Annotated in this window: 68 protein-coding genes and 12 pseudogenes (2 of these 80 running past the window's edge); 61 read left to right on the forward strand and 19 right to left on the reverse strand. The window is 38.4% G+C overall.

The genetic code is table 11. The annotated features are described in order from the left end of the window. The 7 genes from ACWYN3_RS27580 to ACWYN3_RS27610 form a co-directional block, all read left to right on the forward strand. A protein-coding gene (locus tag ACWYN3_RS27580) for a hypothetical protein (RefSeq protein WP_456217219.1) crosses the window boundary here: on the forward strand, nt 1–321 show its 3' portion. The gene continues 114 nt to the left of window position 1, outside the view; 321 of the gene's 435 nt are visible here — the last part of the coding sequence; its start codon lies off the left edge, out of view; the stop codon is at nt 319–321. A gap of 498 nt (nt 322–819) precedes the next feature. Then, the gene (locus ACWYN3_RS27585) at nt 820–960 is read left to right on the forward strand and encodes a helix-turn-helix domain-containing protein (RefSeq protein ID WP_456217220.1); all 141 of its coding nucleotides are present in this window, start codon (nt 820–822) and stop codon (nt 958–960) included. A 189-nt stretch (nt 961–1,149) separates the two neighbouring features. Beyond that, on the forward strand, nt 1,150–1,371 hold the full coding sequence (locus tag ACWYN3_RS27590) for a hypothetical protein (protein WP_456217221.1): 222 nt from the start codon (nt 1,150–1,152) through the stop codon (nt 1,369–1,371). 664 nt (nt 1,372–2,035) lie between these two features. Further along, entirely contained in the window at nt 2,036–2,626 is a 591-nt protein-coding gene (locus ACWYN3_RS27595) for a BfmA/BtgA family mobilization protein (RefSeq protein WP_456217222.1), read from the forward strand. Nucleotide 2,627: 1 nt separating this feature from the next. Beyond that, nucleotides 2,628–2,885 carry a DUF5712 family protein gene (locus ACWYN3_RS27600; RefSeq protein WP_456217223.1) on the forward strand — a complete coding sequence of 86 codons (258 nt, stop codon included), beginning with the start codon at nt 2,628–2,630 and terminating at the stop codon, nt 2,883–2,885. 23 nt (nt 2,886–2,908) lie between these two features. Then, nucleotides 2,909–3,424 carry a DUF5712 family protein gene (locus tag ACWYN3_RS27605; protein ID WP_456217224.1) on the forward strand — a complete coding sequence of 172 codons (516 nt, stop codon included), beginning with the start codon at nt 2,909–2,911 and terminating at the stop codon, nt 3,422–3,424. Further along, a complete protein-coding gene (locus tag ACWYN3_RS27610) occupies nt 3,397–3,606 on the forward strand; it encodes a hypothetical protein (protein WP_456217225.1) in 210 nt (69 codons plus the stop codon). The genes ACWYN3_RS27605 and ACWYN3_RS27610 overlap by 28 nt, the downstream gene beginning before the upstream one ends. A 117-nt stretch (nt 3,607–3,723) precedes the next feature. Here the strand turns inward: ACWYN3_RS27610 and ACWYN3_RS27615 are convergent, their stop codons facing one another. Together ACWYN3_RS27615 and ACWYN3_RS27620 are read right to left on the reverse strand one after the other, a co-directional pair. Beyond that, nucleotides 3,724–4,377, reverse strand: coding sequence for an IS110 family transposase (locus ACWYN3_RS27615; protein ID WP_456217226.1), 654 nt, complete (start codon nt 4,375–4,377; stop codon nt 3,724–3,726). A gap of 36 nt (nt 4,378–4,413) precedes the next feature. Beyond that, nucleotides 4,414–4,806: an IS110 family transposase gene (locus tag ACWYN3_RS27620; RefSeq protein ID WP_456217227.1), complete on the reverse strand. Its 393-nt coding sequence runs from the start codon at nt 4,804–4,806 to the stop codon at nt 4,414–4,416. A gap of 717 nt (nt 4,807–5,523) precedes the next feature. Between ACWYN3_RS27620 and ACWYN3_RS27625 the strand changes: the two genes are divergently transcribed. From ACWYN3_RS27625 to ACWYN3_RS27645, 5 genes are all read left to right on the forward strand, one after another. After that, on the forward strand, nt 5,524–5,895 hold the full coding sequence (locus ACWYN3_RS27625; protein WP_456217228.1) for a plasmid mobilization protein: 372 nt from the start codon (nt 5,524–5,526) through the stop codon (nt 5,893–5,895). Next, a complete protein-coding gene (locus ACWYN3_RS27630) occupies nt 5,892–6,389 on the forward strand; it encodes a relaxase/mobilization nuclease domain-containing protein (RefSeq protein WP_456217229.1) in 498 nt (165 codons plus the stop codon). The genes ACWYN3_RS27625 and ACWYN3_RS27630 overlap by 4 nt, the downstream gene beginning before the upstream one ends. A gap of 73 nt (nt 6,390–6,462) precedes the next feature. Next, the gene (locus ACWYN3_RS27635; protein ID WP_456217230.1) at nt 6,463–6,765 is read left to right on the forward strand and encodes a hypothetical protein; all 303 of its coding nucleotides are present in this window, start codon (nt 6,463–6,465) and stop codon (nt 6,763–6,765) included. Between the two features lie 11 nt (nt 6,766–6,776). Next, on the forward strand, nt 6,777–7,205 hold the full coding sequence (locus ACWYN3_RS27640; protein WP_456217231.1) for a hypothetical protein: 429 nt from the start codon (nt 6,777–6,779) through the stop codon (nt 7,203–7,205). A gap of 372 nt (nt 7,206–7,577) precedes the next feature. Next, a complete protein-coding gene (locus ACWYN3_RS27645) occupies nt 7,578–8,177 on the forward strand; it encodes a hypothetical protein (RefSeq protein ID WP_456217232.1) in 600 nt (199 codons plus the stop codon). A gap of 70 nt (nt 8,178–8,247) precedes the next feature. On the opposite strand, the gene ACWYN3_RS27650 is transcribed toward ACWYN3_RS27645, so the two are convergent. Continuing rightward, entirely contained in the window at nt 8,248–8,451 is a 204-nt protein-coding gene (locus ACWYN3_RS27650; protein WP_456217233.1) for a hypothetical protein, read from the reverse strand. 49 nt (nt 8,452–8,500) lie between these two features. Between ACWYN3_RS27650 and ACWYN3_RS27655 the strand changes: the two are divergent. Continuing rightward, a pseudogene (locus ACWYN3_RS27655) lies at nt 8,501–8,641 on the forward strand (transposase); the annotation flags it as partial. A 205-nt stretch (nt 8,642–8,846) separates the two neighbouring features. On the opposite strand, the gene ACWYN3_RS27660 reads toward ACWYN3_RS27655, so the two are convergent. After that, entirely contained in the window at nt 8,847–9,038 is a 192-nt protein-coding gene (locus ACWYN3_RS27660) for a winged helix-turn-helix transcriptional regulator (protein ID WP_456217234.1), read from the reverse strand. A 350-nt stretch (nt 9,039–9,388) separates the two neighbouring features. Between ACWYN3_RS27660 and ACWYN3_RS27665 the strand changes: the two are divergent. The 4 genes and pseudogenes from ACWYN3_RS27665 to ACWYN3_RS27680 all read left to right on the forward strand — a co-directional run. After that, nucleotides 9,389–9,619: pseudogene (locus tag ACWYN3_RS27665) on the forward strand (DoxX family protein); the annotation flags it as partial. Between the two features lie 49 nt (nt 9,620–9,668). Then, on the forward strand, nt 9,669–10,451 hold the full coding sequence (locus ACWYN3_RS27670) for an SDR family oxidoreductase (RefSeq protein WP_456217235.1): 783 nt from the start codon (nt 9,669–9,671) through the stop codon (nt 10,449–10,451). 484 nt (nt 10,452–10,935) lie between these two features. After that, complete coding sequence (locus ACWYN3_RS27675) at nt 10,936–11,238, forward strand: alpha/beta hydrolase (protein ID WP_456217236.1); 303 nt, start codon at nt 10,936–10,938, stop codon at nt 11,236–11,238. A gap of 106 nt (nt 11,239–11,344) precedes the next feature. Further along, a complete protein-coding gene (locus tag ACWYN3_RS27680) occupies nt 11,345–11,839 on the forward strand; it encodes an alpha/beta hydrolase family protein (protein ID WP_456217237.1) in 495 nt (164 codons plus the stop codon). Nucleotides 11,840–12,086: 247 nt separating this feature from the next. Here ACWYN3_RS27680 and ACWYN3_RS27685 read toward each other — a convergent pair whose 3' ends face one another. From ACWYN3_RS27685 to ACWYN3_RS27705, 5 genes are all read right to left on the reverse strand, one after another. After that, on the reverse strand, nt 12,087–12,242 hold the full coding sequence (locus ACWYN3_RS27685; RefSeq protein WP_456217238.1) for a hypothetical protein: 156 nt from the start codon (nt 12,240–12,242) through the stop codon (nt 12,087–12,089). Nucleotides 12,243–12,837: 595 nt separating this feature from the next. Continuing rightward, complete coding sequence (locus ACWYN3_RS27690) at nt 12,838–13,998, reverse strand: HlyD family secretion protein (protein WP_456217239.1); 1,161 nt, start codon at nt 13,996–13,998, stop codon at nt 12,838–12,840. A 30-nt stretch (nt 13,999–14,028) separates the two neighbouring features. Further along, nucleotides 14,029–14,160, reverse strand: a complete 132-nt coding sequence (locus tag ACWYN3_RS27695) for a hypothetical protein (protein WP_456217240.1) — start codon at nt 14,158–14,160, stop codon at nt 14,029–14,031. A gap of 203 nt (nt 14,161–14,363) precedes the next feature. Then, nucleotides 14,364–15,839: an ABC transporter transmembrane domain-containing protein gene (locus ACWYN3_RS27700; protein WP_456217241.1), complete on the reverse strand. Its 1,476-nt coding sequence runs from the start codon at nt 15,837–15,839 to the stop codon at nt 14,364–14,366. Beyond that, nucleotides 15,829–16,278 (reverse strand): cysteine peptidase family C39 domain-containing protein, encoded by a 450-nt coding sequence (locus ACWYN3_RS27705; protein WP_456217242.1) that lies wholly within the window; start codon nt 16,276–16,278, stop codon nt 15,829–15,831. The genes ACWYN3_RS27700 and ACWYN3_RS27705 overlap by 11 nt, the downstream gene beginning before the upstream one ends. 106 nt (nt 16,279–16,384) lie before the next feature. Between ACWYN3_RS27705 and ACWYN3_RS27710 the strand changes: the two genes are divergently transcribed. The 7 genes from ACWYN3_RS27710 (at nt 16,385) to ACWYN3_RS27740 (ending at nt 20,447) form a co-directional block, all read left to right on the forward strand. After that, nucleotides 16,385–16,939 (forward strand): DUF5675 family protein, encoded by a 555-nt coding sequence (locus ACWYN3_RS27710; RefSeq protein WP_456217243.1) that lies wholly within the window; start codon nt 16,385–16,387, stop codon nt 16,937–16,939. A gap of 107 nt (nt 16,940–17,046) precedes the next feature. Continuing rightward, a complete protein-coding gene (locus ACWYN3_RS27715) occupies nt 17,047–17,706 on the forward strand; it encodes a hypothetical protein (RefSeq protein WP_456217244.1) in 660 nt (219 codons plus the stop codon). Next, on the forward strand, nt 17,703–18,278 hold the full coding sequence (locus tag ACWYN3_RS27720) for a hypothetical protein (RefSeq protein ID WP_456217245.1): 576 nt from the start codon (nt 17,703–17,705) through the stop codon (nt 18,276–18,278). The genes ACWYN3_RS27715 and ACWYN3_RS27720 overlap by 4 nt, the downstream gene beginning before the upstream one ends. A gap of 33 nt (nt 18,279–18,311) precedes the next feature. Further along, nucleotides 18,312–18,902 carry a hypothetical protein gene (locus ACWYN3_RS27725; RefSeq protein WP_456217246.1) on the forward strand — a complete coding sequence of 197 codons (591 nt, stop codon included), beginning with the start codon at nt 18,312–18,314 and terminating at the stop codon, nt 18,900–18,902. Then, nucleotides 18,886–19,281, forward strand: a complete 396-nt coding sequence (locus ACWYN3_RS27730; protein WP_456217247.1) for a hypothetical protein — start codon at nt 18,886–18,888, stop codon at nt 19,279–19,281. The genes ACWYN3_RS27725 and ACWYN3_RS27730 overlap by 17 nt, the downstream gene beginning before the upstream one ends. 192 nt (nt 19,282–19,473) lie before the next feature. After that, nucleotides 19,474–19,875: a hypothetical protein gene (locus tag ACWYN3_RS27735; RefSeq protein ID WP_456217248.1), complete on the forward strand. Its 402-nt coding sequence runs from the start codon at nt 19,474–19,476 to the stop codon at nt 19,873–19,875. Next, a complete protein-coding gene (locus tag ACWYN3_RS27740; protein ID WP_456217249.1) occupies nt 19,872–20,447 on the forward strand; it encodes a lanthionine synthetase LanC family protein in 576 nt (191 codons plus the stop codon). Before ACWYN3_RS27735 ends, ACWYN3_RS27740 begins: the two co-directional genes overlap by 4 nt. 688 nt (nt 20,448–21,135) lie before the next feature. On the opposite strand, the pseudogene tnpC reads toward ACWYN3_RS27740, so the two are convergent. The 4 genes and pseudogenes from tnpC to ACWYN3_RS27760 form a co-directional block, all read right to left on the reverse strand. Next, nucleotides 21,136–22,676, reverse strand: a pseudogene (tnpC, locus tag ACWYN3_RS27745) (IS66 family transposase). Nucleotides 22,677–22,726: 50 nt separating this feature from the next. Further along, complete coding sequence (tnpB, locus tag ACWYN3_RS27750; RefSeq protein ID WP_456217250.1) at nt 22,727–23,068, reverse strand: IS66 family insertion sequence element accessory protein TnpB; 342 nt, start codon at nt 23,066–23,068, stop codon at nt 22,727–22,729. 1 nt (nt 23,069) lies between these two features. Continuing rightward, a complete protein-coding gene (gene tnpA / locus ACWYN3_RS27755) occupies nt 23,070–23,354 on the reverse strand; it encodes an IS66 family insertion sequence element accessory protein TnpA (RefSeq protein WP_456217251.1) in 285 nt (94 codons plus the stop codon). Nucleotides 23,355–23,896: 542 nt separating this feature from the next. Next, nucleotides 23,897–24,754: an AraC family transcriptional regulator gene (locus ACWYN3_RS27760; RefSeq protein WP_456217252.1), complete on the reverse strand. Its 858-nt coding sequence runs from the start codon at nt 24,752–24,754 to the stop codon at nt 23,897–23,899. Nucleotides 24,755–24,916: 162 nt separating this feature from the next. Between ACWYN3_RS27760 and ACWYN3_RS27765 the strand changes: the two genes are divergently transcribed. The 13 genes from ACWYN3_RS27765 (at nt 24,917) to ACWYN3_RS27825 (ending at nt 36,181) form a co-directional block, all read left to right on the forward strand. Beyond that, the gene (locus ACWYN3_RS27765) at nt 24,917–25,417 is read left to right on the forward strand and encodes a P-type ATPase (RefSeq protein ID WP_456217253.1); all 501 of its coding nucleotides are present in this window, start codon (nt 24,917–24,919) and stop codon (nt 25,415–25,417) included. After that, nucleotides 25,408–26,463: an HAD-IC family P-type ATPase gene (locus ACWYN3_RS27770; protein ID WP_456217254.1), complete on the forward strand. Its 1,056-nt coding sequence runs from the start codon at nt 25,408–25,410 to the stop codon at nt 26,461–26,463. The genes ACWYN3_RS27765 and ACWYN3_RS27770 overlap by 10 nt, the downstream gene beginning before the upstream one ends. Continuing rightward, the gene (locus tag ACWYN3_RS27775) at nt 26,427–26,753 is read left to right on the forward strand and encodes an HAD-IC family P-type ATPase (RefSeq protein WP_456217255.1); all 327 of its coding nucleotides are present in this window, start codon (nt 26,427–26,429) and stop codon (nt 26,751–26,753) included. Before ACWYN3_RS27770 ends, ACWYN3_RS27775 begins: the two co-directional genes overlap by 37 nt. A 506-nt stretch (nt 26,754–27,259) precedes the next feature. Next, on the forward strand, nt 27,260–28,411 hold the full coding sequence (locus tag ACWYN3_RS27780; RefSeq protein WP_456217256.1) for an efflux RND transporter permease subunit: 1,152 nt from the start codon (nt 27,260–27,262) through the stop codon (nt 28,409–28,411). Continuing rightward, nucleotides 28,408–28,920 (forward strand): efflux RND transporter permease subunit, encoded by a 513-nt coding sequence (locus ACWYN3_RS27785; RefSeq protein WP_456217257.1) that lies wholly within the window; start codon nt 28,408–28,410, stop codon nt 28,918–28,920. The genes ACWYN3_RS27780 and ACWYN3_RS27785 overlap by 4 nt, the downstream gene beginning before the upstream one ends. Next, nucleotides 28,917–29,426, forward strand: a complete 510-nt coding sequence (locus ACWYN3_RS27790) for an efflux RND transporter permease subunit (protein WP_456217258.1) — start codon at nt 28,917–28,919, stop codon at nt 29,424–29,426. The genes ACWYN3_RS27785 and ACWYN3_RS27790 overlap by 4 nt, the downstream gene beginning before the upstream one ends. A 5-nt stretch (nt 29,427–29,431) precedes the next feature. Beyond that, a complete protein-coding gene (locus ACWYN3_RS27795) occupies nt 29,432–31,462 on the forward strand; it encodes an efflux RND transporter permease subunit (RefSeq protein ID WP_456217259.1) in 2,031 nt (676 codons plus the stop codon). 210 nt (nt 31,463–31,672) lie between these two features. Then, on the forward strand, nt 31,673–32,836 hold the full coding sequence (locus tag ACWYN3_RS27800; protein ID WP_456217260.1) for an efflux RND transporter periplasmic adaptor subunit: 1,164 nt from the start codon (nt 31,673–31,675) through the stop codon (nt 32,834–32,836). After that, a complete protein-coding gene (locus ACWYN3_RS27805) occupies nt 32,836–33,933 on the forward strand; it encodes an MFS transporter (RefSeq protein ID WP_456217261.1) in 1,098 nt (365 codons plus the stop codon). Before ACWYN3_RS27800 ends, ACWYN3_RS27805 begins: the two co-directional genes overlap by 1 nt. A 466-nt stretch (nt 33,934–34,399) precedes the next feature. Then, a complete protein-coding gene (locus tag ACWYN3_RS27810) occupies nt 34,400–35,065 on the forward strand; it encodes a HupE/UreJ family protein (protein ID WP_456217262.1) in 666 nt (221 codons plus the stop codon). Nucleotides 35,066–35,085: 20 nt separating this feature from the next. Then, nucleotides 35,086–35,442 carry a hypothetical protein gene (locus tag ACWYN3_RS27815; protein ID WP_456217263.1) on the forward strand — a complete coding sequence of 119 codons (357 nt, stop codon included), beginning with the start codon at nt 35,086–35,088 and terminating at the stop codon, nt 35,440–35,442. Between the two features lie 7 nt (nt 35,443–35,449). Further along, nucleotides 35,450–35,704, forward strand: a complete 255-nt coding sequence (locus ACWYN3_RS27820; RefSeq protein WP_456217264.1) for a hypothetical protein — start codon at nt 35,450–35,452, stop codon at nt 35,702–35,704. A 261-nt stretch (nt 35,705–35,965) separates the two neighbouring features. Next, entirely contained in the window at nt 35,966–36,181 is a 216-nt protein-coding gene (locus tag ACWYN3_RS27825) for a GDCCVxC domain-containing (seleno)protein (protein ID WP_456217265.1), read from the forward strand. Here the strand turns inward: ACWYN3_RS27825 and ACWYN3_RS27830 are convergent. Further along, nucleotides 36,182–36,403 (reverse strand): annotated as a pseudogene (locus ACWYN3_RS27830) (response regulator); the annotation flags it as partial. It abuts the gene before it with no gap. Nucleotides 36,404–36,413: 10 nt separating this feature from the next. Continuing rightward, nucleotides 36,414–36,539 (reverse strand): hypothetical protein, encoded by a 126-nt coding sequence (locus tag ACWYN3_RS27835; protein ID WP_456217266.1) that lies wholly within the window; start codon nt 36,537–36,539, stop codon nt 36,414–36,416. 411 nt (nt 36,540–36,950) lie between these two features. Here ACWYN3_RS27835 and ACWYN3_RS27840 point away from each other — a divergent pair, with 411 nt between their 5' ends. The 18 genes and pseudogenes from ACWYN3_RS27840 (at nt 36,951) to ACWYN3_RS27925 (ending at nt 49,067) form a co-directional block, all read left to right on the forward strand. Then, nucleotides 36,951–37,316 (forward strand): hypothetical protein, encoded by a 366-nt coding sequence (locus ACWYN3_RS27840; RefSeq protein ID WP_456217267.1) that lies wholly within the window; start codon nt 36,951–36,953, stop codon nt 37,314–37,316. A 111-nt stretch (nt 37,317–37,427) separates the two neighbouring features. Beyond that, on the forward strand, nt 37,428–37,916 hold the full coding sequence (locus tag ACWYN3_RS27845; RefSeq protein WP_456217268.1) for a DUF3347 domain-containing protein: 489 nt from the start codon (nt 37,428–37,430) through the stop codon (nt 37,914–37,916). Nucleotides 37,917–38,074: 158 nt separating this feature from the next. Continuing rightward, nucleotides 38,075–38,647, forward strand: a complete 573-nt coding sequence (locus ACWYN3_RS27850; RefSeq protein ID WP_456217269.1) for a DUF3347 domain-containing protein — start codon at nt 38,075–38,077, stop codon at nt 38,645–38,647. Nucleotides 38,648–38,654: 7 nt separating this feature from the next. Then, nucleotides 38,655–39,125, forward strand: a pseudogene (locus ACWYN3_RS27855) (heme-binding domain-containing protein). A 12-nt stretch (nt 39,126–39,137) separates the two neighbouring features. Further along, nucleotides 39,138–39,428: a heavy metal-binding domain-containing protein gene (locus ACWYN3_RS27860; RefSeq protein ID WP_456217270.1), complete on the forward strand. Its 291-nt coding sequence runs from the start codon at nt 39,138–39,140 to the stop codon at nt 39,426–39,428. A 50-nt stretch (nt 39,429–39,478) separates the two neighbouring features. Beyond that, nucleotides 39,479–40,427 (forward strand): annotated as a pseudogene (locus ACWYN3_RS27865) (multicopper oxidase domain-containing protein). Beyond that, nucleotides 40,424–40,852, forward strand: coding sequence for a hypothetical protein (locus ACWYN3_RS27870; RefSeq protein WP_456217271.1), 429 nt, complete (start codon nt 40,424–40,426; stop codon nt 40,850–40,852). The pseudogene ACWYN3_RS27865 and the gene ACWYN3_RS27870 overlap by 4 nt, the downstream one beginning before the upstream one ends. A gap of 71 nt (nt 40,853–40,923) precedes the next feature. Next, nucleotides 40,924–41,937 (forward strand): multicopper oxidase domain-containing protein, encoded by a 1,014-nt coding sequence (locus tag ACWYN3_RS27875; RefSeq protein ID WP_456217272.1) that lies wholly within the window; start codon nt 40,924–40,926, stop codon nt 41,935–41,937. A gap of 45 nt (nt 41,938–41,982) precedes the next feature. Further along, nucleotides 41,983–44,420, forward strand: a pseudogene (locus tag ACWYN3_RS27880) (heavy metal translocating P-type ATPase). A 210-nt stretch (nt 44,421–44,630) separates the two neighbouring features. Beyond that, nucleotides 44,631–44,951 (forward strand): hypothetical protein, encoded by a 321-nt coding sequence (locus tag ACWYN3_RS27885; RefSeq protein ID WP_456217273.1) that lies wholly within the window; start codon nt 44,631–44,633, stop codon nt 44,949–44,951. 379 nt (nt 44,952–45,330) lie between these two features. Then, a pseudogene (locus tag ACWYN3_RS27890) lies at nt 45,331–45,662 on the forward strand (ArsR/SmtB family transcription factor). A 56-nt stretch (nt 45,663–45,718) separates the two neighbouring features. Further along, nucleotides 45,719–46,187 (forward strand): annotated as a pseudogene (locus tag ACWYN3_RS27895) (DUF6428 family protein). A 10-nt stretch (nt 46,188–46,197) separates the two neighbouring features. Further along, entirely contained in the window at nt 46,198–46,449 is a 252-nt protein-coding gene (locus tag ACWYN3_RS27900; protein WP_456217274.1) for an N-acetyltransferase family protein, read from the forward strand. Then, nucleotides 46,436–46,690 (forward strand): N-acetyltransferase family protein, encoded by a 255-nt coding sequence (locus tag ACWYN3_RS27905; protein ID WP_456217275.1) that lies wholly within the window; start codon nt 46,436–46,438, stop codon nt 46,688–46,690. The genes ACWYN3_RS27900 and ACWYN3_RS27905 overlap by 14 nt, the downstream gene beginning before the upstream one ends. A 13-nt stretch (nt 46,691–46,703) precedes the next feature. Then, nucleotides 46,704–47,139, forward strand: a pseudogene (locus tag ACWYN3_RS27910) (arsenate reductase ArsC). A 12-nt stretch (nt 47,140–47,151) separates the two neighbouring features. Continuing rightward, nucleotides 47,152–48,236 (forward strand): annotated as a pseudogene (gene arsB, locus ACWYN3_RS27915) (ACR3 family arsenite efflux transporter). Nucleotides 48,237–48,276: 40 nt separating this feature from the next. Then, complete coding sequence (locus ACWYN3_RS27920) at nt 48,277–48,567, forward strand: metallophosphoesterase family protein (RefSeq protein ID WP_456217276.1); 291 nt, start codon at nt 48,277–48,279, stop codon at nt 48,565–48,567. Then, nucleotides 48,531–49,067, forward strand: a complete 537-nt coding sequence (locus ACWYN3_RS27925) for a metallophosphoesterase family protein (protein WP_456217277.1) — start codon at nt 48,531–48,533, stop codon at nt 49,065–49,067. Before ACWYN3_RS27920 ends, ACWYN3_RS27925 begins: the two co-directional genes overlap by 37 nt. A 384-nt stretch (nt 49,068–49,451) precedes the next feature. On the opposite strand, the gene ACWYN3_RS27930 is transcribed toward ACWYN3_RS27925, so the two are convergent. Beyond that, nucleotides 49,452–49,886, reverse strand: coding sequence for a hypothetical protein (locus ACWYN3_RS27930; protein ID WP_456217278.1), 435 nt, complete (start codon nt 49,884–49,886; stop codon nt 49,452–49,454). A 168-nt stretch (nt 49,887–50,054) separates the two neighbouring features. On the opposite strand from ACWYN3_RS27930, the gene ACWYN3_RS27935 reads away from it, so the two are divergent. Beyond that, nucleotides 50,055–50,288: a hypothetical protein gene (locus tag ACWYN3_RS27935; protein ID WP_456217279.1), complete on the forward strand. Its 234-nt coding sequence runs from the start codon at nt 50,055–50,057 to the stop codon at nt 50,286–50,288. A 276-nt stretch (nt 50,289–50,564) separates the two neighbouring features. Here ACWYN3_RS27935 and ACWYN3_RS27940 read toward each other — a convergent pair whose 3' ends face one another. From ACWYN3_RS27940 to ACWYN3_RS27950, 3 genes are read right to left on the reverse strand one after another with little or no spacing between them, the layout of a single operon-like run. Then, nucleotides 50,565–51,446 carry a chloride channel protein gene (locus ACWYN3_RS27940; protein WP_456223174.1) on the reverse strand — a complete coding sequence of 294 codons (882 nt, stop codon included), beginning with the start codon at nt 51,444–51,446 and terminating at the stop codon, nt 50,565–50,567. After that, complete coding sequence (locus ACWYN3_RS27945; RefSeq protein ID WP_456223175.1) at nt 51,389–52,018, reverse strand: chloride channel protein; 630 nt, start codon at nt 52,016–52,018, stop codon at nt 51,389–51,391. The genes ACWYN3_RS27940 and ACWYN3_RS27945 overlap by 58 nt, the downstream gene beginning before the upstream one ends. Further along, nucleotides 51,928–52,521 (reverse strand): hypothetical protein, encoded by a 594-nt coding sequence (locus tag ACWYN3_RS27950; protein ID WP_456217280.1) that lies wholly within the window; start codon nt 52,519–52,521, stop codon nt 51,928–51,930. Before ACWYN3_RS27950 ends, ACWYN3_RS27945 begins: the two co-directional genes overlap by 91 nt. A gap of 255 nt (nt 52,522–52,776) precedes the next feature. Here ACWYN3_RS27950 and ACWYN3_RS27955 point away from each other — a divergent pair, with 255 nt between their 5' ends. The 5 genes and pseudogenes from ACWYN3_RS27955 to ACWYN3_RS27975 all read left to right on the forward strand — a co-directional run. Then, nucleotides 52,777–53,214, forward strand: a complete 438-nt coding sequence (locus ACWYN3_RS27955; RefSeq protein ID WP_456217281.1) for an RrF2 family transcriptional regulator — start codon at nt 52,777–52,779, stop codon at nt 53,212–53,214. Nucleotides 53,215–53,258: 44 nt separating this feature from the next. Continuing rightward, nucleotides 53,259–54,476 carry an NO-inducible flavohemoprotein gene (gene hmpA, locus ACWYN3_RS27960; RefSeq protein ID WP_456217282.1) on the forward strand — a complete coding sequence of 406 codons (1,218 nt, stop codon included), beginning with the start codon at nt 53,259–53,261 and terminating at the stop codon, nt 54,474–54,476. A 62-nt stretch (nt 54,477–54,538) separates the two neighbouring features. Further along, complete coding sequence (locus ACWYN3_RS27965) at nt 54,539–54,949, forward strand: hypothetical protein (protein ID WP_456217283.1); 411 nt, start codon at nt 54,539–54,541, stop codon at nt 54,947–54,949. Nucleotides 54,950–54,957: 8 nt separating this feature from the next. After that, complete coding sequence (locus tag ACWYN3_RS27970) at nt 54,958–55,458, forward strand: hypothetical protein (RefSeq protein ID WP_456217284.1); 501 nt, start codon at nt 54,958–54,960, stop codon at nt 55,456–55,458. 2 nt (nt 55,459–55,460) lie between these two features. Beyond that, a pseudogene (locus ACWYN3_RS27975) lies at nt 55,461–55,507 on the forward strand (cbb3-type cytochrome c oxidase subunit I); it runs 945 nt beyond the window's last position.

Raw genomic sequence — 55,507 nt, forward strand, 5'->3', positions numbered from 1 at the left:
GCCGAGCTCAAAGCGTTTAAGCAGCAGGAAGCCGATGATTACATCAACATTGCCGCTGGCCAGCGGGACACGCTGCTGGATCTATTTCTGCAATTGCAGGAATTGCTGCTGCCCAATGGAAAGGAACTGGTTTTTGCGCAGACACAGGCTGCCTGGACGAAAATGATCTGTAAAGGTTTCCGGGAGGCTGACCAGGAAATCAAATACCATACCATCCGACGTTACTTCCCGGCTGACAAGAATGATCCGGGAATTTCCAGGGCTACAATCAAATCAAAATTTAAACTTTTCCAGATCAAAAAAGCACCCCGCTGGAGTTGACATTTCCATATACGGCCATATGATATCTTGCTGTATATTATTCGTTGCAATCATTCAATACCGCATCATACCCCTTCAAAAGTGATCATCCTGTTTCCGATGATCAGGAATAAATTATACTGATCCCCATTTTTGTCCTGAACAAAAAAAGGAGGTAGTATGAATTGACACCATCAAAATTTCCGGGATACAGGATCTGCCTAAAACAAGGGGGCCCGTTAGGTTACTCCCCATAGTGTCTATTCCAGTTCCGGCACCTTTACAGGCAAATTTAAATTTCGATACCAGCGATCAATTTATTGATCTCGGCAAAGACATGGGGATAATCTATGTTATCCGGCGAATATTAACCATTTAAAATAGGAGGCTTATGACAACGATTGAAGTGATCACTAAAGATGATCTGAACGAATTTAAAAAAAACAACTGATCGGCGAGATCAGAACACTAATTAAACCGGAAGATGGAGCAGCTAAAAAATGGCTCAAGAGCAATGAGGTGCGTAAGCTGCTGAACATTTCACCGGGTACCCTGCAAAATCTGAGGATCAACGGCACGTTGAGGTTTACCAAAGTGGGTTCCATGCTTTATTACAAACTGGATGACATTAACACCCTTTTGGAAGGAGGTCTTAAATGACAGCGGGCATCATTAAACCTGACCTACCAGCTCCCGCTCTCAAGGGTTTTATGTCCGCATTAAAAAGGATCAGTAAGGACAACAGCCTGCTGGCAACGCACATGAGCCTGTTTACCGCACTGCTGATCTGCTGGCATCGTAATGAATGCCAAAGCCCTTTTAACATCAACAGACGGCTGCTGATGACTTATGCTAAGATCGCATCCATTGCGACTTACCATAAGTGTCTGCGGGAGCTTACCGAAAAAGGGTACATCGGGTATCAGCCCAGCTACCATCCCAGGCACGGCAGCCTGGTCTGGTGGCTGGCACCACTGTCCTGTCCGCCCTGAACCGGCAGATCTTACGCCTGCAGATCAGGCCGGAGACGGAGCCACCCGCAAGGCTTTGAACGCCTTGCGGTGGTGGTAAAACAAAGGTCTTTCCGCTGAATCGGGGAAACAGATACACCTGCTGTCGCGGTGCGCTGTTAGCCCTGAAAACCTGCTGAGGGCAACCAGCATTCAAGGCTTGATCGCCTTGTCTGCTGGCGGGAAAACAAAGGCCATACCTCCAGAACAGGCTAACAAATACACCTGCTGTCGCGGTGCTTTGTTAGCCTGGAAAGCCTGCGGGGGGTAGCCGTCATCGAAGGCTTTACCGCCTTCTCTGAGCGGCAGCAAAACGGGGGCTTTCCCCCTGAATCCGGGAAACAGATGCACCTGCTATCGCGGTGCACTGTTAGCCCTCTGGCCTCTGCTCCTTTGCGGAGCCAGATACTATTATAAAAAGCAAAGCTTTTTTTTTGATTTTTTTTTAGGGAGGCCATGAGTATCTGGTCTTCCTTTGAAAACGATGAGGGGTTATCGGACTTGCAAAAAAGTCCTTTTTTTCCTTCAAAAAAAAGGAGCAAGCAGTGGTTGGGCAGAGAGCCTCCCATCTGGCCTTACGCATGCGTAAAGGCCTTTTAAAGAACCCTCCAGGGGTTCTTATAGCCGCTGGAAGCGGTAGAACAAAAGAAAAGGGAACCCCCTGTAGGGGCCAGTATATCTGCATATCTGGTATGCTGAATAGATAACTTAACAACTAAACGCTTATGTCAATACAAGAGATCAACACAGGCAGGGAAATACTAAGAACCATTAAATACAACCCACAGACCGGCCTTAAAATGGAAAAGATTGCTTTAAAGCTGGGCCGGTCAAACCGGGTGGTATTTGCGCAGATGGTAGATTATTTCTACCGCAGTAAAAAAGACCCACTGGATATTAATGATGAACTGCTGAAAAATACACTACTTAAACAACATAAAGAATACATCGGCTTCATCAAGACCCAGGAGAGCGAGCTGCTGATCCCGATCAAAAGAGAGGTAGCCAGGATGATCAGTAACCAGCGGAATATTGTTGATTTTTTTAATGGTCAGGATCGGCACAATAAAGCCGTGATGACCATTCAACAGAGCGTCCTGTCCGCCCAACAACTATTTAGTGGTCAGCAGTCAGAGATACAGAAAGTACTAACGGTCATCTCCGGCAAGCTGTCCGCAAAGGAGCGGCTGAAAAATCAGTTCCATCATATCCTGAACAGCTATGTCAAAAGCAGGGATGCCTTCGGCATGATGACCTCCGGGAAAGAGAAAGAAGAACTGATCCAGATCACCAGAAACCAGATTGATCTATTATAACATGTATATAAACATCACAGACCATAAAGAGGCGAAAAATAAAGGCAGCAGTGGTGGCCTTGTCCATTACCTGGAAAAAGAAAACCGCCTGGATCAAAAAAACGAACCAGAATTATGGTTTAACCAGCGAGGGCAGGTAATTGAGGCCTATGAGGCACGCCGGGCTCTGGACGGGAATATAGCAAAACTGGGCAGCAATGAAGCCAAATTTTTTCTGGTCAACATCAGCCCCAGCCAGAAGGAGAGCTCCAGCACCTAAGGGAGCAATTTGGCGAAAAAGACTTGAAAGCTGCTTTGAAACAATATGCGGAAAAAGTCATGGATGGATATGCCAAAAACTTCAAGCGTCCTGGTATCAACAGCAGCAAAGACCTGCTCTGGTTTGCTAAAGTAGAAAACCACCGCTATTATACCCATAAGGATAAGGAAGTCCAGGACGGCACCAAAAAGCGCGGAGAAAAAAAGGCAGGTAACCAGATGCACGTTCAGGTGATTGTCAGCCGGAAGGACATCACCAACAAGATCAAGCTCAGCCCGATGAACAGCTCTAAGGGCCGCAATACGGAACATTCCAAAAAAATGGGACAGTTTGACCGTATGGCTTTCAAGCAGTGCGGGGAAACCGTCTTTGATAAACTATTCAACTTTGAGCGGAACCTGAAGGAAACCCTGGCCTACGCCAATATACAGAAAAACGGAAGCCTGGCCCAGCGGGAGCAGCTCGACATGCTGGAGCAGGGGGCATCGCGCAGAATTACCAGAGTAAATCTATGGCTGCTGAACTTGCCATTGGTGTGAGCGAAGGCCTGTTCCAGACTAGCGCAGGTATGCTGGAAAGTGTCGGTAAAACAGTAGCGAACTTCCTGGAGATCTTAATGGAGCCCGTCTATATTGCTCCCGAGCCTGATCCCTTTAAGCGTAAAAAAAAAAAGAAAAAGAAAGGACAGTCACAGGATCAATCCTATGGTCATCAAATGTAACTGCTGATGTTATACCTGCTAATACTAAACAGGGAATAATTGCTATCTTTACGGGCATAAGAGGTTATGACCTGTCAGCAGTGCAAAGACCATCTACTGTAGCCCGCCCCCGGCGGGCTATTTCTTTTCAGGGCCTGGCAATGACCCATTGTCCGGGATATCCGGTAAACTGGTATCAACCTGAACCGTACCGTTATAATATTCGACATAGTCCTGACCATTTTTATAAAGGGTATAGATCAATATCAGGAGTTTTCTTTCCAGGGCCACGATACCCGTCTTTCCCGGTTTGCCATTTTGCTTAAGCCGGTTAAAATAAGTCTTTAAGGTTTTGTTGTGAATTATAGAGCTGACTGCGGCCATATATAACCCCGCCCTGATGTAAGCATTGCCCCGTTTGGATATATGGGGCCGCCAGGATAGCGTACCTGATTCTTTCATGACCACATCCAGACCGACATAACTGACCAGCTGCCGCCGGTTACCGACATTGGCAAAGCCATCGGTTTCAGCAATAACCGTAATGGCTGTAACAAAGTTAATTCCTGGGATCGTGACAGCGTGTTTGGTTCTGCGGGATAGTTCAGGATCACTTTCTGCGAGTTCGCGCATTTGCACTTCGATCTCACCAAGCTGTCTGGTTGCTAAAGCAATGCGTTCTTTCAGGCGCTCCACGCTATGTCCGAATGCATCAAAGGAATGGTTCAGGGCATGTAACTGATTGGTTAAGGCGTTTCTGTCCCTGATCAGACCGATGCGTTCCCTGCTCATTCTTTTCAGTATGCGCAGCTTTTCATTCGGACGGTTTCAGCGTGTAAGCTCCCGTTCCAAACCCATCCGTGCCAGCATACTGGCATCGATCTTGTCTGTTTTATTCTTCTCATCCAGGCTCTTTGCATATTGTTTGCCTTTAGTGGGCTGGATAACGCTCAACCGATAACCCATGTCGCAAAGGAAATAGGCAGCCTCTTCGTGGTAGGTACCGGTCGCTTCCATATTGACATGCAGAGCAAGGCCATTATCCTGCTTTCTGTTTAACCACTCCCGAAGCTTTACAAATCCGGCAGGGTTGTTTTCGAATCCACTTGTTGCCACCACCCTGATCTTTAGATCCTCTGTATAAAAGGACAGGCAGCAATCGATCTTTTTCATGGATACGTCAATACCCAGGCACTGTTTCAATGTTACTTTCTTGCTCATAATCGAATTGTTATAAAAATTGAACAGAGAGATATATCCCACAGTCTATACTCATGATTCTACACAGGCTCAGGAAGCCAGTTCCCGGCTTAAAATACTATTGAGACTCAATGGATAAGAATCCGGCAAAGGTAAGTTCTTGCTCAGGCATACATCACTGGTGGTGATGTTGCAAGCTATGTGGATGCTCTTTTGCCGTCTTCTCTCTATATCAATATCTTGTTGTTTAATAACTAAATACAAATAAACGAAACAGGACGATCAGGGAGGTAATCTCTGGCTAGACATGCAATAGATCATGCTGTAAAGCTATGTTAGGTACTCTCTGGCCCGATCCTCCTGTTTGCATTACGAAAAATCAAGGTACGGTCTCGCTATGCATACATCCGGTAAGGTGGTGCTGCATGTTAATGTTTGATACTCTTGGATCTCTCGTCTGGTAATCCTTCGATAGTAAGGTAAATTCTTGCTATGCATCCGTAAATCACGTTGCATGTTTGTGTTCGTTACTCTTAAATCCATCTCCTGTATTACGGGTACTAAAGTATGAGCTATGTTTCGACCTTGTCGATACGCTGGCCCCATTCATCCGAGCTGCGCTTTCGGATTCATGGGGGGCTTCGCCAAAAGAGCTGAATAAGTGCATTGAGGATGCGCTTATTCGGATAATTAATGAATCAATGAACCATTGATAAGATGAGCTTATGATAAGTCATAATGAAAATAAAAAAAAGAAATAAAGGAGGCAGGCCGAAGGCTGCCTTGAAGCGTGATGCTTCAATTTCGGTGATGTGCAACATCATCGAAAAGAAGCTGATCCAGGGCAATGCCAAAAAGGTCGGCACCAATGCCTCGGTTTATCTCCGGGAGCTAGGCCTGAACGGTACGTCAAAACTCAAAGTCAAAACTTTGCCAAAGGAAGTTTTAGCTTTTACCGGAATGCTGAACCACATGGCAGCGAACCTGAACCAGATTGCCAAAAGGCGCAATTCAGGGGAAGACCTGAATGCAATGGACAGGGCCCTGCTCAACCAGGAAGTCAGGGCAGTTCAGGCGACAGTCGAAGAAGTCAGATCCTACCTGAAATGATCGGAAAAATTGCCACTGGAAAAAGCTTCCGGGGCTGCCTGCATTACCTGCATGATGGCAGGTTGCAGGACACCCCTGATCTACAGCTTGCTGAGGCCGCAAAGAAACAGGCAGAGGTGATCCACTACAACCTGTGCTTTGGTAACAAAAAGCAGGTGGTCAGGCAAATGGTGGAAGTGAGTAAGCTGAATCCGGGTCTGGCCAGATCTGTCTTCCATGCCTCACTTAGCCTTGCCCATGCGGATGCTGGTCTATTGAACAAACAGCAAAAGATCGACATCGGGATTGCCCTCGCTAAAGAGTTTGAGTTTGATCAGAATCAGTTTGTGGTGATCACGCATGCCGACACGGAGCATGAGCATCTGCACATTGTAGGTAACAGGGTGGGCTATGACGGCAAGACCGCCAGTGACAGTAATAGTTACAAACGTATGGCCGAATTTTGCCGGGAGATGGAAAAGGTTTATCACCTCACCCGTTTTAAGTCCCAATAGGTTCTTAAAACCAGAGCAGCTGGTAGCCCGGCACAAACGGCAGGACAAGAGAAAAGAGCTGCTAAAAGAAACTTTGGAGTGGGCAATCAGTAAGTCAAAGAGTGTAAAGGAAGTGAAAACGCGGATGGAAAAACAAGGCTATCAGGTTGAACTTGCAAGGGGAATCGCCATCACCGATGACAAGGCGGTCAGATTTAAAGGAAGTGAGCTGGGTTATCCGCTTGCAAAGATTGAAAAGGAATTGATCCAGCAACAAATTAAGGAGCAGCAACAAAAACAGGAAAAATTGTCGCAGCAACAGGAAGTATTGAAACAGGAAAGAGCGCGTGAACATGAAAGTTCTGAACGCAAACAATCACATGGTTTAACAAGGTAAAATAAAAGCTTATGAATATAGATGAAACAGCACTAACAGAGATTCTTAAAGATCTCCTTGAACAAGGGGGACAGACACAAAAAACAATTGATAGTTTTGGGGCAAAGATCGCTGAAAAGGATAAGACTATTGAAAAGCTGGTAAAAGACAATATCCAACTGATCGCCAGCTTTGAGCAAAAAAACGACAACATTGTTGTCAAAGCTCCCCAACCAGACCTGTCAGAGGTCAGCTACATGATAAAAAAAGGGATGGAAAGCGTTACTGAAATGATTGAAAAAGGCCCAAAACCAGTGGTCAGGCAGTTCAGGTTAACTCTTTTCCCGGAACAGGTGCGCAGCCCTGAATATTATCGTGTCATGATGGGGTGGCTGGTTTGGATTATATTAGGATCTTTATTTCTGGTACTTACCTACCTGCTTTTAAACAAGCATCTTTAAAAATATAGCTGCCATTCTAACCGTTCGATGGGACTGTTAGAGTGGCTTGCCCTTCAAGAGCTTGTCACTGAAGCACGACATAACCAGGTTAAAATAGTATTATGCAATCTAACAGGTCGGGTGTGATTGCAAAGTCGCAGGCCTTTCCTGCCCCCAGCTCATTTGCGGCCTGCAGAACACCGCAGCTCCTAGCCATCCCCGTTCCCGCTTTTAGCCTTTACGGGAGTGGTTTACTCCGGTTTCCTGCACATGGTTTCAGACTTTGCAAATCCCTATGTTCTAAGTTTAATATTTAGAATGCCCATAAATAATACTTAATTTGTTGATAGTTACTTGACGTAGAACATGAATCATTTGCATACTAAAAACCAAATGGCAGAAAACATACCCTCCCCTAAATCAGAGAAGTTATCTAAAGCGAAATTGTGGGACTATTTTATATTGACAGCGAGAATTTGGTTGGCATATACATTATGGCGATACGGCTATTCTAAACTCATAGATGGACAGTTTGGGGTAACTTTAGCGACCATGGATTTGCCATTGAAAGAAGTGGGTTTATTTAATCTATCTTGGTATCTGGTAGATCATGAGCCTTTCAAATCGTTTGTAGGATACTCTCAAATAATAGTTGCAATTTTGCTTACTTATAATCGCACAGTAATTTGGGCGGGCGCATTTATGTCTATCCCAATCTGGCTAAATATACTTATTTGGGATATGACATTTATGGGGCTTAATTCTCCATTTACAGCCAGAATTCCATGTTACATCGTATTAACTTTTTTGATCTTATGGCATTACCTGGACAAAATTTTGCCAGCAATTCAAAATTTTATCAACGGCACAACAACAAGGTTTAAATATCCTTTTTGGGCGTATTTACTTTTGCCTGTTTTTGGATTTTGTGTGGAACTGATAGTTACTATTCCTGTTGGTTTAATTAACCTGCTCAATAAATTATTTAGATAAATAAGTTGATTATTTGTTTAAATCATAGAAATCGGAACACGGCAGCTCCTAGTCATCCCCGTTCCCGCTTTTAGCCGTTACGGGAGTGGTAATGTGGTAGTTCCAGCACGTATCGGTAACATCCGTACTGATCCATCCTTTTTCCGTTCCGTATTTCTGCGCTTTTAAGCCATTCTTTGACCTTTTCCTGCGGTTTAACACAATGGCTTAATTCATTCAGCAGTTCAGTCTTAAACTGCCTTAAATCGTCTTTGGTGATAATCTCTACTTGCATCTTTATTTCTCCTTTATTTGATGATTGTATATGCTTCCACTTCCTTTTGGGTTGGTTAAGAGGAATCCATCATCATTGCAGTATAGAACATATGCAGAATTATTTGAATGAATAAAATTTTCGATACAATAGGAGGTCTAAAATGGGTACAATGTTCGATGTGTTAATGAGAAAGATGATTAAAAGTTAATCAATGTCAATGAATTCAATAGCTAACAAGGGAGGTCTAAACGCCTATACCTATAAAACTATTCTGAAATTTATGTCTTCAGCGGTGAAGTTCTAATGAGAATACGAATTGTAGTCATCACGAAATGTTGGCCTATTTTAATTATTGGTCGTGATTTTCGTTTTGTGCTTTTCGCCCCATTGAGCCAAAGCAGTAATAATATCTTTTAACGATTGACTGTACTCTGTAGGGAGATACACTCTACTATTACAGGGGTTTGGTCGGCAAATACAGTTCTTTCAACCAAATGGTTTACCTCTAATTTCTTCAATTCACTTGACAGCATTTTTGCGGAAACACCCTTTACGGCACGTTGTAATTCGTTGAACCTCGTATGTCCCCCTAAAATCGCAATCATAACCCGTATGGTCCACCCCCCCAAGAACGTATAAAGCGTCCTCTGTTGCTGATAGACGGTTTGTACATTGTACCGGTGAATACTCTAATTTATTCTTTGCCATAATTCTTTTTTTTGGTCTACTAACCAAAAAGTAACTACTTACATTTGGGTAACTACTCTATTTTAGTTAGTAAATATACATAATTTTGTAATATCAAATTTTGAAAAAAAAAAAAAAATAAAAGCTACAAAAATCACATACTATGTTACAACAGGAATCATTTCCGCAATGATGATATATATTGCGTTTGAGACCCTTACCAAACCTGAAGTCAAAGTATCAATGGCGCATTTAGGGTTTCCGGGATTATTTCAGGATCGAATTGGGAATTACAAAACTTATCGGTGCAGTATTTCTTTGGTTACCTATTAGATTGCTAAAAGAGACAGCATACATTGGGTTCGCAATTATGTTCTTATCGGCCTCGATAGCACATTATGCCGTCGGCGACCCTACGGATAAGGTTATTGTAGGAATTGTTTTTCTTGCAATTTTAATTGCTTCGTACGTATGCCACAACAAACCTCAAAACAAATAAAAATTAATGATTGATATAATTTGTGACACAAAATTAAAAAAATAGATATATGATATTAGTAACAGGTGCAACTGGTCAGTTTGGTTCAAAAGCGGTTGAACATTTATTAGAAAAAGGAGTAAATCCTACAGAAATTTCAGTTTTAGTCAGAGATTCTGATAAAGCAATTAGTTTAAAAGAAAAAGGAGTACATGTCAAGGAAGGCGATTATACCGACCACGGTTCGATGGTACAGGCATTTCGTGGAGTAGATAAATTATTGTTGGTGTCAAGCAACAATAGAGAAGCTATTGAAAACCGCACGTTACATCATGAGAATATAATAAAAGCCTCCAAGGAAGCAAAAGTCAATCGCATTGTATATACCTCCTTTGTTAGAAAACCTGGATATGAGGATTCATCCATAGCAGATTTCCAAAATTCTCACGTCAAGTCTGAAAACTATCTAAAAGAAAGTGGTATTGACTACACCATACTTCAAAATGGTATTTATGCTGAAATGATACTCGCTTTTGTAGGCGACAAAGTGGCCGAGACTGAAAATATTTTGTTTCCAGGGGGAGCAGGAAAAGCAAGTTGGGTACTTCGCGAAGAGTTGGCTGAAGCTGCTGCCCACGTTTTAACCACAGAGGATCATAAAAATAAAACCTATTCGTTAACCAATACCGAATCCATTGGTTTTAATGCCATAGCCCAAGATATTTCTGAAGTATTGAATAAAAAAGTCAAGTACACATCTCCAGATGTTAATGAGTTTAAGCTATTATTATGGAAAAAGCGGGTGTACCGGAATTGTACATTAGTATGTTCACTATGTGGGGTACAGCTATAGCACAACAAACAATGGACAAAGAAGATGATACCTTGTCCAATTTCTTAAATAGAAAACCAACTTCTGTAAGTCAATTTATAGCAAACGTTTACAGTTAATCGCCAACATTCAATTCGAGGACCAGTATAATGATTCACCCTAATCTTAACAGATTAACGAACGCAAGTAGCAAATAGAGAAACAAATATTTATGGATTGAATAAACTCAAGAAATCACATTGTTCCATGAAAGAAAAATACACAGTTCCCGCAACTACAAGGATAGGGCACAGCGTCCTGATTTATGTTGTCCATTTTTTTCATTTTAATAGTGGTTTCCTCGAGGAAATCAGTTTCCTAAGGTAAACCCATTACAAAGTAAACTATAACAGGTGTAAATTTACATTCGTTTTAAATTTTAAAATAAAATAGATGCATCAGTCAAATCATATTAAATGAACTTACGGATAACTCAGCAGCAGTTGTCTCTCAAAGCCCAATTACATTGTCGGCACCTGGCCGTGACCATAAATTGCAGGTCAGGGTTTCTGCTCCATTAACGGGCAGCAATTTGCCTATCATTATTTTCTCGCACGGCTTTGGATCTTCAACGGATGCCTATGGTCCGATTGTCAATTACTGGGCAGCCCACGGTTTCATCGTGATACAGCCTACTTATCTTGATTCAAGGACGCTTAGCATAAATCCGAAAGCAGACCATAGTGAAGCGATCAAAGCATATCTGGAGGATCCACGGAAGTACGACATGTGGAGAATACCGAGTAGAAGACACAAAGCGTATTCTTGATCAATTGGATTTTATTGAAGATTCTGTTTTAGGTCTTAAAGGACGGTTGAACAAAAATCTTATCGCAGCAGTAGGACATTCTTTTGGGGCCCAAACCACTTCAACGTTGCTAGGCACCCGGGTGATCAATGTCGATGGCAGCTTAAGTGAAAATCTTTCTGATCCGCGTATAAAGGCTGGTGTTCTCCTCAGCGCTGGCGGTCGTGGCGGTGATGCTTTGAGCCCTTTCGCTAAAGAGCATTTCCCCCATTTAGACCAGAGTTATAAAGAAATGAATATTCCAACACTTGTAGTTGCAGGCGACAACGACAGATCTCCATTGACCGTACTCGGGCCAGAGTGGTTTACAGATGCCTACTATCTGAGTCCCGGTGCAGATGCATTGGTTACTTTATTTGGCGGAGAACATATGCTTGGCGGGATTTCTGGGTACCTGGTAACGGAGACTAAAGATGAAAACCCAGATCGTGTTCAAGCCGTACAAAGGCTTACTCTAGCCTATCTTCGAAGCGCACTCTACCCGAATGATAATGCGTGGATAGACGCCTGTACCTGGTTAGCATCGAATCCTAATCCGCAGGGCAATGTCATGATCAAATAACTCTTGATGCGGATTGAAGAAGTGGTTTTTCATCACTTTTGATCTGCGATCCGTTTACACCGGAACTGCTGAGAGAGCAGGAAAGTGTAGAACACAGGGATGCATTTAACTGTAGTTCTGTATTAGTGCGATTCCAATCTCCCAGGTATCGGGATGAAAGCATAACCCACACGGATATGGCCTGATGATCATATTTGTGTGAGCACGGGTTAAAAGGTGGTAACCAGAAATCCGGTCTGGAACCCCATCAAGCAAAGTTGAATAGGATTACGAGAGAAACCTGTGTCTGAATCATCGTAATGGCGAAATAGCGAAAGTATAATGTATCATTCGTGGTATCGAATGTTTCGGCTGCAATATCCTTACTGATGTTGATGTCATCTTTCCAGGAATGAGGAATCATAACTAATCATGTTAACCAAAATGCAGGCTCCATTAAAGGATTTTGCCAAAATGGAAGAAAATCATTAATTTTAAGCTTATCGATCTTTAATGAGCATCACCTAATTTAAACCTCTCGACCGTTTTGATTTTCGCAGAAGACCTTTAGATATCGGAAATCTGCTGCCATGGGATCGTGGACATTAATAGCACCTTTTTAATAGGGTGTTTGCTATTAGGAGGATTGGTTAAAAGAATTTTATCAGCGCCACTTGGCTTATTATCTTACCTAACTTAACAATGGTATTGCAGAGATATTTTTTAAATATACTGGGGGCGGATCTAAAGGCAACGAATAGTGCGAAACAAGCAAAAGGTACGTCTTTCGTAAAGCGAACACTCCTCCTCATTTCGGGTTAAAAATGGCCGCTAAATTGCCTGAGAGAGGGTAGGGGGTCACCTTCTTTATTTTTTCATCACATATTTCAAATTATCAAACAACCTTTGTATAAGTCTTCTGTCATTCGTAATAATCTCTCCTAATCCTTTCGCTTCTGCCTTAAAATCTAGATTACTACCATAGTTTGTCTTAAGTTGGTTAGGGAAGTCAACGAGAATCATATAGGTGTCGACTTCGCTTGTTTCTGTTTTAGCAGTACTTGTGTCAGTGAAATAGAGTTTACCCTGCCGGTAACAGATCCATATTCCATGTAGGGGTAATTGTCCAATTTTACAATTACTTCCTGCCCTACTTTGATTTTACCAGAGCCCTGTGCTGGTAATATCAACTGGCCTAAAGCTTTTTCATGCTTAGGAATAATAGTAAATACCTGCTCGCCGTTTTGGACAAATTGATTCTCAGAGTAGAATTTCAGAAATTGTACACAGCCTTTAAATGGTGCCTTAAATACATATTTTTGTTCCCAACTTTTAATATTGTCGACTAGATCATTATAAGCAGAAATTAAAGCAATGCGAAGTTCCTTTTCTTTTTCTGGTTTTTGGATATTCAATTCCTCTATTTTGCTCTTTGTTTGTTGCGCTGCCTGTTTAGCACTAATAAGGTTATTTACCGCATTTTGATAGGCATCCTTAGCGGATAAATAATTCATTTCGGTTTTATCCAATTCCGATTCACTAATAACTCTTTTCTTAAATAAAACAGAATCACGGCTATAGAATTTGTTTGAATACTTTAAACTATTTTCACTCATACCCAATCGTTTCTCGACACTATTAATTGCTTTACGTTGCTCATTTAAAAGTTCTTCAAAATTTCTTGATTGTTTATCCATTAATTTATCTTGTTTATAATTAATAAAACCTTGTAAGGCGTTTGAAAATGAATAGTATTTTAGATTGAGTTCACCTAAAGACAAATTATGAGGTAGTTTCTGATGGATGTTTATAATTTCATCCGAACTTGGATTATATGATTGAAGTAAACTATCTATAAAGATAAGATTTTTCAGATCCGTGGAGTTCTCAAGATAAGCAATGATTTGGCCTTCATCAACTTCTTCCATGGATTTTATTCCATTTAATTTAATTTTTCCTGAACCGTTGGCCACCAATTTTATAGGTGCAGAATTCGCATTGATCGTAATTTGTCCAGAAACAATATCAGGGTACCGCACAATCCATCCAAAAAAGGCCATTAATACAAAAATAAATACGACGATTATTGTAATCCAAAAACCAAAACGCGTGGGCATGCGTTCTATGATAGTTTGTACCTCTTCACTACGAGCATTTGCAAAATAGACATTTTCTTCCATCGTTGTTTTATCGGGCTTTAGTTTGTGTAATCAATTGAGCTGTTCAGTACTTAAGCTCGTACTTAAATCCAATTGCGATTGTACCAACTGGAAGTACCGACCTTTATGTTCCATTAAAGTGTCATGTTTACCAACTTCGACGACCATTCCACCTTGCATCACAATAATCTGATCGGCTTTATTTATGGTACTCAGTCGATGAGCTACTACTATAACCGTTTTATCTTTAAATACCTCATCAAGGGCTGTTGTTATCTTTTGTTCATTAATAGTGTCCAGTGAATTAGTTGCTTCATCAAAAAATAAATAATCGGGGTTTTTGTATAGGGCGCGTGCAATTAAAATCCTCTGCTTCTGACCACCACTTAGCCCCCTGCCTTGTTACCCATCATGGTCTGGTAACCTAATGGTAATTGCTCTATTTCAGGTCCAATATTGGCAGTATTTAAAGCCTTCTTCAATCTTTCATAATCGACTTTTTCATCATCTAAAACAATATTGTTCATTATGGTATCATTAAATATTTTTCCATCCTGCATCACAGCTCCACATTTATCTCTCCATTGTTTGAGACTTATGTTGTTTATATTCATATTCCCAATCATAATTTCGCCATAACTAGGCTTATAAAGACGTAATAATAGTTTTAGAAGAGTTGATTTCCCACTACCACTATCGCCAACAATAGCCGTAATTTTTCCTTCCGGGATGATAATATGAATGCCTTTCAGAACCAACTGCCCTTTAGGACTGTATTGAAATGCGACATTATTGATTACTAAGTTTTTATTTTCAGGTAGTTCAACACTATTACTCCCAACGTCATCATGCTCATCAGTAAGCTGATGTATTTCATTAAGGCGCATAAAGCTGATTTTAGCAAATTGGAAAGATATAATAAACTGAATAAACTGTACAACGGGTGCATTTAGCATTCCAATAATAAACTGGGTAGAAATCATTACACCAAAAGTAATTTCACCAGCAATCACCGCTTTGGCGCAATAAAAGGTAATGAAAAGATTTTTTAAACTGTCAATAAATTGAGCTCCCAGATTTTGTGTATTCGTTATACCTAACACACGTAGGTTTACTTTGTATAAACGTGCCTGTATATCTTCCCATTTCCACCGTTTTTGTTTCTCATAATTATTAATTTTAATGTCCTGAATGCTCGCAATAGTTTCCACCCAATAACTCTGATTTTTAGATATCAATTCAAAATACTCCCAATCTAACTTCTTGCGGATATTTAAAAAGCCCATTACCCATAACACATAAATTAAACTTCCCACTAAAAAAATGTAAAAAATAATGGGATTGTAAATAAACATTATCACACTAAAAACTACAAAAGTTAAAGTAGAAAAAATCATGTTTAACGAGTTATTCATAATAAAATCGCGGATACGTTCGTGGTCTTGTGCCCTTTGTAAAATATCACCGGTCATTTTATTTTCAAAAAACGTAATAGGCAAGCGCATAAGTTTGATGAGATAATCAGATATAAGTGCAATGTTTACTCTTGAGGTTACATGCAACAAGATCCAATCCCTTACTAGATTACTAAGCAGAACACTTACAATAATTGCAACATTTGCCATTAAGACAATATTTATGAAATCTATATCATGCGTTTGAATACCAACATCAATAACAGCTTTACTTATAAAAGGTAACAAGCCCTGTAAAATAGTTACCAATAGCATTACAACAAACAGGTTTACAAAACTTTTTTTGTAAGGTTTAAAATAAGCCAAAAAATTTTGAAATGTTTTTTTTCGAGATATTTTTTCGTCTCCCTCCCGCTGGCTAAAATCTGCTTGCGTTTCAATGGCCATTAGTACTCCGCGCTGTACACCATCGTTGTCTAGGTTGGCTGAAGAAGAGAGACTCGATTTTTAGCCATTTTGCGGCAAACTCCCTGGTATCATACCTTATGTACCCTTTAGCTGGGTCCGAGACATATATGATTCCACGTGATGACACTTTATAAACCACCACAAAATGGCTATCATCCCAATGAATAATGGCCGGCAACGGTACTTTATACAACAAATCCTGCATGCTGCATTTTAGTGATAGTGTACGCAAACCAATTTCTTCAGCAGCATGACTTAGATTTAAAAAAGACACCCCCTCTTTAGTTAGGCCACATTGATCTCTGAGATGCTGTAAAGAATAATACCTACCATAGTATTTAGCAATCATTTTCAAACATGCAGGACCGCAATCCATCATATCGAGTTGTCTGTCGCAAGGGAATTTATTAAGCTTCATTAAGAAATTTCGGTAAATGATTTACCAAAATATGCTTTTTTGCTTGAAAATCTGAGAGTTAATATATATTTTTATTAATAAATAAATTATTAAAAATTAACAATCTATGAGAACATTAAAAAGAATGACGCTTAACCAGCTCGAGGAAGAAATGATTTGCTTAAGGGAAATTGATCAAGAAAAAGTTCTAGGTGGAACTAGTCTAATTACCACTTTCCCTGTAATCATAACAATTACACGTTTTGCTCAAGGCGGCTCAGGCTCCACCGCGTATACTGCCTCTTATTTTTCAGCTACAGGAGGAAGTACGATGCCTGGCTCATCAGTGTCCGGCTATATGTTAGAACCTGGTGGCCCATCTTCTTTTGGTAGCGGAAATGACCAACGTATTCCAGCAGGCGATTATAACCTTAATCATAATCCAACAAACAAAGGAAGTTTCGAATTGTATAATGGCGGTGTATCTACAAGTAGACACATTAAGATACACGCAGGTAATACTGGCGGTGATACCGAAGGTTGTTTATTACCTGGATCAACTTATAGCAATGGCTTTGTTGGTAATAGTCAAAATACATTATCGTCATTAAATGCCTTTATTCTAGGAAATGGTTATGGAAATGTTATAATAAGAATTGTGGATGCTTTTGTTCCTGATTAAATACAAAAAACAGATGAGTCAAATAGCTTGTTTGACTCATTTTTATTCCTTTGTAAAAAAAAGTTAAAAAATCTAGAATTCATGTATTTGTTAAAATCTAATTCCCTATGCTTAAAATAAATGACAGTATAAAAATTCTTGTGTTATTTTGCTTCTCCATTTGTCAAAGCATTCATGCGCAACTTCCTGTAGATACACATAAACATTTGAAATTTACTATTTCAAATAAAACGATCAACGTTGTATACGCTAATGAATTGCCAATAAAATTTAAAGGTCAAAAACTGTATTCAGAATTTAAGGTCATAGAAACACCTAACAATTTACTTAAATTCTATAGCGCTATAGAGGAATGCACAATTCAAAAAGTGAATAATGCCCTCTTAATAGAAACAATCTATATTTTAAACGTGGATGGAAAGTTTACAAAAAAAAGAACAAGTTTGTTTAGAGATAGATTTTTCTTAAAGAATAGCAAAATCAGTTTCGAAAGAAAAATTTCACCTGACTTTCCTTATTTAAGCGCTGGAAAATCAAATTTAGTTTTAAAAAATTATAGATCTTTTTTAAAACTAAATCCAGAAAATGCAAATCTTGAAAAAACAATCAATCAAATCCAGGCTCTTTTTACTGCTGCAATGAGCAAGAACGACAGTGCTCAAAATTATCTTTTAAATTTTGAAAAATATTATAAAGGCATAGTTGATGGTGAATTAGCTGAAGAACTACATTTTTTTCAAAAGACCTTAAGAGAATATAAAAGATGATAAAAACAGCCTACATGCGTATCTTAATTAATTCTGTTCTCTTTTTCGTTGCTTTAGTACCCTTGATCGCTGAAAAAGGATTTGCTCAGTCAAAGAATATTATTGTAAAAGCGAATTTTGGCACTAATTACCTGGTTTCTTTACCTGATAAATGGGTAGTTGATTCAACTGATTCTGATTCAAAAAAGCGAGATGATGATTGTTGGATATATAAATCTAAAGAAGATTTAAATGCTGATGGAATATTAATTCAATTAAGATCATTTAAGAGAAATCAAAACCATTTGCCTCTTGACGATCTGAATGCAGATGTGAATGAATATTTAAAAGAAACAAGAGACAGTATTCAGGTCTTTGAATGGAACAATCTCCCCTTAAAATATAAGTATGCTTCAAAAGGTGTTTTTAAGGTAAATTCTTTTTATCAGTATCTGTGTTATGTACACTTTGATAAGGAAAATTACCCTTTACAGGCCCTGTCAGTTGCAGTTAATAAAGGGAAGAATACTCTCAATACTGATGAACAAAAAATTATTTCATCTTTCATAGAATCCGTCTTATTAGTAAAATAATAGTGCTAACAAGTACTTTCTTCATATTAACCCATGATATTTATTACCGCTCAGCCTGATCATTATTATTTTCTATGGCAAATACAACTTCAATTGTTTAACTTAAAAAAACTAGGTGTTGCTCCCGAAGACATACATGTTTTGATTGGCTATGATGCCAAAGTTGGTTTGCAAAAACATTTTCAAGATTTTATAGCTCTAAATAAAGACGCTTTATTTTATACCTACCCAGACAAAAGGGAGCGGAGTTTTTATCCCTCTTCTATTCGTCCGCACATCATTAGTCAACATTATAAGTTTGTACCTTTTTTAGAGAAATCTACCATTTTCTATATCGATTCAGATGTATTATTTAGAGAATTGCCAAATTTTAAAGAACTAGAACATACTGATACTTGGTATATTTCAGATACAGCTTCTTATTTAAATTATCAATATATCATACAATCATCCAATGAAAACACCTTCCTGAGCATGTGTAATATTATTGGAATCAAACCGGATTTGGTATTACTAAATAATAATCACGTAGGTGGGGCACAATATATTCTCAAAAATTTATCCTACAAATTTTGGGACAAGATTGAGCAAAATTGCGAGGAATTGTATGATTTTAACAAATGATAATAATGCAAGAGCTGAAAAAGCATATATTGAAAAACAAATACGAAGGTCAGAGTTTAAAGGTATACAAGCATGGTGTGCCGATATGTGGGTTTTGTTATGGAATGCTTGGTTAAATAATGTTGAAGTTCTGACAAATAAAGAGCTGGATTTTTGTTGGCCTATGGACAAGCTTTCTTGTTGGAATCGGACTAAAATTTTGCATTATAGCGGCGTTTCAAAAAAAGAGAGTGAAACACTTTTTTGCAAAACCAATTATGTGCATTCTAACCCTTTTGCAGATTCATTTAATTCGATAGATAAAGATTCCTGCAGTCTTCCTGTGATAGAGTTAATACGTGAATTTGCTTTGGCAAAAAAAAAAAAAAATACTAAATGACCTTACTTTTCTAATTCCCTACAAAATATACACAAAAAAAACACTTGAAAGCATACTGATTCTGATACAATATTTAAATAAGAACTTTAAAGTAAATTTTATAATTATTGAATTAAGCCCTCATTAGAAATAAAAGAAGCCTTTAACTCAACAAAAAATAAAAGCATACAATTTGTTAGTGCCAGTTCTCTTTTGCAGGAAGATGTTTTAATTTCAAAACTAATACAGACTCAAAAATTATGTTTTATTCCATTTGACACGATATTATCAATAGACGAAGTGCTTTTAAACTACAATAAGTTATGTGATTTACAACACAATGAAATAATATGCATGGAGAATGAATGTTTGGAAATTGATTATTTGTCAAAGGTTATTTTTTCTAAAATCCTAGAGATTGATCTTTTCAAAACCAACCGAGGTAAATTTCGTCTCATAAATACCAATACCGGAAATATTTATTTTTTAAACAAGAATTCTTACGGACTTATACCAGAACTAATTGAGAATTTTGATAAGGGAATGAATTTAAGCTCTAAGGATTACAAATTATTGATGAAAAATTCGGGGAGATTCAAATTACCTTCAGAATGAAAGACAGCCTAATTAAACAATTTCAAAATCTGGATTTAAAGGGTTTGAACAACGGTCTCCAAAATGGGAAAGCTGGATACGCTATTCTTAATTTTCTTCTTTTTAGATTTACCAATAATGAGTTTTTTGAGGATAAAGCTATAACTCTTCTCAACGAAATAAGTGAAAATATTAACGACACAAATGATACGGGTTTTGCAAATGGTTTGTCTGGTATTGCCTGGGCGATTGAATGGATCTCTAAAAATGACTTTTTAAACATTAATACGGATGAAATTTTATCAGATATTGACGATAGAATTTACAGATCAATAATCCACAAACCAGATGATAATTTCTATCTTAATAATGGCAGCCTAGGGAAGCTCCTATATTTAGCATCAAGACATAAGACCAGAAATCCTAGATCAAATAGATTTAACAAAATCTATATAGAAGAATGCCTAGTAATACTTAGCGATGAAATATACAAAACCTTGATAAATAACGGTGCAATGTTCATAAAAGAACCTCGGCAAGAGTTCTTAAAAAAAACATCGGCCTATTATGTGTTTTTTATTCCAAATTTCTAAATCTAAGAATTAATGAGCAGGTAGTTGAAAAATCTACATATACAATAATAAGTTACATACACGAATTCCTGCAAAAAAAGATAAGATCTCTTCACTCTAAGAATAATCAAGCTGCAAACATATCAATTGTCGATTTAAAACATACTGCAAGTTGTTTTTTTACACTCAACGATTTACTATCAACACACACATTGGCAAATATGCGCTAAAACTATTTTGAATACTTTAAATAAATACGAGAGTAATTTAGTGAAACCTAATCCGAAATATCTGATATCCAGCATCAGACTTTCCGCTTTAAATAATAATTATTTAAGTAATACCTCTGATTCTTATGAGGTTAATGAAGAATTGCGAGAAGTCAATGTTTTCGAGCTAAAAAGTAATTTTTTATTCAATTACGGATTAGCTAAGCTGAATTTGGCTGATAATAGATTAATAGCCGATTGCCTGAAATCTTATTTGCTTTTGATTAATTTCCTAAATGTCGTATTCTTATAGTTGAATCGTAAGCGTTCGGTGAAAAGCGTGTTTGAAAAGTGTAAATAATATTTATTGATATTTTCATCTAGCTTGCATCTCTATATTTGCGTTATGATAACCCTAGGACAAACATTGCAAAAATTACGGGAGTCTCGTGGATTTAGTGGAAATACAGTAGCGAAGGCGATTAATCGTAAGCCATCGGCTAAGTACCTAAATCAGGTGCTTTAGTACTGTTGACCCAGTTTTGTGGGAGTAATTCCTGTAATTTATTTGCATGATGTTCCGGTATCCTGATAAGGATGTCCCTTAGCCATTCAAATGGATTGACATCATTTTTCTTGCAGGTACCCATAAAAGAATATAGCATTGCTGCCCTTTGTGCTGCTTCATGAGAACCAGCAAAGAGGTAATTTTTTCTTCCAGTATTATGTAAAACTTTACATAACCCAAAGAAATTGGTCTTAAGTGCATTTTCGCAGAGATTGTTATCAATTTTTAGATTCCCATCATACAGGTAAGCAGATAAAGCATCCCATCTTGCATAGGCATAGGCCATGGCTTTACCAATTTGACTTTTTGGAAGTGTTGTTTTTATTTCTTCAAAGATCCATTTACCAATTTCATTGATCACCTGCAATGATTCGGCCAGGCGAAGATCTTTTATTTTTGCAGGATCCAGTTCAGCTTCTTTAGCCTTGCGTTCTACAGCATATAGCTTTTGGATAAGTAATAACGCTTTTTCGGCTCGCGGTTTATCATTATTTAAGGATTTTTCAAACTCTCTGCGTGTATGTGCCCAGCAGGCCAGGTGGGTAATTTCTTTTTTTCGTGCATACTTTTCGTATACAATATAGCCGTCAGTTTGGAGGTAGCCGGAAAAATTACTCAATATAGGCGCAGGTGCACTACTGCCGCGGGTAGGACTATAATCAAACAATACTGTACCATCTAATGGGGCATGAACACCCAATAGTATCCTTGGTGACAAGCCCCTTTCTTATCACTATCAAGCACTTTGATTGGCGTTTCGTCGACCTGCAGGTAGCCTTTTGTTTTTGTATCCAAGAGTAGCTGATCATAAAGTGGTTCCAATTTATTCAGGGCCTCTTTGGTCCAGCCTTCGATGGTTGAGGAAGGTATTTGAATATTTTCCCTCGCAAAGCGTTGTTTTTGGCGATACAAGGGAAGGTGGTCCATATATTTATCGGTAAGTATCGATGCCAATAGCCCTGAACCAGGAATACCTTTATCAATTACCCGTTCAGGGAGTTCTGCGATTTTCACACCTTCCCCAGCTTTGGTGGTATATTTATAACGAATGTAACGTTTGATAAAAAAGCGAGCTGGTTCACATTCCAATTCTTCGGTGATTTCCTTACCGATGCATACCATACCGCTCAAGTCACCTTCAGGATAGATCTCAACTTCTTCTACAGGAAGGTGCCCGGGTAGTTTAGCACGTCCATGATGATGATTTGGGCGTTTGCGGATGTATTCAATCTTTTGATTGATCTTTTCCTGTTCTATTAATATAGCTTCGGGTTCAGCTTCAAAGGGAAGTATGGCCTGATTGGGATCACCTTCAAAGCGTTCTCGTTTCTGTCCAAACTGCATGCGCCTGAGCATTTCGACCTGCGATTTCAGGTAGTTCCGCTCCTGGGAAAGGGATTCTATTTTTTCATCACGACAGGAAATGACCTTTAAAAGGTCCTCTTTCGATAGGTTTTTTAATGCCGTTTCCATACCCTAAAAATACGAATTTACCAGCGACTTAACAAGTAGAAAGCTTGTTTTTAAACTAATGAATAGCGTTTTTTTCGTATACTCTTTACAACATGGATGCCCTCTACCATTAGCACCAGGTCGCTCCATTCTAATGTTAATACATCATTGTGCTTTGGCAAAGAAAAAGTACCAGATTCCAATCTTTTGTAATAAAGCACAAAGCCTCCTCTTTCCCAGTGGAGCAGTTTGATATGTGTCTTACTGCGATTCAGAAATACAAATACTTCACCACTTGTAGCTGAACGCTGCATACTTGAACTTACCAATCCACATAACCCGTCAAAACTTTTGCGCATATCACAATGCCCCGAATAAAGATAGAAACGGTGGGAAGATCCTAGTGAGAACATCCTAATAGAGATGAATTAGCCTGGCAATAAGATTGAGGTCACTACCGGCATGCACTTTAACCCCGTTGGGATAAGTGATCTCTATTTTTTGATCAGTGATACCTTTAGGTAGAACTTCCCTGAAACCTGATAAACCTTTCTCTTCTTTACTAACACTAATCCAGTAACCGAAGGTGCCAACCTTAATCCCATGAAAGGAACAAAATTCCTGTTGGGTCTGAGTACTATTGCGCCATTGACTAACCAAAGAAAGCATATGGCTCCGTTTTTCTTCTGATATATTCATCCAACAAAGCTAGAAAGCACTTGTCACAGATCAAATATGCACTTTGTAGGTAGGGCGGATACATTGGTTCAGGATATTGGGCAACATGGAATAAATTCCGCCGAAAACACAAACGAACAGAACAAACCACAAGGCAGATCGCGTTAATTGGGCGGAGACTATACTTCCTGATTAAAGAGATGATATATATAACAAACTAACTCGTATAAATTATTTAAAAAGAAAGTGGCGGAATTTTATAAAAGAATCCGCCACTTAAATCAAGTTTTGATTGATCGTTTCTATGAAATGAATAGAGACCAAGTTTTCCCAGGTATTCTGGAAAATATTAATCCACGTATGCAAAATGTTAAGAAGAATTTGTTTGATTCCGTTTCTTCAGCAGATTTCTTAACTATCTCGTTATATTTTGAATTACAATTTCTTTTATGTGGCGCTGACTTCAAGTACTAATTTAGGATAGTCTTTAGGTCTAAATAATAGTCTTATTCACTGGCCAAAAGCAACTTATAAGGGGTTTTATGAGCCAAATAATGAAATAATCATTTTGATATTTTCTTAAATTGAGAGGCCGTCTGTCCAAATACACTTTTAAAAGTTTTGTTTAAATGGCTTTCATCTGTAAAGTTCATTTCATTGGCAATCTCTGAAATCGTAAGATCGCTATATTTCAGGCGGGTTTTAATCAGTTCTAATTTATATCGGGTAATGTAATCTTTAATTGTGTTACCTGTTTGTTGTTTGAAGTACCTGTTCAAATGATCAGGGGATTTATTGAAGTGAGCGGAAATGTTTTCTATTTTAATCAATTCCTTGTCGTAGATATGTTGTTGAATGTAAACTGTAATTTCATGAATCCGGTCTTTTGGATTGTGAATTTTAGAAAAGCTGATGATATTTTGCTGGATATTTCTTGCAATTAAGTGAAGTAGTAAAAAAACGATATTTTGAGTGATGATGTTTGCAAAGGACAACTGCTTTTCCTTCTCTTGTATCAGTTGGCTAATTAATACCTCGAATACGTTCCTATCTGATTCATTCACAAGATTTCCCTTGGTGTTATGATGGTTGTGGAATATGTATTCTAACCGTTTAAAAAAAACCCCAACGTCCATCTTCTCTTCCTGTCTGAAAGGACTCCTGGAGAAAAAATTCTCCGTAAAATCGATAATGCAGAACTTGGTTGGGCTTTCAATTCTAAAAGTATGCGCGTCATCTGGTGTCAGCAGGAATATATCTCCCTTTGAAAATTCAAAATGATTGTTATTGATATTATGGATGCCTGATCCTTCTAGAACATAGATCATCTCAAAGAAATGATGTTTGTGTAAACCCGATGTATTGGTGGTGATTTCTTTAATGGTCACCTCAACATCCTGAAATAGCTGTAAAGTTTTCATGTCTTAAAGCTACCGAAAAACATCGGTTTTATACCTGTTCTGGTTTTCATGGTCGTTGTAATTTTACATTCTAATTAAAACCGATAGTATGGCAGAGCTTGTTATGTCTAAACCTGAAAACCGCCTATCTTCTGAATTATATGGGAGAAACATGGTGCAGCAGTGGTTACAGGGGGATGTTTAATCTTCATTATTCTAGCCTGGGTAGCAGGTAAGCAGGAGAGTAGAGGAATTGAAATTACTTTTTATGTCCTTGCTTATCTGATAGGTGGCTATCAAAAAGCATTAGAAGGATTAGAAACACTTTTTAAGGATAAAGACCTTGACGTTGATCTGTTAATGGTTGTTGCCGCAATTGGTGCTGCGGTGATTGGATATTGGATGGACGGTGCAATCCTAATATTTATATTTTCCTTAAGCGGTGCTTTGGAAGGCTATACAATGGAGCGGACAAACAAGGATATTGAGTCAATTATGAACCTGCGCCCTGAACAAGCGGTTCTTTTGGAAAATGGCGTAGAAAGAATTGTAAAAATAGATGTTCTAAAACCAGGAGATACCATATTGGTTCGTCCGGGAGAGCGGATTTCCGCAGACGGTATTATTTCAGAAGGATATTCGGCGATTAATCAATCCTCTATTACAGGAGACCTTTGCCAGTAGATAAAACAAAAGGTGATGAAGTCTTTTCTGGTACAATTAATGGGCAGGGAGCTATTGAGATCAGTGTAACAAGTCCGGCAGAAGAAACTGTTCTGGCTAAAATCATCCATCTGGTGCAGGAGGCAAAAAATGAAAAACCGCCTGCACAGCTTTTCTTAGAAAAGTTTGAAGGGATATATGCAAAGGTTGTGGTATTAATCGCTGTTCTGTTAATGGTTTTGCCACCGTATCTCTTAGGTTGGAATTGGGATCAAACTATATATCGGGCAATGATTTTTCTGGTAGTCGCCTCACCATGTGCGCTCGTGTCTTCTATCATGCCTGCGATGTTATCCGCAATATCTAATGCCGCCAGGCATGGTGTTTTATTTAAAGGAGGCGTACACCTACAAAATATAGGTGGGGTGAAGGTAGTTGCTTTTGATAAAACAGGTACACTTACCGTTGGACAGCCAAAATTAGTAGATATTTTACCGTTTGGCTCTTATTCATTCAGAGATGAATTACTTCGTGTGACAGCAAGCGTTGAAACACTTTCAGAACATCCAATTGCAAAAGCAATTGTTCAGGCTGCTATTGAAAAAAATATTCCTTTAACACGACCAGTAGGATTACAGGCCATTCATGGTTTGGGAGTTCAGGCTTCGTTAGATCTGGTTGAATACAGTATTGGAAAAAGAAATATGATTACTGGTGTTTTTATTGACCAGACGCACGATAAAATTGCATCGCAATTAGAAGAAGAAGGCAAGACTGTTATATTTATTGCAGCAGGTCAGAAATTAATCGGTGTGATGACCATTCAAGATAAAATCAGGCCTTGGGTCAAGAAAATAATAAGTGACCTACGGGATATGGGGATCAGAACTGCCATGTTAACCGGGGACAGCAATACAACAGCATTGGCTATAGCAAAGCAGGCAGGGATTGAAGATGTTTATTCAGAGTTAATGCCTCAACAAAAAGTGGAAGTTGTACAAAAGTTGGAAGTTTATATGGTAAAGTTGCTATGGTGGGTGATGGTATCAATGATGCTCCGGCATTAGCGACAGCTTCAGTTGGAATTGCTATAGGAAGCGGCGGTACAGACATCGCTATGGAAACAGCGGATGTTATCTTAATGAAGGACAATATTGAAAACATACCTTTCGCAATAAAATTAGGCCGAAGAACAGACAGGGTAATTAAACAAAATATTGTGTTTGCGATTGCGGTAGCACTGACATTAGTTACCTTAAATTTTATTGGAGGGATGATCAATCTACCCGAAGGTGTGGTTGGTCATGAGGGAAGTACGGTACTGGTTATTTTAAGCGGACTTAGACTATTGAGGTAATCATTAGTTTTTTTAATATAATTTATGACACATAATTCTATATTTGCAGTATGAGAGTATGGCTTGCCCGTGTTTTTATTGGTCTTGCGTTCAGCCTATTATTGGTTCATAACCTCATTCCTCACCATCATGATGAAGAAGCAATAGAGTAGCTGGAGATCACCGCGATCACCAGGATCATCATGAAGAGCGCTCGGCGACCCCTTTTGATAATGTAAAACTTGATGGTGACTTTGTTCAGAAACTAGATTTCCAGCACTTAGATGTCAGTGTACCTGTAAATTTGGTTTTGGTGTTATACAATTTTACACAGGAACCCATTGTAATTGTTCAACAGTATTGTACACCACAACCTGATCATCCCCCGGCGCTATTTCATATAGATGCCGCCTCACTAAGAGGCCCCCCTGTTTATTGTTAATTACCGGAATTATTTGCTGTTGAAGTAAATGAACAGGATTGCCTGTGCAATCTCTTTTTCTGATTTTTTACAATAAACTTTCAAAATGCTCAATAAGATCATAGAGTTTTCTATTAAGAATAAGCTTGTTATTGGTTTATTTACCCTTGCATTGATCGCATGGGGTACTTATTCCATTACCCAATTACCTATTGATGCCGTACCTGATATTACAGATAATCAGGTGATGGTCATCACTGTTACCCCAAGTCTGGCCGCCCAGGAAGCCGAAAGGTTAATTACTTTTCCGGTAGAGCAAACGATGGCCAGCATTCCCGGCATTAGCCAAATCCGTTCCTTTTCCCGTTTTGGCCTGTCCATAGTTACTGTTGTTTTTAAAGAAGATGTTGACATCTATTGGGCACGTCAGCAGATTGGAGAACGTTTAAATGATGCCGCCAAACAAATTCCTGAAGGTGTCGGTAAGCCTGAAATGGCTCCTCTTACCACAGGTCTGGGTGAAATATATCAGTATGTGATCCACCCTAAAAAAGGTTATGAAAATAAATACGATGCCACTGAATTACGTACCATTCAGGATTGGATCGTTAAACGCCAGTTATTGGGTACTCCGGGAGTTGCCGAGGTCAGCGGTTTTGGTGGTTATGTCAAGCAGTATGAAATTGCTGTAAATCCTGATCGCCTGCGTAGTGTAAAGGTCAGTATTGCTGACATATTTAAAGCTTTGGAAACCAATAACCAAAATACTGGTGGTGCTTATATCAATAAATCGCCCAATGCTTACTTTATCCGAACAGAAGGATTGGTAGGTGGGCTGGAAGATATTGGGAAGATTGTGGTCAAAACCAATAACGGAATCCCTGTACTGATCCGTGATGTGGCTACTGTTCAGTTTGGAAACAGTGTGCGTTATGGAGCAGCAACACGTAATGGAGAGGGTGAAACAGTTACTGGTATTGTCATGATGCTGAAAGGTGCCAATTCTTCTGAAGTGATCAACAATGTCAAAGCCAGGATTGAGCAGATCAAAAAGACCTTACCTGAAGGCGTAACCATTGAACCTTTTTTAGACCGTAAAAAGTTGGTTGATAATGCGATTGGTACAGTGTCCAAAAACCTGATTGAAGGAGCATTAATTGTGATCTTCATTTTAATTCTGTTTTTAGGAAATCTACGTGCTGGGTTGGTAGTGGCTTCTGTAATTCCATTGTCTATGCTGTTTGCCATCTGTATATGATGAACCTGTTCGGGGTTTCGGGTAATTTGATGAGCCTGGGGGCGATAGATTTTGGGCTTATTGTAGATGGTGCGGTAATTATAGTGGAAAGTATTGTTCACCGTATTGCTATAGGAAACTTTGCGGCAAAAGGAATTTCCCGGCTCAATCAGCAGCAAATGGATGAAGAGGTTTATCAGGCCTCCTCTAAGATCAGAACAAGTGCTGCATTTGGGGAAATCATCATCCTGATTGTATACCTGCCTTTATTGGTGTTGGTGGGTATTGAGGGTAAGATGTTCAGGCCTATGGCGGAAACGGTGATGTTTGCAATTCTAGGGGCATTTATTCTGTCACTTACCTATGTGCCGATGATGGCCGCTTTAGGTTTAAGCAAGAACACTACACATAAGCGTAATTTTTCAGATAAAATGATGGATTACTTCCAGAGATTATACAGTCCGCTTATTAGAAAGGCTATTCAGCACAAGGCTGTTGTGGTCATCACACAGCAATTGTTCTTTTTGTGATCAGCGTAATAACCTTTAACCGTTTGGGCGGGGAGTTTATCCCTCAATTGGATGAAGGAGATTTTGCAGTGGAAACAAGGGTGCTGACCGGAAGTTCGATTGACCAGATGATCGAGGTATCCAGAAAGGCGCAAAAGATTATTCTTGGCTTTCCTGAAGTCAAACAGGTGGTGAATAAAATCGGATCAGGAGAGATCCCAACCGACCCTATGCCCATTGAAGCGGGTGATATGATGGTAATCCTGAAGGATAAAAGTGAGTGGATAAGTGCCAAGACCAGAGAGGAATTGGCCGATACCATGCAAAAGGCGCTTGCGGTAATACCAGGGGCTACCTTTGGCTTTCAGCAACCCATCCAGATGCGTTTTAATGAGCTGATCACTGGTGCAAAACAGGATGTGGTGCTGAAGGTTTATGGAGAAGACCTGGATGTACTGACCACTGAGGCGGCAAAGATCGGTAAACTGATCAAGCCTATTCAGGGGGTGTATATGATACTTATGTAGAAGAAGTGACGGGTTTGCCTCAGATACAGGTGAAGTTTAACCGGGATAAAATTGCCCAATATGGATTAAATATTGAAGAGATCAACCGCACCATTAAAACCGCATTTGCAGGTGAAACCGCAGGTTTGGTTTATGAGGGGGAAAAACGGTTTGATATGGTTGTACGCTTAGACAAACAAGACAGACAGGATATTGGTAATGTTAGAGGACTGTATATTTCTACACCAACAGGTCAGCAAATTCCTTTGGAGGAAGTCGCTTCAGTGGAATTTAAAAATGGCCCAAATCAAATTCAACGGGACGATACCAAGAGAAGGATCACCATTGGTTTTAATGTCCGTGACCGTGATGTGGCCAGTATTGTAGAAGAAATTCAATCTAAGATTGATCAGAAAATAAAGTTTCCTGCTGGTTACTATGTTACGTATGGCGGCCAATTTGAAAACCTTCAGGCAGCGAACAAACGATTGGCGTTTGCGCTTCCGGTGGCGTTGTTGCTCATTCTTTGCTTACTTTATTTTACTTTCAATTCTATCAAACAGACTTTGCTTATTTTTACCGCCATCCCGCTTTCTGCTATTGGTGGTGTCTTTGCTCTATTGATACGGGATATGCCTTTCAGTATTTCAGCTGGCGTTGGTTTTATTGCACTCTTTGGTGTTGCGGTGTTAAATGGAATTGTACTGATCTCCGAGTTTAACCGGTTAAAAGAAGAAGGAATGACCGATATTAACGAACGTGTACTATTAGGAACCAAAATAAGGTTACGCCCGGTACTCATGACTGCGGCCGTTGCTTCATTGGGCTTTCTTCCTATGGCCATCTCTAATTCATCAGGAGCAGAAATTCAGCGTCCTTTGGCTACAGTGGTGATCGGTGGTCTGCTTACCGCTACATTGCTTACGCTGTTGGTGCTCCCTGTGTTATATATCTTTTTTGAGAAAAAATTTAACAAACCAAAAACAGGTACTGCCTTGAACACACTTATTATTCTGGTGGTATTGTCATCTATTTTGATGATGCCTTCCGGTGCATTTGCTCAAGATGACTCAGTAGAAAAGTTGAGCCTTCAACAAGCAATTGATCTTGCCTTAAAAAATAACAATGGTGTTAAGGCTGCGGCATTTGGAGTTGATTATCAAAAGGAACTTAAAAAAGGTAGTCTTACGCTTGAACGCACTAATGTGATCTATCAGCAAGGACAGATCAATAGTAATACAAGGGACAACCATATTAGTATTAACCAAAAAATAGAATTTCCAACCGTTTATTCAGGACAGTCCAAACTGGCATCAGAGAATGTAACAAAGGCACAGGGACAATTTGATGTTCAGGCATTGATGTTGATTAATAAGGTTAAAAGTGTTTACTATAAGCTGGTATATCTGGGCGAAAAAAAGAACCTCATACATTATCAGGATAGCCTATATACCAATTTGTTAAAAGCGAGTGATCTGCGTTACCGTACAGGAGAAAGTAACCGATTGGAAAAGGTAACCTCGGAAACCCAATTAATGGAACTTAAAAATGCGGGTAGACAAGTTGAAGCAGATATTCATATTGCTGAAAAAGAACTGCAAACCCTGCTCAATACCGACCAGCAGATTATTGTTCTCGAAAATAAACTTCAGAGGAAGCCTGTTTCGGTTAATCCGGATAGTGCCATACTAGCCGGTAATCCTTATCTAAATTATTTGAAACAGGAATTGAAGGTTAAGCAACAGGAAACCCAGGTTCAAAAAGCAAAAGGATTGCCTGATTTTTCGGTCGGATATTTCAACCAGTCTTTTAACGGGCTGCAAAACTTTAATGGGATGACACAGAATTATACGGGCTCGGATCGTTTCAGTGGTTTTCAGCTAGGTATCGGTATTCCATTGTTGCCAGGGGGAAACAGGGCAAAAGTAAATGCAGCTAAAGTAAGCCAGCAGATTGCATCGGCAAATCTACAGGATCAGCAAAGTATTTTGCAGGGCAATTTTAGTCAGCTTTTTACAGCAGAACCAGAAACATGCCAGCACACTGGACTATTATGAACAAGGCGCATTAAAACAAGCTGATCTGATCATTAAGAATGCAGATGCAGGGTTTAAAGGAGGTGAAATTGCTTACCTGCAATACTTGCAAAGTTTAGCCTTAGCCATTAAAATTAAATCTGATTACCTGGATGAGCTGTTTGCTTATAACCAGAATCTATTGGATATAGAAAATATCACAGGTAAAAAGTAAAAACAGGAAATAGCAAAATGAAGACACTTAATTATATCGCAGCTTTCACGCTGTCACTTTTAACCATTACAGCCTGTAATCAGGCTTCCACAGAAGAAAAGAAAGAGGAGGCGGTCACCGCTAAACTTGGTGATGAAGTAACCTTGTCTAAAGACCAGTACAAGGTTGCCGCAGTACAAACAGGTAAATTAGAAATGCGCTCATTGAGTGATGTCATTAAAGCAAATGGTGCTATTGATGTGCCACCCGAGAATATGGTTTCCATATCTGCTCCTTTAGGAGGGTATATCAAAAGCGCTGGTTTATTATTAGGTCAGCAAATCCGCAAGGGACAAGTGATTGCCACCCTGGAAAATCCTGAATTTATTGATATTCAACAGGAATATTTGGAAAGTAAAAGCCGTTTTGAGTTTTTGGCGCTGGAATACAAGAGACAGGAACAGCTTAGGAAAGAAGATGTAAACTCGGCGAAAATTTTTCAGCAGGTAAATTCTGAATATAAAATAATCCAGGCGCGAATGAATGGGTTGGAGCAGAAGCTGTCGCTGATAGGGATTAATGCGAAAAACCTTCAATCTGGAAAGATTTCTAAAACCAGTAATTTGTATTCACCTATTGACGGATATGTAACGCTCAGCAACGCAACTACTGGGAAATATGTCAATCCAACGGACGTGATATTTGAACTGGCCAATAAAAGTCAAATGCACCTCGCATTGAACGTTTACGAAAGGGATGCTTCTAAAATTAAGGTAGGTCAATCTATTAAATTCGCATTGGCGAATGAAACTGGATACAACCGCAATGCGAGAGTTTTTCTGATTGGAAAATCGACTGGTAATGAGGGAACTGTACCTGTTCATTGCCATTTGCTTAATGCCGAAAACGCAGTTTTGTTCCCAGGCATGTATGCCAAAGCAATGATTGAAACTACAAATCAGTCTGTTCCAGCTTTGCCTAACGAAGCGATTGTGCAATCTGATGGCTTGGATTACATCTTTATTCAGACGGCTTCTTCAGATGCAAATGGATATACATTTAAAATGATTCCGGTGAAAAAAGGTATTGAACAGGAAGGTTATACGGAGGTAATATTGCCGGATAATTTTGACCGTAATTCGGCTGTTGTGCTTAAAGGAGCTTACACCTTGCTTTCGGCAATGAAAAATCTAGAGGAATAATGAAACAGACAAGATTGATCCAGGTATTAAAGGAACCTTTTCAGGCATTGAGGCAAAAGGCATTTGCCACCTTGTATTTTGCACAAACCATCAGTTTGTTAGGAGATGCCTTTACCTGGGTCGGACTTGCCTTGTTGTCTTATCAGTTTGGTAAGGAAAATTCGGCAGTAATTTTAGCCTCTGCTTTAACACTTAGAGTGATTGCCTTCATCATTTTTTCTCCCTTTGCCGGGGTACTGGCTGATCGGGTTGACCGCAAAAAGATATTGTATGTCACGCATTTTATCCGAATGGGGATTATCTGTTGTTTGCCTTTTGTAAATGCTGAATGGCAAATCTATGTGCTGGTTTTCCTTTTAAACGTATTTAATGCCTTTTTTACGCCGACTTATAAATCCATTATTCCGCAGGTAGTTGATCAGAAGAATTACAGGCAAGCCATTGGGTTATCTACCGCCACTTTCCAATTGCTCGGAGTACTTGGACCAGGATTGGCTGGAATTATTGCCGTATGGTTTGGAGCAAGAGACATCTTTTTTGTCGATGCCGTATCATTTATTCTGGCTGGTATACTTATCCTGATGCTCCCGGCGAAGCTAATTAGTAAACCGATGCATTCAACTTCTGAAAAAACTTTGTCTGCCTGGGCTGATGTTGTTAAAGGTGCCAGATTACTTTTCGGAAATAGATTGATCAGATTTTCCCTGGTAATTGAGTTTATCTCCGCAATTGCAGGGGCGCAAATTTTAGTGAACACAGTCGGTCATATCAAAAGCGGGCTTCTGCTTGGTGACAAACAATATGGATGGGCAATGGCTGCCTTTGGTATCGGTGCGGCAATAGCAGCTTTTGTTGCTGGTAATTTGGACAAGTCAAAAAGCAGACGTGTATCGTTAATTGTTGGCGTGTTACTGCTTGGACTTGCTATTGCTGGAGCAAATTACGTCAGTTATACGGTTTTGTTAGTGCTTTGGCTGTTTGCCGGATTAGGTCAAAGTTTAGCAGAAATGCCTTCCGAGACGTTGATAGGAGAAAATATAGCTTCACGTGAACAAGGGAAAGTATTCGGTTCCCATTTTGCCTTTTCCCATTTATGATGGGCGATTGCTTATCCAATAGCCGGGTTCACCGGAAGCCATTTTCCAGGCAATGACTTCTTATATGGAGGTGTCATTTCATTGGGCATACTGGTTATTGCCCTTCTTTTTGCCTCAAAAACAAATAAACAATAAATTCTATAATCCATTAATCATTAAAAAAATCAAAATGAAAAAAACACTAATTATTGCCGCCATATCTTCTATGTTATTTGTGGCTTGTTCAAGTGAAACAAAAAAAAAGAAGCAACTACAGATTCTTCAACTACAGAGACTATGGCAACAGATACTACAGCTATTAAGACTGATAGTACAACTGTAGCTAAAGATACAGTAGCAATGGATAGCGCAGAAGCTGCTCATGGCCACAAACACTAATTAATCACAAAATTGGTCTATCCTGATATCAAATCAGGGTAGACCTACTTTTAAATGGAAAATATGAATTTTAAAAAAATAATTACGTTTGCTGTACTATTCATTTTTATATGGTGTCGGCAATCAGCTTTTTGCGCATGGTGTAGACGGCGTTACCCAAACCTTTTTAACAGGTAATAACGGTGTAGCCTTTGGCCCTTTTCTTTACATCGGAGCCAAACATATGCTGACTGGATATGACCACCTGCTTTTCCTTGTTGGGGTTATTTTCTTTCTGTATAAACCCAAAGAGGTTTTGCTTTATGTGAGCTTTTTTACCATAGGTCACAGCGTCACTTTGTTACTTGGAGTGATGTGTAATATTGCTATTAATGCTTATCTCATAGATGCAATTATCGCACTTTCTATTGTTTATAAAGGATTTGACAACCTTGGAGGTTTTCAACGTTTCTTCGGCAAACAGCCAAATACTAAAGCAGCAGTACTGATCTTTGGTTTATTTCATGGTTTTGGTTTAGCTAGTAAATTGCAGGACTTCAATTTCGGTAAGGAAGGTTTATTTACTAATTTACTAGGCTTCAATATTGGTGTGGAAATAGGCCAGTTTATTGCCCTTGCCCTGGTTCTTGCCTTGATTACAGTGTGGCGTAAATACCCAAGCTTCATGAAGTTTTCAACTTTCACAAATACCATGCTCATGGCAGCAGGCTTCCTCTTATTAGGTTTTCAGTTAACAGGTTATTTTACATCTTAATAAAACATACAATGGCAGAAATGAGTCATCAAATCTTAGAAAAAAGTAAAATTATAAAAGCAGTACTAATTGCATTGGTTATTGCTGCGTTATTATTGGTTACGGCAATATTACCAGCTGAATATGGTATTGACCCCATTGGAACTGGTAAAGCTTTTGGCTTTGGCAAGCTATATATACCAGATACACAAGTGGAAGATGGTTCTGAATTTGCAGTACAAAAGAAAAACCCAGTTATTAAACTGGAAAAAGCAGGTTCCGGCCCGGATGTAAAAAGGCCAGTAGAAGCAGACTTACCTGCACCAGCCAGCCAGTATGCCCACAGGGAAGATAGCGTTCAGGTCATAATACCTGCCCGGAAAGGGTATCGAATATAAGATACATATGTTGAAACATGGGCAACTGAAATACGAGTGGTTAACCAGTAAAGGAGATTTGTATTTTGATTTTCACGGAGAACCGAAAGAGCTTAAGCCAAGTAAGAATACATATTTTGATAGCTATACTATTGCTTACTCAAACAATATGGTTGGAACATTCCTTTCTCCATTTGAAGGAAAACATGGATGGTATTTCAGAAATGATGGGAGTAAAGACGTTATTGTCACACTAAGAATAAAAGGTCAATATATGCTATAACCCCCTATTAATAGAAGCAATAAAAAGGGTGTCTATTTACATCCTTTTTGATCTGGGGGATATAAAGTTTTAAGTATTTTTGTGCTTGTGAGGTTCACATTAACCATGCTTTACAATCGAAAAAAGGTGTACAGTCAGTTGTTGGCCTCTTATGGAAAAGGATAAGCTGTTGTGAAATTTGATCTACTCAGATTTCTTTGGCCCAATTGGAAGCTGCCGTAGAGAAAGAAACAGAGTGTAAAATCGAAAATAAATAAGCCAATGTTAACTAAAAAAATATTCTTAGAGTCAATTATAACTTGTCCAGTTTGCCAACATCAGAAAACGGAGACAATGCCTACAGATTCCTGTCAATACTTCTATGAGTGTGAAAACTGTCAGGAACGTTTAAAACCTTTAAACGGTGATTGCTGTGTATTTTGTAGTTATGGTACGGTTAAATGCCCACCTATTCAAAAGGGTGATTGCTGCAGTTAATTACAACTGAGTTATATGTTTTCTAAGGATGCGATAAAGCAGATCAAGATCAAAAGGCTTTTTAATATAGCCGTCAAACCCTTTCAGATCATATTCCTGGTGAATATTATTATTACAACTTAAAGCCAAAACGGGTAGATGCGGATATTGCTCCTTAATTTGTTGACATATCTGAATACAAGACTCTCCTGTCAATTTATAATCCAGCACCACCACATGGGGCCTAACTTGATCAAAAAGCTAAAAAATCATCGTCGCATTCACGCAAAGCAAAGACCTCATATCCATCCATTTCTAAAGCTTGTGTAAGCACATCAAGGATTGCAATATCACTGTCTTGTATTACTATCGTTTCCATTTTATGGTAAATTAGCTTAAATCTGAGACTGCCAATACGATAAGTTTAAGGCAGTAATAGGAATTGTTTAAATGCAAATATAAAAAAGTTAAACAATGCTGGAGATCACTAATTTTAGAATAGAGTTGCTATTTGAACAAATCAGAGGTTCTTATAATCTTCAGCCGAGAGCTAGTTTGCTCTAAGAAACATCTGGGAACAGAACTCCAAACCGTATGTAACGTTCCTTTAATTAGATTTAGTGAATAGATGGATTTTATTGAGAACCAATTAGATATAAAAAAAGCACGGAATTATGTAAATTTATTTTTGCATCTTTATATTAGATTTGCGTAGTCATGAAAAGTAAAGCTATCTTTCTGTTAGTTATATTTTCTCAATACTGTTGTAGGTTTTGGCTGTGCTTTAGGAATGGAGGAGGATCATCATAATGAAGATCATTCCCATTCTGAATCTGCTCATCATATTCATAAGGCTGATAATCACCATCATTCAGATGGTCATGGACACAAAACTACCCCAGTATCTGGTGCGAATTTTTCAAAGGATGATCCTTGTTGTAAAACTTTAGTAAATGATTTGGTTACCCAAAGCAAATTAGTTCCTGAAAATGGCAAGGCGCAGGTAGTTTTACCTGTAATGTGGTTTCCTGATTATTCTTATGCCTTATTAATTCCCGTAACAGATGTTGAGCTTGATCAAAGCGTCTATGTAGATCATAGAGAAAGGCCGCCTAATGAGGACATTCGCATAGTTATTCAAAGTTTTCAGATATAAGATTTAATGTGAGTTGCTACACAGCAAACTTACTGCCGTTAGCATGTACAAATACATTCACATAGCTATTGCTATGACCAAGAATCAGTATAGACATTAAATTATTACATCATGAAAAAGATATTTTTAGTAGTTGCTTTAATTGCAACTGCATGGATCAATCCTGGTTTTGCTCAAAGCAGCCAGACACAATCATTATTAACTTCTTACTATGACATCAAAAATGCGTTAGTAAACTCCGATGCAACAGCAGCTGCATCAAAAGCAAGTGAGTTTTCTAAAGCATTAGCAAGTATAGATATGAAATCAATGCCAAAGGCCGAAATGACTGCTTTTATGGGATTTCAGGATAAACTTGCATTTGATGCCAAGCATATCTCGGAAACAAAAGAAATTTCCCACCAAAGAGAGCATTTCGCTAATTTTTCTACTAATCTTTTTAAGCTGGCCAAAGCTGTAAAGCTTACTAAAGACCCAGTCTATTATGACTATTGCCCAATGAAAAAGAGTTATTGGCTTTCTGATAACGCAGCGATTAAAAATCCCTATTTCGGTAAACAGATGTTAACCTGCGGGTCAGTAAAGGAAACTTTAAAGTAATTTGTTTTTGTTGATTGTACAGTTTCGCCTTTAACAGGGTAGAAGCTGTGCAATTTAATACGGATTTTATCAAATAATACTGTTAAAGGATAAACGCAAATACGTTTTGTTACCCTATGCAGGTATCAATTATTTAAAAAGATTTTAATTAAAATACGATGAAAATATTAATTTATAGCTCAGCTCTTTCCTTACTATTTCTAGCAGCCTGCTCTAATGGTAGTAATAAAACTCAGTCAACTGCTACCTCAGACACTACCTCCACTAAGGCCGTTGTATCTGAATCTTCAAAAAAAGGCGCCTCTACTGCCGCATTGTTAAACTTATACCTCAAGTTAAAAAATGCCTTTACATCTGATAATGATAAAGACGCAGCAGCAGCAGGAAATGAAATGGTAGCGGCCCTCGCCAGTTTCGACAAAAAATCTTTAACACCGGAACAAGATAAAGCATATACGGATATATACGATGATGCTAAAGAACATGCCGAACATATTGGAGCCAACATTGGAAATATTGCACATCAGCGTGAACATTTCGATATGTTGAGTAAGGATATGTATGACCTTGTAAAATTACTCGGGACTAATCAACCGCTATATGTAGATCACTGCCCAATGTATAATAATAATAAAGGAGCAATTTGGTTGAGTGAGGTAAAAGATATTAAAAACCCTTATCTGGGGAAAGCAATGCCAACTTGCGGTACTGTTAAAGAAGAATTAAAATAAATAAGCCATGAAGGGCATTAGGAAAATACTTCTTGGACTATTGGTGATCCTTGTACTTATCCAATTTGTACAACCTGCCCGCAATATAAGCGGGCAGGTTATGCTAAATGATATTTCTACAATAGTTGCCGTACCCTCAGATGTACAGGGTATTCTAAAAAAAGCCTGTTATGATTGCCACAGCAACAATACCACGTATCCTTGGTATACCCATGTACAACCTATGCACTGGTTTATGAACAATCATATTCAATCGGGTAAAGCTGATAAATTTTTTTAATGAGTTTTTAGCTCGTATACTCCAAGAAGACAACAGAGCAAATTACGCGCTATAGAAAATAGTTTAAAGGATGGTACAATGCCTTTGTCTTCATATACCCTAATCCATAGAAATGCCATTTTGACTGAAAAAGAAAAATCGGCACTAATGAACTGGGTGCAAAATTCAAAGGATAGTTTAAACAAAAGAAATCTTTAATTAATCATCAAAATGAAAAATATAATAACGGTTTTCTTACTGATCTTCTATTCTGCAGTTTCTGCCCAGGAGATGAAGGGGATGAATATGGCCCCAAAAGAAAATAGTAAATCTACACAGGCAACTTATACGTGCCCAATGCACCCGGAAATACAATCCAATAAGCCCGGTAATTGTCCAAAATGTGGAATGAAGCTTGTTGTTCAAAAGGCAAAAGCTGCTAAACCGAAATCGGGGGGGGAGAAGGAGAAAAAGACCTCTCCACCGAAAAACGAAAATATGGGAGACATGCAAAGCCGATGAAAAAGCAGGACGGTAAAGAGTCCTCTGGACAAGTCAGCTATACCTGTCCGATGCACCCGGAAATCCATTCGGCTAAGCCTGGCAATTGTCCAAAATGCGGAATGAAACTAGTACCTGAAAAGACTAAGTTGGTTAAGCCTAATCATGATCAAATGGAAATGCCTATAAAGGAAGCTCCAAAAAATCAGGGGGGTATGGACGGAATGGAAGGGATGCAAATGGGAGACAATAGTGCAACAATGGAAAACATCAAAAAAGCTAAGGCTAATTTGGGGCCTATTAAAACCATTGCCTCCAGTCAACTACCTAGAACCGTTCGCTATGATCTTTATATTGCAGATACAACGGTAACCTACGGAAAAAAAACAAAAAGGGCAATTGCAGTAAATGGACAGATACCAATGCCAACACTAACCTTTACTCAAGGTGATACCGCATTGATATATGTACATAACAAACTAAATGAAGAGACATCCCTGCATTGGCATGGCTTTTTTGCCGAACAAGATGGATGGGGTTCCTTTCCTTACTCAAATGCCCATCAAACCGCATTCTACTTACATATATAAATTCCCTATTGTTCAGCACGGTACACACTGGTACCATAGTCATAGTGAATTGCAGGAGCAGATTGGTATGTATGGTGCTTTTATCATGCACAAAAGAAATGAATGGAATATTCCAACAATTCCGGTGGTTATCAGTGAATGGACAGACATGAAACCTGAAGAGGTACATCGTAGCCTGAAAAATGCCAACGATTGGTTTGCAATTAAGAAAGGAACGACTCAAAGTTACGCAGAAGCGATTAGAACAGGCCATTTTAAAACTAAAGTGGCTAATGAGTGGAAGCGGATGAATGCTATGGATGTAAGTGATGTTTACTATGATACTTTTCTGATCAATGGCAAGAATCAAAATGAACAGCCACAATTTAAAGCCGGGGATAAAGTAAGGCTTCGTATCGCCAATGGTGGGGCATCTGATTATTCTGGTTGACTTATTCAGGTGGGAAAATAACCGTGGTCGCTACTGATGGAAATGATGTCGAGCCTATAGAAGTGGACAGGTTAATTATAGCTGTATCTGAAACTTACGATGTGGTGGTCACCATTCCTGAAAACAAAAGTTACGAATTTTTGGTGACGCCTGAAGACCGCACAAAATCGGCTTCTCTTTGGTTAGGGAAAGGTGAAAAAGTTCCTGCTCAAAAACTACCTAAATTGAAATATTTTGCCGGGATGAAGATGATGAACGATATGATGGATATGAACGGTAACATGATTGAAATGGAGGGCATGAAAATGCAAAACCAGGTCATGGATATGAATACAGTCATGTATCCTGAAGTAACAGGTGAGGATAATCCTAAAAAAAAAAGAAAACAAAAAAGCAGCTATGCCAGGCATGCAAATGCCAAATGATAAAAGCATGGCTGGTATGAATATGACAGCGGAAAGCCCCGACATCGTTACATTGAACTATAATATGCTCCGTGATCCAAAAAAAAACAACATTACCTAACGGACCGTGGAAAGAACTGAAATTTGATCTTACAGGAAATATGAACCGCTATGTATGGACTTTGGATAATAAAACCGTCTCTGAAAGCGATAAAATCCTGATTAAAAAAGGAGAAAACGTTAGGGTCATTTTGTTTAACAATAGTATGATGCGTCATCCAATGCACCTGCACGGTCATGATTTCAGGGTTGTCAATGGACAGGGTGAATATGCTCCAATGAAGAACATCATCGACATTATGCCGATGGAAAGGGATACCATAGAGTTTGCGGCTACAGAACCGGGAGGTGACTGGTTTTTCCATTGTCATATTCTATATCATATGATGAGTGGAATGGGCAGGGTATTTAGTTATGAAAACTCTCCAGCTAATCCAGAAATTCCTAATCCTAAATTAGCACAACGCAAATTGTTCAGTGATGACCGGGAATTTCACCCAATGGCAAGAATAGGAATTGAAACCAATGGTAGTGACGGTGAGATTATGTTGGCTAACACTCGTTATCGCTTCACCACGGAATGGAGAATCGGTTTTGATAAAGAGATGGGGTATGAAAGTGAAAGTCATTTTGGTAGATACCTCGGAAGAAACCAATGGCTCTTCCCATACGTTGGTTGGGATTTCCGTAAACGAACAGTTGATCCAATGGACAAGAATATCTTTGGACAATCCTTATCTCCCGGAGAGAATCTTTTTGGACAAAGCAATACCAAAAATTTCAGGCAAGTATTTCATTTGGGGGTACAATACACCTTGCCGATGCTAATTGTCGCAGATGCTTCAGTAGATAACAAAGGAAATGTCAGATTTCAGTTGATGAGAGAAGATGTACCAATCTCCAAAAGGCTGCGCTTTCAATTTATGGTCAATACAGACAAGGAGTATATGGCTGGATTTAGGTACATCATTACTAAATACTTCGGCCTGTCTACACACTATGACAGTGACATGGGCTATGGTGGAGGATTAACATTAAATTATTAACGAATTAACGCTAACATCATGAAGCATACATATAAAATAACCGGAATGACCTGTCAGGGTTGTCGCAGTAAAGTGGAAGATGCCTTAAATAGTATTGACGGGATCTCAGCGAAAGTCACCTTGGAGCCAGCTGAAGCAACAATTATGATGGATAAACATATTCCGACTGAAGAACTGAAGAAAGCGCTTTCTGCTGTTGGAAATTACAAGATTGAAATGTCCGGCTTTCAAAAGACTCCTGAAGATCAACATATACCTAATCATTCCAGTCATCATGATCATGGCACAGTTCCGGTTAAGGTTGATAAGAAAGAAACCAGAGGTGTATACTATTGTCCAATGCATTGTGAGGGAGATAAAACTTATGATAAACCAGGCCATTGCCCAGTTTGTGGAATGGACTTGCTGAAGCAGGCTGTATCAAAACAAGCCACCCAATTTACATGTCCTATGCACCCGGAGATTATCAGGGATCAGCCAGGTTCATGTCCGATATGTGGAATGGACTTGGTGCCATTGGGCGTAGATTTGGAAGAGGAAGATAAAACTTATGAAACGCTTTTACACAAGTTTAAGATTGCAACCGTTTTTACCGTCCCTATCTTTTTGCTTGCAATGTCAGAAATGATACCGGGTAATCCGATTTTCAAGCTAATGGATCTGAAATATTGGAACTGGGTTCAATTTGCATTTTCAATTCCGGTGGTATTTTATGCAACATGGATGTTTTTTCAACGTGCATGGCAATCCATAATTACATGGAAATTAAATATGTTTACCTTGATCGGTATTGGTGCGGGGGTGGCTTGGCTATTTAGTCTTGTCGCCCTACTTTTTCCTGATGTTTTTCCAGACCAGTTTAAAACCCACCATGGTACAGTCTATGTGTATTTTGAGGCTGCAACAGTGATCTTGACGCTGGTTTTACTTGGACAGCTTTTAGAAGCAAGGGCACACGGTAAAACCAATAGTGCCATTAAAGAACTATTAAAATTAGCCCCAAATACAGCCACAAAGGTCGTAGGAGATAAAGAATCGACAGTTTCCATAGATGACATTCAAAAGGGAGATTTGTTGAGGGTGAAACCCGGAGAAAAAATACCTGTTGATGGAAGTATCAAAACAGGAGAAGCCATAATAGATGAATCTATGATCTCTGGTGAACCTGTTCCCGTGGAGAAAAAGATCGGAGACAAAGTTAGTTCAGGAACTATTAATGGTAATAAAACCTTTGTAATGCTTGCTGAAAAGGTAGGTTCAGAGACACTACTTTCTCAGATCATTGAAATGGTTAATTCCGCAAGTCGTTCAAAAGCGCCTATCCAAAAAATGGCTGATAAGATTTCTGGATATTTCGTACCTGTAGTGGTATTGATTGCCATAGCGACATTTGTAGTTTGGGCAATTTATGGGCCTGAACCTGCTTATGTCTACGCTTTCGTAAATGCTATTGCCGTATTGATCATTGCCTGTCCATGTGCGCTTGGTTTGGCTACGCCAATGTCTGTAATGGTGGGTGTAGGTAAAGGTGCGCAATCTGGTGTATTGATTAAGAATGCAGAATCCCTGGAAAAAATGAATGCCATCGATGTTGTGATTATTGATAAAACTGGAACGGTTACAGAGGGAAAGCCATCGGTTGAAAAGGTCGTTAGTACAAATCCGGATTTTGATGAGAAGAAAGTCCTTGAAAGAATAGTAGCATTAAATAGCAGCAGCGAACATCCTTTAGCGCAGGCAACACTTCGTTATGGAGAAGAAAACAAAGTAAATGTTCAACCGATTTTAAATTTTGAAGCTGTAACAGGAAAAGGTGTAACGGGCACTTTAAAAGACGAAAAACTTGCTTTAGGTAACCAGAAATTAATGGAACACGTTAAAGCCAAGATTAATCCTGAATTGGAGGAACAAGTTAAGGCTGCCCAAAAACAAGGAAAGACCGTTTCTTATTTAGCGGTCGGAAGTAAAGCCGTTGGGTTTGTTGTATTTCTGATAAAATTAAGCCATCAAGTGCCAATGCTATTAAAAAACTTCAGGATGAAGGCTTGAAGGTAATCATGTTTACAGGAGACAATGAGGATACAGCAAGGGCTGTAAGCGAAACCTTGAATTTGGACGGTTTCAAAGCCGGTATGTTACCTGAAGATAAACTGAATGAAGTGAAAAAACTGCAGGCTGAAGGAAAAAAAGTTGCAATGGCGGGTGATGGTATTAATGATGCGCCCGCATTATCACAGGCCGATATTGGTATTGCTATGGGCACTGGAACCGATGTTGCCATTGAAAGTGCCGCTATTACGTTGGTAAAGGGAGATTTGAACGGGATTGCAAAAGCCCGCTTCCTTAGTCACAAGGTAATGGGCAATATTAAAGGTAACCTTTTCTTTGCCCTCGGATACAATGTATTGGGAATACCCGTAGCTGCGGGACTTTTATACCCATTTTTTGGAATTTTATTGTCACCGATGATCGCTGCACTTTGATGAGTTTCAGTTCAGTATCCGTTATTCTGAACTCATTACGTCTTAGAAGTGCTAAGATTGACTAAATTTTTAATTAAATACATTTAAATGTTATAAAAACGAAATCTCTTAAATAATAAAAGAACTTAGGTTTCTGTATGTCAGTACATTAATGTGTTATTGTTCCTGGTTTGAAAAACTTTTTTTAAAGAAATTACGTTAATAAATATTATGAAGACATTGAGTATTTTTATGGTAATTTGTATGGTTTTTGTTTCAGTAGGAAACATTCATACATTGCAAGTAGAAAGCAAAAAAGATTGCTGCTTGCACATGGAAAGAGATCTGTCTTGCCCGCACCAAAAGCAAAATTGTGGTCATGGCATGTGTAATGCAAATATTTGTTATAACAATTTAGTGTTTACAGCACTTAATTCAGTTCCTGTTAAAGTACTTATTCCATTGGTAAAAGAGGGAATGATTAATAGATACCTTAATAGAAACTTACCTGTTTACTCAGCTACTAATTTTTGGCATCCGCCGCAAGTTTAATAATAATTCAGTTGCTAGTTAAAAGTCAATTTATTATTAAACACATTAAAAATTAAGGTCATGAAAAAGTTTCTTTTCATCACAGCAATGATGGTATTCAATATTTCTGCAATTTCTTTTGCCAATACACCATGTTGTAACTCTAAAATGAATCACTGTACCAAGTGTTCAATAAGTTGCTCAAAGGTCTCTTGTATGGATTATTGCACAAAACAGTGTAAAACATCTGGTGGATGTAAATCCTGTAAATAATTTTAAAGCCGGGCATATAACCCGGCTTTAAATGTTTTCTTTAAGTAATAAATCATCAAGCTAAAAATTTTTTTTATAAAAAAGTTGGATTTAATCTAAGTGCATCGTAATATTGCAATAGATAATTATGGGACTTACAAAAACAGAAATATTTACAGATGAACAAAACCAGCTTGCTACCTTGTTAAAGGCTATGGCTCATCCTGCACGTATTGCAAATCTTCAAAGAATATACTGATCTCTAACACCTGCATTTGTGGTGATCTGGTTGGGGAACTTGGATTAGCGCAGGCTACGATTTCACAACATTTAAAAGAGCTGAAGAATGCAGGGATTATACAGGGTACAATAGAAGGTGTGAGCGTTTGTTATTGTATCAATCCAAAGACATGGAAATTATTGGAAACACAACTAGGTGCCTTTCTTGCTGAATATAAAGGCGAAACAGCTTGCTGTTAACCTTTTTTTAATCCAATCAATCGTTAAATTGCAATAATACTTTAAATACATAAATTATGAAACTATCAGAAATAAAAGAAATCCTTGCTATTGCTGAAGGCGTGAATTTTAAACTGGAAAATGGTAATTCAGTACCTGAACATTTCCATGTAACAGAAGTAGGAATTATCACAAAGGACTTTATCGACTGCGGGGGTACAGTACGCCATGAAAAAGTGGCCAATTTTCAATTATGGGATGCTAATGATTATGAACACAGATTAAAAAGCTGGAAAACTGCTCAATATCATTTCACTTTCAGAAAAGATATTGGGAATGGAAGATTCAGAGATTGAGGTGGAATACCAGGCAGAAACCATTGGTAAATATGACTTGGGTTATGATGGGGAAAACTTTCTTTTGATTTCTAAGAAGACTGCATGTCTTGCAATGGATAAATGTGGTGTCCCTGCTGAAAAACAAAAAGTTGAAATGGTAAATCTGGCTTCTGGCGCAGCTTGTACCCCAGGTGGTGGTTGCTGCTAATACCGTTAATATGGAGATCATTGAAATGATGCCCATTCATTGGGAAGATGTTAAGTTAATTTATCTGCAAGGAATAGCTACTAAACAAGCTACTTTTCAAACGGATGCACCAGCATGGGAAGAATGGGATAAAACCCATCTTCCCGGTTTTAGATATCTGGCAATAGCCAATAACATTATCGCAGGATGGGCAGCATTAACTCCTGTTTCGGGCAGGTGCGTTTATGCCGGGGTAACAGGAAGTCAGTGTGTATATCCATGAGAATTTTCGAGGTCAGGGCATAGGTAAATCACTGCTTCAAAAATTAGTAATTGAAACAGAAAAAGAAAACATTTGGACACTTCAAGCAGGAATATTTCCAGAAAACCTATCAAGCATAGCCCTACATGAAAAATTGGGATTTCGACAGGTGGGCTACAGAGAAAAAATAGGAAAGATGGATGGAGTTTGGAGAGACACCGTATTGTTAGAACGCAGAAGTAAAATAACAGGACAAGAATAAATTTAAGCTATAAATGAAAAAAGTATTGGTGCTATGCACAGGCAATAGTTGCCGTAGTCAAATTGCGGAAGGGTATTTAAGACACTTTGCAGATGGTAATGCGCAAATTTACAGCGCAGGAATTGAAACACATGGAGTTAATCCCAGAGCGATTAACGTAATGCTTCAAAGCGGGATTGACATTTCAGCTCATACGTCGAACAACATCAACGAATACATGGATATTGATTTCGATTTGTGTAATTACTGTTTGTGACAACGCTAAAGAAAGCTGTCCATACTTTCCAACTAAAGCCAAAAAATTTCACTACAATTTTCCTGATCCAGCAAAGGCAACAGGCAGTGAAGAAGAAATTATGGAGAGATTTAGAATGGTCAGTGAAATGATCAAATCCTATTGCTTTGATTTTGTTCAGGAAAACTTAAAAAACGAGGTGATTACCTCATAACCATCATTAGATATGTCAGCAATAAATTGCGCACCCGCAAGTGAAAGAAAAAAATTAAGCTTTTTAGACCGTTACCTCACCTTATGGATTTTCCTGGCAATGGCTATTGGTGTATCCATTGGCTTTTTTATTCCATCATCATCTGGCTTCATCAACTCTTTTTCCAGTGGCACAACGAATATTCCATTGGCAATAGGGTTGATCTTAATGATGTACCCGCCACTAGCAAAAGTTAAGTATGAGCAGATGGGTAAGGTTTTTAAAGACACTAAGGTGTTGAGTGTATCATAATATTGAATTGGGTAGTTGGCCCAATATTGATGTTCTTCCTTGCCATTATCTTTTTACGTGACTATCCTGAATATATGGTTGGCCTAATTCTGATTGGCCTTGCAAGGTGTATTGCTATGGTAGTTGTTTGGAATGAGCTTGCCGAAGGAAACCGTGAATATGCTGCCGGGTTAATTGCCTTAAACAGTATTTTTCAGGTGCTGTTGTACAGTGTATTTGCGTACATCTTCATTACTGTTCTTCCGCCATATTTTGGCCTTCAAGGTCTGGATGTGAATATTACCATTTCTGAAATAGCCAAAAGTGTGGGGATTTATTTAGGTATTCCTTTCGCTATGGGGGTGATCAGTAGATACGCATTGATTGCGCTTAAGGGAGAAGAATGGTTCCAAAATAAATTCATCCCTCTGATTTCTCCGATAACCTTAATTGCACTGCTTTTTACCATAGTGGTGATGTTTAGTTTGAAAGGCGAACTAATCGTTCAAATTCCGATGGATGATGTGGTAAGGATTGCTATTCCGCTTGTGATTTATTTTTCAATCATGTTTGTGGTTAGCTTTTTTGCAGGAAGATATTTTGGAGCAGATTACTCTAAGAGTACTTCAATAGCCTTTACTGCTACGGGAAATAACTTTGAATTGGCAATAGCTGTTGCGATTGGTGTATTTGGGATTAATTCAGGACAGGCATTTGCGGGAGTTATTGGCCCTTTGGTAGAAGTTCCGGCTTTAATTGCCTTGGTAAACCTTGCTTTTTGGTTCAGGAAAAAATACTATAAAACAGCACCCGCTATTAATGTATAAATGATAAAATAAAAAACCACAAACGACTTAAATAAACTATATGAAAATTGCTCTTTTCTCAGACATTCATGCCAATCTTCCGGCATTGGAAGCCTTTTTTAAAGATTTGGAAACACGAAATACAGATGGCATTTATTGCCTTGGCGATTTGGTTGGGTATAACATCTGGCCTAATGAAGTAATCGATGAGATCCGCAAACGGGGTATTCCCACTATTGCGGGTAATTATGATGGGGGATCGGCAGGTCAAGTGATGATTGCGGATGCGCCTATAAAACAGACGAAGAGAAGGCAATGGGAAAAGTGTCTATTTCTTATACAAACGAAATAGTCAAAGACGAACAACGTGCTTATTTGAGAACGCTCCCGGCACATATCAGACTGGAATATCAGTTGAATCATGACAAACGCAACGTACTTTTTGTTCATGGAAGTCCCCGTAAAGTAAATGAATATCTGTTTGAAGACCGTGATGAGAAAAGTATGCTCCGTATTATGGAACAGGCCGATGCCGACATTATGTGCTTTGGCCATACCCACCAACCGTACCACCGTATTTTAAATTCAGGCATTGACGGGAATGATCATTTCCGTCATGCGATCAATATAGGATCAGTAGGCAAACCAAAGGATAAAGACCCAAGGGGCGGTTATGTGATTCTGACTATCAACCCTGAAAGTACAGTAACCGATAAGGATAGCATAGCATTAAAGTGGAGTTCGTCCGTTTTGAGTATGATATTGAAAAGGCGGCAAAAGCTGTTGAGGATAGTCCCTTGCCTAATGGTTACGCTGATATGTTACGCAACGGATAGTATATTTTCTAGGTGATCTGTTGGGCTATAATATTTATTATTCCTAAAAAAACGTTACAAATACGTTACGGAGCAAAATTTTGAAGTTTTAAAAAAAGTGATTATATTGCTTCTGTAAGCTAGAAACGATGATTTTTGTCCTTTAATGGATGGTCAAAGTAGAAGACTCATAAGCTTGAACCTGATTCTCCACATTTCAAAGCATTTGGGAAAAAAATCAAAGTTTCCAGTTTGGGGTATCCCAGACTATAAATGTAGGATTACGATGGTCATTGAAGATGAAAATATAGATTTTACAATTGACGAAATCTATTAGAATCCATTTGAGAAGGAGGAGGTTCTAATGAAAGTAGATCGAGTGATGAGAATATTTTCATTAATGATGCGTTAATTTACCAAATTAGTATTGTTTCAAGCTAACGCTATTAACTTTCCAATTGTTGTTATTTCCCTTTGTAACGTGATAATTCAACAATACTTTTGTATTTAGAGATAGAATGGCAATATCACCATTTTTTTTATTGATTTCTAAATATTCAATCCTATAAAATCGATGTTCCCCAGATAAAATAGCGGTTGAATCCTCAGGCTTTTCCCGTTCGTAAACAACATTTAGTATGCCTATTTGTTGTGGCCAGTTGTCTTGATAATACTTGTTTTTAATAACAATGAGTGTTTTGGTTTGAGGGGATATTTGTGCTTGGAAACTTTTGTCTTTTATTGCACAATTGATGATGCCAATAGTATCCTGAAATTTTATAAAGTTATCATTCCCTAAATCGGTACACCCAGTTGTCAGGTAAAATAAGGCCGAAATAAAAAACATCTTTTTCATAGTATAAAATTGTTTTTTTGACTGCCAATGATTTTATCAGCATTATGTATGTATCATTACCTGAAGAACAATCAGTCAGATAAACAAATTTAAATATTTATTGTTTTAGAAATATAAAAGTGTATTATATTTATAATTATTCGTAATTTTAATTAATTAAACAATGTTATGAAAAAATCAAGCATAGTGCTCATGATAGCCGGAATAGTTATTATGATTGTGGGAAGTTTTATATTTGGGAATCTGAATTATGTTAATCCAGTAGACGCCCATGTCTGGACCATCAATATCAATGGAATGGAATCATTTCCATGGGTAACCTTTATTGGGGGGCTTTTTTTCGTTTTAGGGATAATTTTTTACATTTCTTCGAAACAGGAAAAAGGACGTCGGTACCATTAGGTGTTATCTCTATCTATAATTTGCCGTGTCTTTAGTTTATCGAGCACCAAGATCTTTCTTTCTTTAAGTTCCTCAATTTTGTATTTACAAAACCCATTAATTACTTTAAATATCCTTTTTAAATGATTAAGGTAAAAGAAGAGAGATGATCTTGACTACTCTGTTAATAATTTAAGCAAAATGGCTTTAAAGATTACCCTGTATTGGTGAACAACAAGTAAATGGCCTAGTCTGGAGATGAATTTTGTTAAAGATATTTGCATTTAGACTTTAATCCTAAGAATACTCTTTCAATAATTGCCTGTAATTCATTAAAACCGATGATTTTGAAATAAATCCAATAAATTCATCATCATCATTTATAACCGGTAGATGCCAGGCGCCAGTCTCATCAAAAGTTTTAATAATTTCATGCATTTGATCATCGGGATGAATCACAGCTACAGGCAATTGAATCATTTTTGATATGTCTAAAGAAGCCTGTAGATCTTTAGCAAAGAGAAATGGGCGCATATCGTCTAAGGTGAGTAATCCAACAAGATGTCGTTCGGTGTCCAAAACAGCAAACATATTCTTCTTTCCATTTTTAATAACTTCCAATAAGTCAATCAATGGAGCATCTTTATGAATCACCTGTGGATTTCGATCGATAAGATCCTCGGTATGCAATAGCGTGAGTAAGTTCTTATCATGTTCTCTGGTGAATATTTTACCATCATCAGCCATTTTTTTTAAATCTGGCGAAACGGGAGAGAACCACCTTGCGATCAAATAAGCAATCACCGATACAATCATAAGTGGAATAAATAGATCGTAACCTGAACTGGATTCTGCAATTAGAAATATCGCTGTTAAAGGCGCGTATAAAACCCCACTCATTACTCCGGCCATGCCCACCAATACCAGGTTGGTAATTGGAACGTCAGGTATTCCAAGATAAGAGCACGCGATAGCAAACAGATATCCAAGTGTGCCACCAGCAAATAAAGCCGGAGCAAAATTTCCACCGTTACCACCACTAAATATCGTAATGGATGTTGCGAAGGCTTTAAGTATACAAATTAACCCTAGAAATATAATAACTAACCACTCCTTAAATTCTAAATATCTGAATAAGCTATTGTGAAGTATACTTTGGGCATTTCCATGGTGAAAGATTTAACTGTTTCATATCCCTCTCCAAATAATGGTGGAAAAAGTACGCATAAAAGGGATAGGATAAGACCGCCAATGGCAGCTTTTTGCAATCTGGATAATTTTAGTTTATAAAAAAAATGCTCTACCCATTGGGAAACGACTACAAAATACCGGGCATACAAACCTGTAAGTAATCCTAGTAACAGGTAATATAAAATATTGTGGTAATTAAATGCTTCCCGGGCATGAAAGCGGAAAAGAACATCTTCTTGAAGCGCAATTCTTGAAACTAAACTACCGCAAACTGCTGCTACAACAAGTGGAATAAAATCCGAAAATACCACCCCTGTAAGAAGAATCTCAAATGCAAACATCATTCCCGCAATCGGTGCATTAAATGCGGAAGCAATCCCAGCAGTAGCTCCAGCAGCCAGAAGTAGGGTACGTTCTCTATAATCCAGTTTATAAGTTTGTGCAAAATTAGAACCAATAGCAGCTCCAGTTACAGCATTGGACTTTCTAATCCTGCCGAACCTCCTAGTCCAACCGTAACTGCGCTTTGTATGATCTGAGAATACATTTTTACGGAAGATACAATACTCGAATTACGAGCAATTTCATATAATATGGCACCTATACCTTTTCGATCCTGCCCTTTAAAAACAGATAGTACAATGCTAGTGGTAAGAATAATACCCAAGAATGGAAATACAATATAAAAGAGAATTTGATATTCAAAATGAACTTTGCTCGTAATTACAAAGTGTATATAGTGAACAAGCGATTTTAATAATACGCCAGCTAGTCCTGCAGTACACCCTACCAAAATACCCGATAGAATTAGAAATTGATTACGACTAAGTCTGTTTTTTAACCAGTGTAAAATGATTTCATAACTCCTTACTTTCTTTATGCTGTATTTTTGAAAATCTCTTTTGTATTTGAGAAAACTATAATATTTTTTTCTATTGCTAATTCTCACTGTATTGTTGGGGTAACTTGATTTCGCTAAATATAGAGAATTAAAAGTTTGAAGGGAATGTATTAAAGTAAAAAAAATCTCAAAATCCATATTTAATTGCAGTTTGGCTCGCATAACTTTCTGTCAGTAATTTTGAATCCTAATTTCTGAAATATATAGTGTTAGGTTCCTAAAAGAGTAAATATTATTTTAACTCATATAGGAGGCAGGAGAAGAAAAAATAACTTGCTTAATGTGACCCAATTTTACAGAGATATTTGAGATATCTTATTCGATCATCTATCACATTTAGAGAATTCAATATTTGAAATAAAAATAAAAGATAAAAACGTCTTTTATTTTGGAATAATTTTTAACTTTGCTTCAGTTATGGGAATCTTTTCTAAAACATGTGAATATGCAATGCGCGCGGTGTTCTTTATCGCACACCGGACCGCTGATGGTGGAAGGGTGGGAATTAAAGAAATTGCATCGGGAATAGACTCACCAGAACATTTCCTTGCTAAAATCCTCCAGGATCTTAGTCGGAGAAATATAATCAAATCTGCAAAAGGACCAAATGGCGGTTTTTATATGGATGATATTTCCTTAAAACGAAGACTATCTGGCGTTGTCGAAGCTGTGGATGGAAATAGTCTGTTTACTGGCTGTGGCTTAGGGCTTAATTATTGTTCAGAAATTAATCCGTGTCCATTACATAATGATTTTAAAGTGATAAGGGGACGCATATACGAGATGTTACAGAATACGACTATCGAAGAATTTAATGAAGATTTGAACCTTGGAATTACTTCATTAAGAAAATAAAAAATCTGCTTATATAAAAGATAAAAAGGTATTAATATATTATTATGACTAACGAACAAAAACAATGGATTAGCGCAACCGTTCCGGTATTAAAGGAAAACGGGATTTTATTGACAAAACATTTCTATCAAAGGATGTTTGAACACAACCCCGAGTTGAAAAATATGTTCAACATGGGGAACCAGGAAAGCGGGAAACAACAAACTGCTTTGGCAATGGCTGTACTGGTACTGGCTTATGCGGAGAATATTGCCAATCCAGGGGTACTTATGCCTGTAGTAGATAGGATTGGCCATAAGCACGTCAGTCTGGATATCAGACCTGAGCACTATCAGATTGTTGGCAGGCATCTGATTGCTTCTATTCAGGAGGTTTTGGGCGATGCAGCGACAGTGGAAATTGTAGAAGCATGGACGGCAGCTTATCAGCAGCTTGCTGATCTGATGTCTGGGCATGAAAGTAAACTTTATAGTAAAAAGACAGCTGAACAGAACGGCTGGACGGGCTGGAGACCTTTTTCTGTCGGCAAGAAAATTGTAGAATCCACAGAAATTACTTCATTTTATCTCTACCCGACTGACGGAGGAAAGGTGATGCCGCATGTTCCAGGCCAATACATCAGTATCCGGGTTTTTCTGCCGGAAATGAATTTATACCAATCTCGCCAATATAGTGTTTCCAGTACGCCCACGCAGGAGTATTACCGAATCTCAGTAAAAAAGGAAAAAGGAGTACAACAGGATACCGATGGTAAAATTAGTAATTACCTGCATCATTTTATTCAAGAGGGTAACAAAGTCGACCTTACAGCCCCGGCCGGGAATTTTACGCTTTCTGCGGATTTAAATGCCCCAGTGGTATTGATCAGTGGCGGGGTAGGGCTTACTCCTTTGATGAGCATGCTGCAGAATCTGGTGGATCAAGATTATAGTCATGACATTACCTGGCTACATGGTTGCAGAAATCGTAATGTACATGCCTTTAAGAATGAATTGGATAAGATTGCTCAAGAGAAAGACAATGTAAACCAACATATTTTTTATGATCTTCCAAGTCCTACTGATAAACAGGAAGGAATCCTGGAAGGTTTTCTAGATATCAATAAAATCGCCAATCTACCACAATTTCCCGGTACGCGATATTATGTCTGTGGCCCATCAGCTTTCATTCAAAAACAATTCAGCGATCTGATTGCAAAAGGAATTAGCAAAGAATCTATTCATTTCGAGGAATTTGGTCCGGCATTGCTTAACTTGAATTAATTAAGGTTTTAACTGCAGGAACAGTTACCATTTACATTTTAATAAAAGATAGAAAATACATTATGATAAAGGTTTATTTATTGATTACACCAGGCTTAATTTTAGCCTTAGCACGTGTAGATCTAACATCGGTATTGCTGTATACTTCTTTTGTGGTTATTCTGGTGATCCTTGTAGCTTCGGTTTTCCTTTATAGCAAGATCAGACATACTCAGGATCTGTTCAAAAAACCAGCTTTAAAACAAGACACAATCCGGGTAAATGAATTTATCAAAACCTTAAACAGTAATCAGATTGAAACCTTCCTGCATCATCTGACAAAGAAAAATAAAGACCATAGTAAAACCATGAGGTCACGGATATTAAGTTTAGGAATGTTTGTTTTTTTGACCCTTTATGGTAACCGAGGATTTTCCGAGACGACTAATGCCACCGAAGGAATATGGACTGAAGGAGGTATAGTATTACGTTAGTCCTCATTTTGATTCCTATAATGGTGGGAATTTGGCTGATGATAACAAAAGTGAGCAATCTGTTCCTGCAATATCAAAATAAACAAACGGTTGAGGATGCAGAAGAGCTTATCGCCTTAATTGAAAAGGGAGATCATGAAGAGTTAAAAAAGACACTGATTAAACGCAAAAAAGCACTTGGTTATACTTTGACGCATCTTGAACTTTCGGGTAACATCTCTGCCGAGGATAGCAAAGGCTTATTACGACAAGTGAATAGCGATGCTGGTTTACCTGTTGTAGCGGCAAAGAAAAAAGCAGTAAAAAGACCACCAGTTGATCCCGCACTAGCAAAGCTCATTTTATGGTTTATAGGTACTGCTGCTTTCTGGTTGGTTTTTGGGACTACTGTTGGTGAATATCTGGGGATAAAATTTGTTGCTCCGGATGCAGACCAGTTAAGTTGGCTGAGTTTTGGACGGTTGCGTCCAGTACATACCAATGCTGTATTTTGGGCTGGGCATCTCTAGGTATGTTGGGCTTGGGCTATTATGTGGTGCCCCGTGTCAGTAATGCTCC

It is taken from the genome of Pedobacter sp. NJ-S-72 (assembly GCF_053890575.1).

Bases quoted from the DNA above. Each gene is read 5' to 3' on its own strand.
- hmpA (WP_456217282.1), top strand. From the start codon at position 53,259: ATGACTAACGAACAAAAACAATGGATTAGCGCAACCGTTCCGGTATTA.
- ACWYN3_RS27615 (WP_456217226.1), bottom strand. From the start codon at position 4,377: ATGAGCAGGGAACGCATCGGTCTGATCAGGGACAGAAACGCCTTAACC.
- ACWYN3_RS27825 (WP_456217265.1), top strand. From the start codon at position 35,966: ATGTTAACTAAAAAAATATTCTTAGAGTCAATTATAACTTGTCCAGTT.
- ACWYN3_RS27780 (WP_456217256.1), top strand. From the start codon at position 27,260: ATGCTCAATAAGATCATAGAGTTTTCTATTAAGAATAAGCTTGTTATT.
- ACWYN3_RS27815 (WP_456217263.1), top strand. From the start codon at position 35,086: ATGAGTCATCAAATCTTAGAAAAAAGTAAAATTATAAAAGCAGTACTA.
- ACWYN3_RS27625 (WP_456217228.1), top strand. From the start codon at position 5,524: ATGAAAATAAAAAAAAGAAATAAAGGAGGCAGGCCGAAGGCTGCCTTG.
- ACWYN3_RS27730 (WP_456217247.1), top strand. From the start codon at position 18,886: ATGATTTTAACAAATGATAATAATGCAAGAGCTGAAAAAGCATATATT.
- ACWYN3_RS27715 (WP_456217244.1), top strand. From the start codon at position 17,047: ATGCTTAAAATAAATGACAGTATAAAAATTCTTGTGTTATTTTGCTTC.
- tnpB (WP_456217250.1), bottom strand. From the start codon at position 23,068: ATGTTCTCACTAGGATCTTCCCACCGTTTCTATCTTTATTCGGGGCAT.
- ACWYN3_RS27620 (WP_456217227.1), bottom strand. From the start codon at position 4,806: ATGAGCAAGAAAGTAACATTGAAACAGTGCCTGGGTATTGACGTATCC.
- ACWYN3_RS27600 (WP_456217223.1), top strand. From the start codon at position 2,628: ATGTATATAAACATCACAGACCATAAAGAGGCGAAAAATAAAGGCAGC.
- tnpA (WP_456217251.1), bottom strand. From the start codon at position 23,354: ATGAATATATCAGAAGAAAAACGGAGCCATATGCTTTCTTTGGTTAGT.
- ACWYN3_RS27965 (WP_456217283.1), top strand. From the start codon at position 54,539: ATGATAAAGGTTTATTTATTGATTACACCAGGCTTAATTTTAGCCTTA.
- ACWYN3_RS27610 (WP_456217225.1), top strand. From the start codon at position 3,397: ATGGCTGCTGAACTTGCCATTGGTGTGAGCGAAGGCCTGTTCCAGACT.
- ACWYN3_RS27930 (WP_456217278.1), bottom strand. From the start codon at position 49,886: ATGAAAAAGATGTTTTTTATTTCGGCCTTATTTTACCTGACAACTGGG.
- ACWYN3_RS27595 (WP_456217222.1), top strand. From the start codon at position 2,036: ATGTCAATACAAGAGATCAACACAGGCAGGGAAATACTAAGAACCATT.
- ACWYN3_RS27835 (WP_456217266.1), bottom strand. From the start codon at position 36,539: ATGGAAACGATAGTAATACAAGACAGTGATATTGCAATCCTTGATGTG.
- ACWYN3_RS27840 (WP_456217267.1), top strand. From the start codon at position 36,951: ATGGAGGAGGATCATCATAATGAAGATCATTCCCATTCTGAATCTGCT.
- ACWYN3_RS27850 (WP_456217269.1), top strand. From the start codon at position 38,075: ATGAAAATATTAATTTATAGCTCAGCTCTTTCCTTACTATTTCTAGCA.
- ACWYN3_RS27660 (WP_456217234.1), bottom strand. From the start codon at position 9,038: ATGATTGCGATTTTAGGGGGACATACGAGGTTCAACGAATTACAACGT.
- ACWYN3_RS27640 (WP_456217231.1), top strand. From the start codon at position 6,777: ATGAATATAGATGAAACAGCACTAACAGAGATTCTTAAAGATCTCCTT.
- ACWYN3_RS27920 (WP_456217276.1), top strand. From the start codon at position 48,277: ATGAAAATTGCTCTTTTCTCAGACATTCATGCCAATCTTCCGGCATTG.
- ACWYN3_RS27955 (WP_456217281.1), top strand. From the start codon at position 52,777: ATGGGAATCTTTTCTAAAACATGTGAATATGCAATGCGCGCGGTGTTC.
- ACWYN3_RS27845 (WP_456217268.1), top strand. From the start codon at position 37,428: ATGAAAAAGATATTTTTAGTAGTTGCTTTAATTGCAACTGCATGGATC.
- ACWYN3_RS27760 (WP_456217252.1), bottom strand. From the start codon at position 24,754: ATGAAAACTTTACAGCTATTTCAGGATGTTGAGGTGACCATTAAAGAA.
- ACWYN3_RS27935 (WP_456217279.1), top strand. From the start codon at position 50,055: ATGAAAAAATCAAGCATAGTGCTCATGATAGCCGGAATAGTTATTATG.
- ACWYN3_RS27785 (WP_456217257.1), top strand. From the start codon at position 28,408: ATGATGAACCTGTTCGGGGTTTCGGGTAATTTGATGAGCCTGGGGGCG.
- ACWYN3_RS27725 (WP_456217246.1), top strand. From the start codon at position 18,312: ATGATATTTATTACCGCTCAGCCTGATCATTATTATTTTCTATGGCAA.
- ACWYN3_RS27690 (WP_456217239.1), bottom strand. From the start codon at position 13,998: ATGGAAGAAAATGTCTATTTTGCAAATGCTCGTAGTGAAGAGGTACAA.
- ACWYN3_RS27650 (WP_456217233.1), bottom strand. From the start codon at position 8,451: ATGCAAGTAGAGATTATCACCAAAGACGATTTAAGGCAGTTTAAGACT.
- ACWYN3_RS27670 (WP_456217235.1), top strand. From the start codon at position 9,669: ATGATATTAGTAACAGGTGCAACTGGTCAGTTTGGTTCAAAAGCGGTT.
- ACWYN3_RS27740 (WP_456217249.1), top strand. From the start codon at position 19,872: ATGAAAGACAGCCTAATTAAACAATTTCAAAATCTGGATTTAAAGGGT.
- ACWYN3_RS27805 (WP_456217261.1), top strand. From the start codon at position 32,836: ATGAAACAGACAAGATTGATCCAGGTATTAAAGGAACCTTTTCAGGCA.
- ACWYN3_RS27900 (WP_456217274.1), top strand. From the start codon at position 46,198: ATGGAGATCATTGAAATGATGCCCATTCATTGGGAAGATGTTAAGTTA.
- ACWYN3_RS27860 (WP_456217270.1), top strand. From the start codon at position 39,138: ATGAAAAATATAATAACGGTTTTCTTACTGATCTTCTATTCTGCAGTT.
- ACWYN3_RS27925 (WP_456217277.1), top strand. From the start codon at position 48,531: ATGGGAAAAGTGTCTATTTCTTATACAAACGAAATAGTCAAAGACGAA.
- ACWYN3_RS27645 (WP_456217232.1), top strand. From the start codon at position 7,578: ATGGCAGAAAACATACCCTCCCCTAAATCAGAGAAGTTATCTAAAGCG.
- ACWYN3_RS27950 (WP_456217280.1), bottom strand. From the start codon at position 52,521: ATGCGAGCCAAACTGCAATTAAATATGGATTTTGAGATTTTTTTTACT.
- ACWYN3_RS27685 (WP_456217238.1), bottom strand. From the start codon at position 12,242: ATGATTCCTCATTCCTGGAAAGATGACATCAACATCAGTAAGGATATT.
- ACWYN3_RS27705 (WP_456217242.1), bottom strand. From the start codon at position 16,278: ATGAAGCTTAATAAATTCCCTTGCGACAGACAACTCGATATGATGGAT.
- ACWYN3_RS27885 (WP_456217273.1), top strand. From the start codon at position 44,631: ATGAAGACATTGAGTATTTTTATGGTAATTTGTATGGTTTTTGTTTCA.
- ACWYN3_RS27710 (WP_456217243.1), top strand. From the start codon at position 16,385: ATGAGAACATTAAAAAGAATGACGCTTAACCAGCTCGAGGAAGAAATG.
- ACWYN3_RS27775 (WP_456217255.1), top strand. From the start codon at position 26,427: ATGGTGGGTGATGGTATCAATGATGCTCCGGCATTAGCGACAGCTTCA.
- ACWYN3_RS27800 (WP_456217260.1), top strand. From the start codon at position 31,673: ATGAAGACACTTAATTATATCGCAGCTTTCACGCTGTCACTTTTAACC.
- ACWYN3_RS27820 (WP_456217264.1), top strand. From the start codon at position 35,450: ATGTTGAAACATGGGCAACTGAAATACGAGTGGTTAACCAGTAAAGGA.
- ACWYN3_RS27590 (WP_456217221.1), top strand. From the start codon at position 1,150: ATGCTAAGATCGCATCCATTGCGACTTACCATAAGTGTCTGCGGGAGC.
- ACWYN3_RS27700 (WP_456217241.1), bottom strand. From the start codon at position 15,839: ATGGCCATTGAAACGCAAGCAGATTTTAGCCAGCGGGAGGGAGACGAA.
- ACWYN3_RS27720 (WP_456217245.1), top strand. From the start codon at position 17,703: ATGATAAAAACAGCCTACATGCGTATCTTAATTAATTCTGTTCTCTTT.
- ACWYN3_RS27630 (WP_456217229.1), top strand. From the start codon at position 5,892: ATGATCGGAAAAATTGCCACTGGAAAAAGCTTCCGGGGCTGCCTGCAT.